The following is a 56,063-nucleotide window of genomic DNA, read 5'->3' as shown; positions in this document are numbered from 1 at the left end:
TCTATTGGTTACAAAGGCCACACGATTAACATTGTTGATACGCCCGGTCACGCCGATTTCGGTAGCGAAGTGGAACGCGTACTTCGTATGGTGGACGGTGCTATTTTGATGGTGGATGCCGTGGAAGGCCCCATGCCGCAAACGCGGTTTGTATTACGTAAAGCACTGGCCTTGGGCTTAAAACCGATTGTGGTGATTAACAAAATGGACCGCGACCACGTGCGCCCCAGCGAAGTTGTGGACGAAGTTTTTAATCTGTTTATGGAATTGGGGGCGACGGACGAACAATTAGATTTTCCGATTATTTACGCCTCGGGCCGTGCCGGTTGGGCCAGCCTGAAAATGGAAGAAAAAGGCAAAGATATTGCGCCGATTTTGGACACGATTTTATCACACGTGCCCGCTCCCGAAGCGCGCCCCGATGCTCCCTTGCAAATGCAAATAACGATGTTGGACTATAACAACTTTTTGGGCCATGTGGGTATCGGACGTATTTTAGCCGGAAAAATTACCAAAGGCCAAACGGTCGCGCTTATCCATAACGACGGTTCCGTTACGCAAGCCAAGGCCGCTAAAATTGAACGCTTTTTGGGACTCGGAAAAGTGGAAGTGGAAAGTGCCTCGGCGGGGGATATTGTTTCTATCGCCGGATTGGAAGGCGTGGACGTGGGGGATACGTTGTGCCGCCCGGATGCCTTGAACGCGTTGCCGCCGCTTACCATTGATGAGCCGACGATGTCTATGGACTTTATGGTTAACGACAGCCCGTTCTCCGGCAAAGAAGGGAAATTTGTAACCAGCCGCCACTTGAAAAACCGCTTGGAAAAAGAAGCGCAAACTAACGTCGGCTTAAAAGTAGAACAGTTAGAAGGCGAAGGAAAATTCAAAGTGTACGGACGCGGCGAACTTCACCTGACTATTTTAATTGAAAATATGCGCCGCGAAGGTTTTGAACTCGCCGTATCTTCGCCCGAAGTAATTTACAAAGAAGAAAACGGACAAGTTTTAGAGCCGATGGAGTATTTGGTGTTGGATATCCGTTCCGAATTTCAAGGGGCCGTGTTCACCATTTTAGGTACCCGCGCGGCAAAATTGGAAAATATGGTGTCTGAAGGGGAAGAACGCTTGCGCTTGGAATATTTAATTCCGTCACGGGCACTCTTGGGTTTCAAAAACGAATTTTTAACCAGCACCCGCGGTACGGGCATTATGCACCACAGTTTTAAGGGCTATTTCCCCAAAGTGAACTTGCCCGATTTACGCCGCAACGGCGTGCTGATTGCCAAAGAGGACGGCGAAACGACGCCGTATGCACTCTTCGCGTTGGAAGACAACGGCGAACTGTTCTTAGGTCCCGGTGTGAAAGTGTATGCGGGGGAAATTGTGGGGCAAAATTCGCGCTCTAACGATTTAGTAGTCAACCCGTGCAAAGCCAAACACTTAAGCAATATGCGCAGTAAAGCCAGCGATGAATCTTATGTGTTGACGCCGCCGCGCACGATGAGTTTGGAACAAGCGGTAGAATATATCGCGCCGGACGAACTGGCCGAAATCACGCCCACTTCTATTCGCTTGCGTAAGAAAATCTTGTCGCACTTGCTCCGTAAACGCACCGAACGCGCCAACGAAGAAGCCGAAGAATAAATTAGGAAAATAATCTACATAAAAACGGCGGACGAAAAAGTTGTCTGCCGTTTTTTTTTTTGTCAAGGCATGTTGAAATAAATACGAGATATTGATTCTTTTTTGCTATAATTTGCCTAAGAAAAGTTCAGTATTAAAGGATAGTGTTTTTATGAAAAATAAAATGTTAGGTGGTTTTACGCTTATAGAATTATTAGTAGTCGTGCTTATCATTGGTATATTGGCGGCGGTGGCACTTCCTAAATATGAGCAAGCCGTTCTTAAAAGCCGTTTTGCGGCGATGTTGCCCTTTGTGCGTGCGGTTAAAGACGCGCAAGAACGGTATTATGTAGCCAATAATGTATATGCAGCCAATGCGGAAGATTTAGACGTGGAAACTACTTGTCCGCCCGGATGGACGTGTGATATGACGCAAACAAAAATAGAAGTATATCCCAGTTCCTTGACCAGTGGTTGGATTTCTTTTATTGCGCGTTATGATTTTTCTACACCGGAAGAATTCGCCGGAAAAATTTATTGCTGGGCAAGTTACAGCGGGCCTGCTAAATACCGCAATGTGTGCAAAAGTTACGGGCCCTTGTTATCGGATAGCCCTTCGGGCAACCCGGCCGGTATTTCTTATCTGATCCAATAAGCCTTCTTGCCGTCTATGGTTTCGGGGGTATCTTGCTGACTTTGCGATTCGCAAAAATCTTCGCCCGCGCCGTTTAAGCCCATACACATCATTCGTGTAAAATTTTTGGCGGTCAGTAATTTATAATGAACGGAAGAATTTTCTAAACGGGTAAATTCCGCTTCCCAACACAGTTCGTTGGGGTCTGCTTTTTCGCGGCAAACGACTTTTCCCGTAAAGTGGTTGAGGCCTGCCTTGTTTAACCGATCGGTAGATTTTTGGGCTTGATCGGCGGACATATTGTATCCGGTGGCCCAATTTTTCTGCCGGCCCCACAGCATCACTACTTCCGTCATGCGGCTACTTTCCACCGCGTTACGATAATAGGGCAACGCTACCGCCACCAATACAATAATAATCAGTACGGTTACAAGTGTTTCTATGAGTGTAAAACCATGTCTCATTCGTGAATTTCCTTCATCAGTTGGGTAAGCAAATGGTGCAATTCTTCTTGCGGAATTTGCAACCCGAGTGACCAGGCTATTTCGTGCAATAAGGTTTCTATGGTGCGGGGCAAATCACGTTGTAACTCGTCGGGCGAGAAAGTTCGGTCCATCCGCAAATAATCTTCCAGTACCGTGGCGCGGTGCGTTTTGAATAAGGCCCGCCGTGCGCGTGTGTTGGTCATTTTTAACCGAAAATAGAGCGAGCCGCCTACGTTTAGTTGGGTTAAAAACTTGCGCGCCGTAGTAAAAAACAGCACCATATTTTTGGCTAAATTTTCAATGCGAATCGTACTCGCCGCATGGCCGTTCACCATTTCTTCCGACGATACAATTTGTTTGTTCATCAGTAAGCCGTAAGCATTAAACTCGGTCATTTTATAAATACCGCGTTGATTGGAAATAACGGCTGCGCCGTCTTGCACCGGTTGCAATGGTAATTCCGGGTTTGCCATTACACCGTACGGCGCATGGGTGGCACAACGCTCAATCAGCGTGGGTAATTTTTTGTAACTGATTAACGGCTCGTCGGGATAATAGGGGGAAAGAGACAAGGTACACACTACTTCTCCGGCGGCGGAAACAGTCATTGTTTTAAGGTAATTTTCAAAATGGCTTTCGGCTTTGTCATATAAAATGTGGCGCAAGCGTTCCGATTTTTTACGATGGTCTAACAGCCAAGGTAACTTCTCCGGATGGACAATCGTTTCGGGGCGGCTGCTTTGCCCGGTGCGGATATAGGCACGTTTTAATTTGCCGACTAAATGCGGGGTTAAGTTACTTTGCGGTATTTGAATCAGCACAAACATACGATCGCCTGTTTTGTTGACACAAATGTTGATGTCCACAAATACGACGGGATCAATATAAACTTTGATGATATCTTCAATCGTGTTACGCAATTTTTCGTGATAGGCAATCCCGTTAAAGGGGGGGTGGGGCATGTCATTTTTATCGTCTTGCACGCCTACAATAATTAACCCGCCCAAAGCATTAGCAAACGAGGCAATGACTTTGGCAAACTTTTCATGATTTTTAGGCAATATATATTTATAATCTAATTGTTTTCCTTCGGGTACTTTTTTCTTGCAAAATGCGACGACGTCATCAAATGTTACTTCTTGGAACGGTTTATCAAAAAACATAAAATATTCTCCCGGTTTTGGCGTAAGCCTACTAATTTTATTATAATAAAATTGTAGAAAGGTGCAAGTATGAATAACCCTATGCAAGCATTGGCTGGTGCTATAACGGAAAAATTTATTTTAGCCGCTCCGCAAAAGGCCGCCGCCGCGTTGGAAACATTGGCGACGCACGAGGTGCTTTTGCTCATTTCTCCGTTAAAAGCACAAGTAATTATCAGCGTGCTAAATGTGATGCAACCGCCCAAAGCCGCGGCGGTATTGCGTCGTTTGCCGATGCGCCAAGCGTCGTATATTTTGGCGCGGATGAATGTGCCGCAAGCCGCTAAACTAATGCAAGAGTTTTCCGTTCCGTACCGCGAACGTATCAGTGCAGTATTGGAGCCGTCCTTTTTACAAGTGCTCAATGGGGCTGTGTCATACGGCGAAGACGCGGTGGGCAGTTTGATGCAAACCGATTTTGTGGCGGTGCGTACGGAAATTAAACTTGCACAAGTCATTGAACGGCTCAAAAATTTACCGCGTAAAAAAATACCCGCTCTTTGTTTGGTAACAGATAAAGACGGCACGCTAAAAGGTGTGCTTCGCCCGGCGGAATTGGCATTTTACGCGCCGAGTTCTGTGGCCGGTTCGGTGATGAGCACAAGTCCGTCCTTGCATCCGGCTGATACGCTTTCCCATGCGCGTGAAGTATTTAACGAAACCGGCGTGGATGCGCTAGCGGTGGTAGATGAAAAAAATGTGGCGGTGGGTATTTTATTACGTTGGCAGTTGCCCACCGAAGACAAGAAAACTTTTTGGCAGAAATTAACGCACTAAAATAAACAGGAGCAAATAGATGAAAAATAAAATAGTAGATCATTCGGGCGGTTTTACACTTATAGAATTATTAGTGGTCGTTTTGATTATCGGTATTTTGGCGGCAGTTGCTATGCCGCAATATCAAAAGGCAGTAGAAAAATCGCGCGGGACACAAGCCTTGGCCTTAATGGGTTCTTTTGCCCAAGCGCTGTCTGCGTATTATATGGCCAACGGCAGTTATCCCACGAGTTTTGAAGAATTAGATTTGGATGTCCCTGCCGGTTGGACGGGAAATGAAAAATGGAGTTCGTTAACGAATATAATTGACAATAAATCTAACGGTGAATGGTCGTTACAAATGTATAAGACCGAAGCGACGGGGGCCTTATTGTTGCAAATTGGACGTTTGACGGGAAAATATCAAGGCGCCGGGTTTGTTCGCGCTATTGCTAATGATGGGCAATTACTGGATCAAAGTATCACTTGTGCAGAACGGAAAACGAGCGGCGTTATATTTACCGAACCGGACGGGAGTTATTGTCATGGCATTTGGAAAGCGACTTTTGATGGGGATAATTCCAATACCTATCGCGCTTACAGAATGCCTTAATCATTCTTGTTTTAACCATGTAAAAAGCGGAACAGATTTTTTCTGTTCCGCTTTTCGTTTTCAATAAATTTTGTTGCGGGATACTACGAAGGCTCTCTTGTAAAACATAACATCAAATGCCGTACAGAGGTTCTATGCTTCACGCCCGTGCGGCAAGCACTTATTTGGCTTTTTTAAGCGTTAAAATACCTTCTTCAAAAAACCATTCTTCCATCAGTTCGCCCGTCTCGCTGTATTTTTTAGTTACACCGTTGGGCTTGCCGTCTTTGTGGGGGGAAATCAATGCAATAGTTCCGTTGGGGTGGTAGATGATTTTATCGCCCACGAGTTTGTCATTTTTGTATGTACACTCCGAGCGCAAATCGCCTTCTTGTGTATAAACTTTGCAAACTCCGTTTAGAAAACCTTTGTGAAATTCTGACATTTCTAATACTTTTCCGTCGGGATAGTATTTTACTTGTTTTCCATCTTGAACGTCGTCTACATAGGAAAATTCTTTATACAGCCGACCCGTCGGGTGGAAAACGCGGGCTTTACCTTGCAACAATCCTTTCTCGTAGAATTTTTCAATGTTGACTTTACCGTTTTCAAAATAAATTTTGCACATGCCGTTGCGTTGTCCGTCTTTTACTTCACATTCAAAGTACGGTTTACCATTATCAAACAATTCGCGTACGATACCGTCGGGTAATACGCCGGTGTGCGATTGAATATCCAAATGTTGATTGAGTGTTTCTTTGTATACTTCTTTGCCATCCACATAGTAAGTGCGGATAAAGCCAATATTTTTTTGGCCTTGCAAACTGGTTGTTTTCCGAATGATTTCCACCATATCATTTCTCCTTGACTAAATCTTTAGCAGCAGTAAATCCGCTTGCCCAAGCAAAATGCAAATTAAATCCGCCGCTTTGTCCGTCTATATCTAACAATTCGCCCGTAATATACAGGCCCGGGCAACACTGCGACTCAAATGTATTATAGTTTATTTCGCGCGTATTTACACCACCGGTTGCGGCCATGGCTTCACTCCAAGGCCGTAAGGCTGTAACGGTTGCCGGCCATTTCCCGACGGTGTCAAAGGCGCTTTTAACTGCACTGGGGAACTGTTCTTTCATCGGTTTATTTTTGCGAAGCCCCTTAAAATCAATCAGTAAATTGGCGATAGATTCGTGCAACACTCCGGCGAAAAAATCTTTTGGGCGCCGATGCGGAAATTGTTGCAAACGCTCGTTAAAAAAATTTTCTGCGTTGGAAATTTCCGGTAAGAAATTAAGTTGAATGGATACATTCCCGTTGGATAACGCGCGCGAAATTGCACCGCTTGCATTTAGTGCCGCGGGCCCGTTTATGCCGTAGTTCGTGAAAATAATTTCGCCGCAGGTATGTATGGCGGGAGTCGTGTCAGCCGTTAATTTTACTTGTGCGCGAATACCGGATAAACGCGAGAAATTTTCTTTAAGTACAAGACCACTTAACGTCGGGCGCGGTGTAATAACGGTATGCCCGAGCGCGCGCGCCAATTCGTAGCCGCTTGAATTGGCACCTAATTGCGGATAGGCACACGAACCGCACGCCAAAACAACGTGCCGTGCCTGAAACTTTTGGTCGGTTTGGGTAGTAATATTAAAAGTTTTGCCATGTTTGATTTTCGTCACAAATTGTCCGGGCAAAATTTCGGCTCCGCTTTCCAAAACGGCTAACTTTAACGGCTCTAATACGGCACTGGATTTACCCGTTTGCGGGAAAATGCGTCCGTTTTCTTCTTCGGTAAGTAACACGCCTAACTGCTCAAAATAGGTGCGGCAATCGGTGTAGGAAAATTGCGCCAGGGCGGAGGAAATCAGTTTTTCATCTCCGTAATAATGCGCCGGCGAAACACGCACGTTTGTTAAATTGCAACGTCCGTTTCCCGTGACTGAAATTTTACGTCCCGGGGTTTGTTCTTTTTCAAGTACCAGTGTTTTAAGCCCGCCGCGCGCACACTCGCGCGCACAGATAAGCCCGCTTGCTCCGGCCCCTGCAATAATTACGTCATAAATTGTGTTATTCATTATGTATAGTGTAGCAAAAATGAGCGAGTTTTTAATGAGAAAACTTCTTGACAATTACCGCCCTAAACCTATACTATTAAGATAAGGGGGAATTTATGAAAAAAATACTTTTACTTACTTTATTAACTGCCACTACGGCCGCGTTTGCGTATCAGACGGGGAGTGTATCTCGCCCGAATTTTACGTCGGCCACAAAAGCGGCAGATACCGATCAAGATAAAACTTCGGCTGCCCCCGGGCAGCAAGGCGTTCAAACGCGCAGTTTTACAAGTTACGGTTCTCGGCAAGGAGCGTGGCGGAAGGGAGTTCAAACCCAAACCGTTCAAACGCAAACGGCTTCGCAAGCCGCTGCTGTAACGAGTAAAGATCCCGGTGATACAGCCGGACCAAAAGCATTAACCGCTTTAAAGACCGCTGTTCCGCAAGGGGCAAAGGCTGGGGATAAGGCAACGCCCAATGCACCGGCGGCTAAGAAGGAAGATAAAGGCCAACAACCGGCTGCTCAACCCGGTATGCCTGATATGTCCGCGCTTGCCAATATGATGGGCGGAGCGGGCGGCGGCAGTATGCCTGATATGTCCGCACTGACAAATATGATGGGGGCTGCCGGCGGAGCGCAACCGGGCGGCGCAGGCGGAGGAATGCCTGATATGTCTGCTTTGATGAATATGATGGGTGGCGCAGGCGGTGCAAAACCCGGGGCTAAAAAGTGAGGATTTTGTTATGAAAAAAATAATAAGTATTTTTATAGGTATATTACTAACTCCGGCATATATGCTGGGCGCTCCCGTTACGCACCCAACAACTAATGTAACGACGACTCGTCCGCAAACTAAAGTGACGGTTTCTCATCCCAAAACAACACCGTCTGTTAATACGCATTTGCCGACGTTCTCTACCGTGACTCGTCCGACGACAACAGTAACGGTTGCTCATCCGGTTACTCCCGGTTCTACAGCGGCATTAATGCAAGGCGCATCTGCTACTGCAAATACTGCTGCTCCGGCGAAAACTAAACAAGCCACTGCGGATAATGCCGGCGGAAAACCGTCTATGATGAGCACCTATCAGCCCATTCAAGCCAAAGACTTAAAGGCGCCTAAATTGGGCGCTACCGACGGCCTTGGCAACAAAGATCCAAATCGCGCGGAAAAAGACGCTTTGGCCGCAGCAGCAAAGCCTAAAGGCGAAGAAGCTTCGGTTGAATCTGTTCTTAGTGGGGGAACCGGTAATTTGAAATCTACAATTTCCAATGCACTTGGTAAAGAATTGAAATAAGGATTAAATATGATGTCAGAATATAGAAAAGGTTTTACACTTATAGAATTGCTCGTGGTTGTTTTAATTATTGGAATTTTGGCAAGTGTGGCCTTGCCGCAATATGAAAAGGCAGTAATGAAAAGCCGTTATGCTACGTTAATGGCATTGACCAATGCGATAGGAGACGCTGAAGAAACTTATTATATGGCGAACGGTGAATATACAGAAGATTTTGAAGCCTTAGCCATAGAACCTACCGGTTGTACTTTGTCTAACGATAAAAAAACATGTACTTATCCGTGGGGACAATGCTTTTTAAATCTGCTATATGGTCGTGCCGTATGTGCCAATACCCAAAATCTTAACAATGGATATGCCTATTATTTCGTGCATGGGGCCTATCCTACGTGGGGGAAAACTTGCTGGGCTTTAAGCAATGAATCGTCGAATAAATATGGTAAACTCTGCCAACAAATGGGGGGAACAATGCTAGGTGATTATGGATCAACTTCTTGTCCGCCATATGGATCCTGTGCTATATATAAATTTTAATTTTCACTCGATAAAATGGGGGGAAGAACAAAAACAGAAGTTCTTCCCCTTTTTTTTACCTGCTTTCTCCCCCCAATAAATGCCGCATAAACTACAGAAAAACTCCCTAAAATCTGCTGAAAATCTTCGTGTGGAAAGCCTTTTGAATGGTTGTGCCCTTTTTCTAATATAAGAAATTTATCATGCCGTAAATGCCATTTTTGGGCCATATAATGAATCGGTTTGTGTGGTATCCGGTTAATTCGTATGGGTTTGTGATAGATACGTTATACAACACCTGGCCCGATTCTGTTTAGTTGTTATCTTCTCTGTGGTATGGTCGTTGCACTTCCTCAACTTTCTTATCCATTAGGGCTTTCTGGCGGCTGGTTTATTGCTTGGTTTCTATGTGCAAAAGAATAAAATGTTGAAAACAAGGAAAATACTTAAATTTTAAGCACTTTTAAAATAAGCCATTTTATTTTGCCCCATATCCTAGGTACCCCCAAATCGTTCTGGGGCGTTTTAGCGCATTTGTATAAAAATGCAAAATTAGATTGAATTTTGCATTTTTAGAAACCAGTATGGGGGAAAGTTAAAAATCAAAAATATCCCCTTTTTTAAATATATAAATTCAAAATAAAACGCTTTTTTAGAGCGTTCAAATTGGCGCATTGCTTGCTAGAAAACAAAATCTATAAACTGTATAAGTTTATATAAAAAAATACTTATATATTAAGTATAACTATATAAAAACGTATTTTAATTATATATTTGTTTTATAAGCATTTTTTTCTATTTTAATTAACATAATAAAAATTATCGTTAGTAAAATAAACCTGACAAATACTCCCCCTTTTCCCTTTTTAACATACCGGCAATCAGCCAAAATGTTTGGGCTTTAAAAATACAATTTAGATTTATAAGAATTTGGGGGAAAAGTGTAAAAATCTAATTCTGCAAATTAGATTTTTAATAAAATAGACGAATCCCCCTTTCTTTGAAATAGGGGAATAAAAAGAATATAAAAGGAGACCATGGGCAGGTTTATTAAAAGGGGATAAACGTTATACAAAAGGCTTAAAGGGGCTTGGTAAAAAGGCTTTTTCCCCCAACTTTCTAAAAAATAGAATTTTTCTGTATATTCCAAAGATTTATAGTAACATTTGGGCTTTCTTTTCCGCCGTGACGAACGCATGGGCCAATCCCGTCGGAGTCAATATATATAGACGGCTGCGTTTTACCCCTTGGCAGAGTAGGAAATTCAGTTTGAGGGCCGGGGCCAGTAATCTGTCTAGCCGTCCGACGGAAAATCCCGATTTTTCCAAGGCGCGTGCAAGCCACAGCGCGCTGCAACCGGGTTTTCTTAATAATTCTTTTCCCCCCGCTAACAGGATCAGGGCTGCTTCGTCGGGCGGTAAGTGAAATTTTCGCCGTAAATACAGGGTATCCCCCTCCTGTGTAAGTAGTTGCTCCCATAGTTGTGCGCCGGGGAAAGAAGTGTTTTCCGACGGAGTTGGCTTTTTGATGTCTGTAAAGACGGATGCGGTCGGGGTTAATGTCCCGGAAACAGATGTATCTTCGCGCATGGATAATCGCTCCGGGCGTTCATTAATAGCGTGAAATTGGCGCGAAATAGCCGGTAAGGTGGATACCTGGGCAAGCGGTTTCTTTTTTATCAAAGAAAGGAAATAATCGCGTTGCTTTTCCACAAAATCCAGTGAGCCTTCTGCCTCAAATTCTTCGCCATTGGCAAATTTGAATCTGATTTTGTGGACGTCTTTTTTATCATCAATCATACCAAACTCCGTTTGTTTATTTTTTGTTTTCCACAAGGGTTATCCACCGTGATAGTACATATAATAAATTTTTTCGTGTCTTATGTCAATATATGGCAATATATGCAATTATATGTCAAAATGTGTTTATAAATCTATTTCTACGACGAGAAATAGGATGATTTTGAAGTCAAAATTTTAGTAGCCTTGTGAGAAAAAGAGAAATGCTGTTGACAAAAAACAGCGCATATAAGAGCAAGACTTAGATTTTTATGCTAAAAGATTGGATAAAAATCCGGGTTGTTTTGGGGTGCTGAAAAACAGCGTTTTTGGGCCAAAAAATCTTCAAAAAGCCCGAACTGCAAAATTAGGGGCGATTTTGCAGTTCGGGAAAAGGCGGAAAAAGTAGTAAAATAAACTTATGAACACTTTTTCCCCCACCTTGCTAAAGTGGTACAAAGCCAATAAACGCAGTTTGCCGTTTCGGGATACGCATAACGCGTATTTGATTTGGTTGTCCGAAATTATTTTTCAGCAAACGCGTATTTCCCAAGGACTTGCTTATTATGAAAAATTTGCCGAGCAGTTTCCTACCCCCACTTCCCTTGCCGCGGCGGATGAAGATGAGGTCTTGAAACTTTGGCAAGGGTTGGGCTATTATTCCCGTGCGCGCAACTTGCACGCAGCCGCCAAAAGTATGAACGGCAAATTCCCTACTACCTATGAAGGAGTCCGCGCTCTTAAAGGTGTGGGCGACTATACCGCCGCGGCGATTTGTTCTATGGCGTACAATATGCCGTATGCGGTGGTGGACGGAAATGTGTATCGGGTTCTTTCGCGCGTATTCGGTATTAAAACACCTATAGACAGTACAGACGGAAAAAAAGAATTTGCCGCTTTGGCGCAAAAATTACTGGATAAAGAACACCCCGGCGATTTTAATCAAGCGATAATGGATTTCGGCGCGCTAATCTGTACGCCGCAAAATCCCCAATGTTTGGGATGTCCGTTTGCAAAAAAATGTATTGCTCGACGAAACAAGCAGATAGATAAATTGCCCGTCAAAGAGCAAAAGACAAAAGTGAGCGAGCGGTTTTTTCATTATATATATGTGGAGCAAGGCGGTTATACATGGCTACACAAGCGTGAGGCGGGCGACATTTGGCAAAATTTGTATGAGTTGCCGCTCGTGGAAACAAAAAAAAGCGGGTTGCTCACTACAAAGCCCGTATGGTGTGGGCGTGCTACATTGTTCCCCGTCGGCAAACCGGTTAAACACGTTTTGTCACACCGTATTATTTGGGCGCAATTATATAAAGCAGTTCTCCCCCCCGACACCAAAGTCCCGCCGGAGTTTTTACGTATCAAAAAATCTTCGTTAGAAAAATATGCCGTTTCGCGCTTAGTGCAAAAATTGTTGGAGAGAATTTAATCTTTCACGCCGGCGTCTTTAGCGATTTTTTTAAGCATGTCGGCGGATGCTTTTAACGCTAACGCTTCGTTGCCGTCCAGCGAAATCGGCATTTGTAACTCTACTCCGTTTTTACCGACGATGGCCGGCATACTGAGCGTAATATCTTCTATTCCATACGCCCCATGCATTAAGTTAGATACGGGCAGTACCGATTTCTCGTCACGCACAATGGCTTCGCAAATGCGTTTAACGGCCATGGCAATTCCATAGTAAGTGGCTTTTTTTCGTGTAATAATTTCGTACGCGCTTTGTTTGACTTCGCCGGTAATTTCTCGCATATGTTCTTCGTGGTTACGTATGCCGCGCATACTGCAAAACTTGTGTATTGGCACGCCGGCTACGTTGGCGGTACTCCAAACGGCAATTTCACTATCGCCATGTTCGCCGACGATAAACGCGTGCACGCTACGGCTGTCTACGCCCAAGCGGTTCCCTAAAATTTCGCGTAGACGCGCGGTGTCTAACACGGTGCCGGAGCCGATCACGTGGCTTTCGGGCAGTCCGCTTAGTTTAAGCGCGGTATAGGTAAGGATGTCCACCGGGTTGGCGACGATAAGCAAAATGCCTTTATAATTGCGCTTTTTGATTTCCGGGATAATTTGTTTGAAAATTCCCACATTTTTTTGCACCAAATCTAACCGTGTTTCGCCGGGTTTTTGGTTGGCGCCTGCCGTAATGATAATAATGGCGGCGTCGGTAATATCGTCATAATCTCCGGCGTAGATTTTCATCGGGCGCGCATACGCTTCGCCATGTGAAATATCCATGGCTTCGCCCTCTGCTTTATTTTTGTCGGCGTCTAGTAAAACCATTTCGCTGAAAAGTCCGCTTTGCATGAGCGCAAAGGCGCTTGCCGCCCCTACAAACCCACAGCCGATAACGGCTACTTTCCGGTCGTTTACGTCACAATTTGTCGTCATAACTCCCCCTATGTTTGTATTATTATACGAAAAAAAACCCGCCTGTGTGGGCGGGTTTTTTTATTAAAGTTTTAAGTTAATTAAAACTTATACCCAAAGGTTAAGGCAACCATGTCGCTGCGGCCTTCGGAGTATTGCATGGGGATATTGCCCGATTGTGTATTGCTGTCGCCGGAGAGATCTTTGCCGAAGATATGAGTATAGGCAAAGTCCACGCTCCACACGTCGGCTTTGTAACCGAAACCGGCGCTGACTAAATGGCGGTCATCCACGGGGACGAGCGTATCCATCGCTTCTTTGTTAATCGGCGATTTGTCAAACACGTATCCGCCGCGTACGGCCCAATTTTTATTGAGTTTATATTCCGTACCGAAGTTTAAGCGGAAAGTATCTTTATATAATTTTTTGTTGTGAATCGTCGGGGCCGTTTCTGTATCGGTATATTCAATAACGATTTGGTCATATGCGCTCCAAAACGTACCTACGATACCGGCTTCCAATACCCAGTCTTCCGTCGCTTTGAAAGATACACCGGTAGAAATGCTATCGGGCAAGTTAATAGCACCCGACGCCGGAGCATGGCGCAAGGCTGCGCTTAAATCTGTACCGGTGGAAGTGTGGATATAACCATCTAAGTTTTGTTTAACTTTGGAGCGGTACATCGCACCGATGGCCCATTTCTCAGCCCATTCGGGGCGGTAGGTTAGTGAGAAGTTGCCCCCCCAGCTAATACCCGTTCCGTGAATTTCGTAATCAATTAACGGCGAGGCCATCGCGCGGGAATTTTGGGTAAAGTCAATCGTCATGGCTTCTAATCCCATGGCCACAGAAAATTGTTCGTTGGCTTTAACGGCAATCGTAGGCGTAAAAGAAATAGTTTCTAATTTTACTTTATAGGCCAAATTGCTACCGTTCCATGTTTCCCAATCCTTATATTTTCCACCTAAACCGTAGCGTGAAAAAGCACCAATACCAAACGAAACTTCATCGCTCCATTTGTGTGTTAAATACGTGTTAGGTAAAAGCCACGTATCTTTGCGTAACGTACGAGAATCGCCGTTCACCGTCGTTTTGGCGTGGGCTTGTACGGCTGTCATACCCACTTGTACTTGCGTACCTTCTAATTCGGTAATGAGAGACGGGTTCGTCGCCAAAGAGGCCGGTTCGGCATCGCTGGCCATTACGGCTCCACCCATAGCGGTAGAGCGGCCGCTGTATTCATACAGCGCAAATCCCGCGCCGAAGGCCGAGTGGGCCATCAGCAGGGAGCACATCATTGTTACTAGTTTTTTCATATGTTTTCCTTATTATTTTGGATGTTTAGACGAGAAAACACCCACTTATCTCTTTACAAGCAGATAATGCGGGTGTTTCTCTGTTTTTTACTTTTGTAATTGAGTGAGTTTATCTTTGGCAAACGTACCAAAGTAAGTTTTTGTGTAGTTTTCCAGCAGGTGTTTATAGTTGTTGATAGCATCGTCTTTTTGTCCGGCAAGTTCTTGGCTCAAAGCGAGCGTCAAATATGCTTGCGGCAAGGCGAAACTTTTGGAATTTTTGGCGATGAAATTCTTCATCACTTCAATGGAAGCCGGGTAATCTTGCGCCCCTTGCAAAGCGGCTGCATAAGAAAGGGATGCTTCGGTTGCGAGCATTTTATTAGACGAATTTAATAATTCCTTATATACATTAGCGGCTTGCGCAAAATTTTCTTGCGAGTATAAAATGTTACCTTTTAATAACATGGCATATCCCGCAGCCGGCGTATTTTTGAAGTCTGCCGCTACTTTATCTAATTGGGCAAATCCGGCTTCGGGGCCTTCGGTCATAAGAGCCATTTGGGCATTGTAATAAGCGGCCCATGAATTTTCCGAAACGGTTTTGTTGTGATTGACGTATAAGGTTACGCCTACAACCACTAGGATAATAACGGCAAGCGCGGCTAAAACGCGCGGTTGATGTTTCTTATAAAAAGCGATTGTCTTGCCTAAAGCATCGGCCAAGAAATCTTGATTTTCCGCCGGGGCGGTTTGTTGTTTGTTCATACTTATATTATAGTAAATTTAGCGCGTGTGCACACACTCATCTAAATCTTCCGGTGTAAGTTGGCGGCATTCAATACCGTTTTTACGTAGGAAATAAATGCCTTCTTGGCTTCGGTCGTATAAGTTTTTGAAGAACACTTTTTTGATGCCTGCGCTGACGATTACTTTTGCACAATGCACACAAGGCGACCACGTTACATAAATCGTCCCCCCCTGTGTGGCGATACCGTTTTTGGCGGCAAAAGAAATTGCATTTTGTTCGGCGTGCAATTCATTATCAATGGAAAATTTGCCGTGCATATCGTAGAAAGTGCGGCTGGCCATAAAATCTTTTAACGTGGGAAATTCTTTGGTATATTCTTTTTCGTAAAGTTCTTTGAAATAATCTTCACAATGTTGTTGGCCCGAAGCCGTGCCGTTAAACCCAATGCTGATGACGCGGTTTTCTTTGACAAGCACCGCGCCGACTTGCAACCGGGCGCAAGTAGATTGTTGTTCTACCAGTTCCGCCATGCGGATAAATAATCTGTGTTTATTCTTCATACTCTTTTATTATAGTTTATACGTTGCGGGCCCGGCTACCATTTTTTGAACACAAAAAATACAGCCGCTACCAAACAAAGAAACCCGACTAAATGATTCCATTTGAAACTTTCCTTAAAATAAATCGTGGAAAATCCGGCAAAAACGATGAGCGTGATGACTTCTTGCATTACTTTCAGTTGGGTAACGGTAAAATATTCGTGGCCGATACGGTTGGCGGGCACTTGAAAGCAATATTCTATAAAGGCAATAGCCCAACTGACTAGAATAACAAGCCATAACGCGCTGTTTTTGAATTTAAGGTGGCCATACCACGCAACGGTCATAAACAGGTTGGCGATACACAGCAGGATAATGGGTTTAAGCATATATACATTATATATAACTTAGAGGCCTCCTTGTTGGGTGCAATAAAAAAGCGGGCGAGAGTGTTTTTACAAAGTAGGGAAAAATTTAGTATAAAAAAATTTGAAATTTATATAATGATATTATGAGAAAATTTAACTTACTTTTTATTGCTTTTTTGATTTGTCCGCTACTTACGCACGCGGCCGATGATTTATTGTACTCATCCGGGTTGTACGCGCAAGATGCTACCGCACAGGAAATTGACCCATTGCGCTTAACTCCGGCAAAGGCGGAAGAGATAGATGCGCTTCTGTCCGGGCCGCTTTCCTTGGAAGATTGTATCCGTATTGCGCTGGCGAACAGTCCGCAAGCGCGTATGTCCCAATTAGATTTAGAACAAGCGTATGTCCAACGCAATTTATCGCTTGGTGAATTTTTGCCGACGGTTAAGGCCAGTGCGTCGGAAGGTTATACGATTTATCATTCGAATGGGTATCCTACGGTGGATACCGGAACATCCGGTTCCCGCGCTCAGGCGCAGTTGTCTATTTCGGGATTTAGCGATAAAGTCCGTGCGGTTAAGATCAACAATTTGCAAATAGAACAAGCCCAATTGTCACTTAACAATCAAACCAACAACATTGCCCGCAACGTCAAAAAAGCCTATTATGCGCTGGCATCTGCCAAGCGGGCCGTGGATATCCGTCGTACATCCAGTGAATTATACAAAGAACAATATGAGCGTACGTCTGAATTTTTTAAGCAAGGTTTGCGTCCGAAAGTAGATGTGACTACCGCGCAAGTGAATTGGAATAATGAAAAATTACGTCTAATCCGTGCGGAAAATTTAGTCAAAACGGCTTCTGCCAAATTGGCAAACGTACTGGGTATTACAACCCCCAAACCGCTTGAAATTGTGCAGATTACCGACATAGAAAAAATAACGATTCCGTTTGATGAAGCCGTCAAAACTGCCTATGAAAACCGCCCGGATATTATATCTGCTCAAACCAATGCTAAAATCGGGCAAATTAGAGTCAATCAGGCCAAGGCCGGGTATTTGCCGACGTTTAGTTTTTCCGCCGGATATGAGAAATACGGCGATGATTCCCGATTAGATAACGAAGAAACCCGCTTGATGATTGCATTGGAAATTCCGTTATTTAATGCGTTCAAAACGTATAACGGCGTCAAACAAGCCCGCTTGAATTTGGAAAAGATTAACAACAGTAACCGCAGTTTGCTTAATGACGTATTTTTAGAAGTGCAAAGTGCGTATATCAGCATGCAAGAAGCCGCCGAAAGTGTGCCGCTTGCCGAGTTAAATGTGGAAAAGGCCAAAGAGAATTTAGAACTCGCCCAAGGGCGTTACAACGAAGGTATCAGCGATATTATTGAACTGAAAGATGCCGAAGTGGCTTATACGGATGCTGAATTAAGTTTACTTTCCGCTCGGTATGATTATGCAGCCGCGGTGGCCGATTTGAAACAAGCAATGGGGACAAACTAATATGAAAAAAATACTAACAAACATTAAAACAACAAGTGTCAACTTATGGCATAAATTTCTGGAATTATCCCGTTGGAAACAAGTACTGATCGTTGTATTATTGCTTATCTTCGCGTGGATATTAAAAGGGTGTGTGATAAAACCCGCCCCCAAACCGCAATTTCGTTTAGCGACGGTAAAACGCGGCGATATTGTAGATTTGGTGGAAGCATCCGGTCCGATCAATCCGGTAAATACTACACAAGTTGGTGCGCTTGTTTCCGGTGAGATTTTGAAAATTTACGTGGATTATAACAGTGAGGTTAAAAAGGGTGATTTAATGGCTGTTATTGACCAAACGCAAATTTTGGCTCAACTGGCCGAAGCCAACGCCAGTTTGGCTTCTTCTAAAGAAAGTTTGGAATCTGCCGAAGTATCCTATCGGCTCGCCCAGAAAAACTACGAACGTTACCAAGCGTTATTTGATAAAGAGTATGTGTCTAAAGTTACCTTAGAAGAACACGAACTGTCTTATGCTAATGCCAAAAGTGCCTTAAATGCCGCGCGTGCCAGTGTCGTTCGTGCACAATCTAATGTGGAAACTGCCCAAAAGAATTTATCCAATACCAAGATTGTTTCCCCCATTGACGGTGTTGTTTTAACGCGTAAAGTGAGCGAAGGGCAAACAATTACGGCCGGATTTTCTACGCCGGAATTATTTGTCGTGGCACAAGATTTAACTAAAATGCAAATTGAGGCGAAAGTGTCTGAAGCGGATATCGTTAAAATTCAAGCCGGGCAACAAGCCGAATTTACATTAGACGGTTATATGGGTGAAAAATTCAAAGGAACGGTACGTCAAGTCCGTACGAATTATGTGGAAGGTTCTTCATCCGGAACGGGTACTTCGTACACCGTTATTGTGGACGTGGATAACCAAGATCTTCGCTTAAAACCCGGTATGACCGCTACCATGACGATTTTTACGCAAGATAAAAAGGATGTTTTGTTAGTGCCTAATGAAGCCTTGCGTTTTTCGCCGTCCACCAACAAACAAACGTATGAAAAAACAGGCGTATGGAAAGCCCAACGCGGGCAAGCGCCCAAACGTGTGGATGTAACTATTGGTATTATTGCGGCGAGAAATACGGAAATTACATCCGGCGATATCAAAGAAGGCGATAAAATTATCATCGGTGAAAATAATTTGAAAGCTACGGCGGCGGGTAGTTTCGGTGCTCCGCCCCGGATGGGTGGCGGTAACCGCCGACGCTAAAAGGAGCCGCTTATGGCGTTAATTGATACGCGGGATCTATACAAAATTTATAAACTCGGTGACGTAGAAGTACGCGCACTTAACGGCGTGAGTGTATCTATTGAACAGGGCGAATTTGTGGCCGTGATGGGCCCGTCCGGTTCGGGAAAATCTACCTTTATGAATATTTTGGGTTGTTTGGATAAACCAACCAGCGGCTCTTATATATTAGACGGTATTGATGTAACCGCAACCGATTTATCCAAACTGGCCGGTGTGCGAAACCGGAAAATCGGCTTTGTGTTTCAGGGGTTTAATTTAATTAAACGTACGACGGCCGTGGAAAATGTGGAATTGCCGATGATTTACAATCACACCCCCGCCCGCGAACGGCGCGAAAAAGCACTTGCGGCCTTAAAAGCCGTAGGACTGGAACAGCGCGCTTTTCACTTGCCCAATCAACTCTCCGGCGGACAGCAACAGCGCGTAGCGATTGCGCGCAGTTTAGTGTGTGACGCGCCGATTATTTTTGCAGACGAGCCGACGGGAAATTTGGATACCAAAATGAGTATTGAAGTCATGGAACTTTTCACGCGGCTTAATAAGGAAATGGGCAAAACCGTTATTTTGATTACGCATGAGCCGGATATTGCCGAATATGCCTCGCGGCTTATCAAGTTCAAAGACGGTCAAAAAGTCAGCGACGAGGTGAAATAAATATGTGGGATTCTTTTTTAGCAATCTTTAAAATTTCCTTAAAATCTATTTTCGCCAATAAAATGCGCGCGGCGCTGACGAGTTTAGGTATTATTATCGGTGTGGCGGCGGTAATTACGGTGCTTGCCGTCGGGGCGGCTACCAAAAAAAGTATTACCGACCGGTTCTCTAATATGGGTACGAACATCCTTTTCTTGCGCCAGCCGTGGGATTTGGATGAAAGTATTTCTTCCCCCAAGGACGTAACAATGGACGACGTAATGGCTATTCGCGAAGTGCCCGGTGTGGAAGCCGCGGCGCCGTATATCCAAAAAAGTTTTGAAGTAAAATACAAAAATACGAGTGTTGGGTTAAGTGTATTGGCTACCGATACCGATATTTTTAGTGCGTATGATTGGTCAGTCGCGCGCGGACGTGAATTTACCGAGCGTGAAATTACCAACTATTCGCAAGTAATGGTGCTTGGGGATACGTCGTCAAAAACGATTTTCGGTGATGTGGACCCGCTTAATAAAACCGTTGTGTTAGATAATATCCCGTTTACTGTGGTTGGGATTGTCAAAAAGACAGGTTCTACCGGGTTTGGGTTTAACATTGACGAAGGAGCACTCATTCCGTACACGACGTCTAAAGTAAAAATGGGGTCTAATAATATGTCCAACCGGCGTGCGTTAGACCGCGTGGTTATTAAAGTGTATGATTTTGACCAAATTGAAAATATGAAAGTGGATATTGCCAATACCGTGCGTAATACGCACCGAATCCACCCGCTTGGCAAAGACGATTTCCAGTTGGATGATATGGCATCGTTTGTGGAACAAGCCAAAAGTACGGCCAGCACGATTAGTTTGTTTTTAGGTGTGATTGGGGTTATTTCGCTGATCGTGGGCGGTATCGGCGTCATGAATATTATGCTCGTGTCCGTTACCGAACGCACGCGCGAAATCGGTATCCGTATGGCTATCGGAGCGACGAGTTGGAATATTCGTATGCAATTTTTGGGTGAAGCCGTTACGCTTTCGTGTATGGGAGGCCTGATCGGTATTTTACTGGGCGTGATTTTTACACTGTTTGTGTCTAAATATATGTCCTTACAAACGCATTTAAGTTTGTGGGCAATTTTAGTTTCGGCCGGGTTTTCTGCCGCAACGGGTGTGTTCTTCGGATTTTATCCGGCGTATAAGGCCTCTAAATTAACGCCTATTGACGCTTTACGGTATGAATAAAGGTAACACACTCTATCATGAAAATGCCGCTCTTAAAAAGGGTGGCATTTTTTATAATATAAAAAAGTGCAATAAAAATTTAACATTACGGGTTATATAGTTATGGAAATCAAAGAGATGCAAAACGATGATGAATTGGTAGCTTCGTTTTGTGAAGGTAACAACCAAGCGTTTGAAGAACTGGTATTGCGGTATAAAAATTCGCTTTATCAATATATTCTCTCGCTCGTAAAAAATGAAAGTGTTGCCGAAGATTTGTTCCAAGACGTGTTTATTTCGCTATTTAAGCACGCCCAAACATATAAAGCGGAAGGGAAGTTCAAAGCGTGGTTGTTTTTAACAGCGCGCAACAAAGTGTGTAATTACTGGCGCGACAATAAACAAACGCTTTCGTTAGACCAGACCGACGATGACGGTAATGCTTTTTTACAAGAAACAATAGCGGATAATTCCCGGCCGTTTTTAGACGAACTAACGGGAAAAGAATTGGAAAAAGCAGTCGCGCGGGCGGCAGACCGGTTGCCCCCTCGCCAACGGGAAATGATTTACTTGCGGCAGTTTATGTCGTTTCAGGAAATTGCCGATACCGTCGGCAGACCGTTAGGGACCGTACTGGCCGATTGCCACCGAGCCGTTAAAAAAATCAGGCAGTTAATCGCTGAAGAAACTGCACAAGGAGAATTGTTATGAAAGTGTGTGAACAAGTTTTATTATACGCACAAAACGAATTAACCGCCGATGAAAAAACTGCGTTTGAAGCGCATTTGGACGGGTGTAAAGCGTGCCAAGATGAATTAAAATTTTTGGCAAAGTTGGATGAAGGCTTTGCCCCAAAATCGGCCCCGCAACATGTGATAGATAGTTTGTTTGCTAAAACAACGCGCCGTAAATCGGTATTTGCCAAATTCAAATTGGCGTGGACGGCATGCGGTGCACTTGCGGTAGCGATGGGCGTATTTTTAGTGTCTGTTTCTTCCCCCCGCCCTTTTGATGCGCACGATTTGGTAGCGTATATGAGCAGTACTTCCGTAGATGATGAATATACATTGTTTGCGCAGGAATTAACCGATATGGAAAATTATTTCTAGGAGGAAGTTATGAATAACAAGATGCTGTTGATGTTGCTGGCTGTGGGGTTATTTGTCCCGGCCTTTGCCGCTGATGAAGTGGCTGTCCCCGCCAAATCCGGTGGTTACCCGATGATGGCGCAACAAAAGAAAGGTGAGTTTATGAAAGCGCAACAAGAACAACGCGCCAAAATGAAAGCCACCGAAGAAAAAATGGAAAAACTCGTCAAAGAGTATAAAAAACTCAAAGGCAAAAAACAGGATGCTAAAAAGGCCGAAATTGTTGCCGAAGTGGAGAAAATTCACGTTGAGCAATTAAAATTCAAACAGAATCAATTAGATCAATTTGCCCAACGTTTGGAAGAAATGAAAAAACACGTTGCCGAAGAACAATCGGCGGATGCTCAAAAAAAGTGGGTGGACGAAAAAACAGCCGCGCTCATTGAAAAAGACGGCGACTTAAAAGTCTTATTTGACCGGATTGACCAAGGCCCGCAAAAGGGGCACATGAAAGGGTTCAAAAACGGTAAAGGACATAAGTTCGGCCCGAAAGACGGTAAAGGCCCGCGCATGGGAGAAGGTGACCCCAGACGTGTCGGTCTCAATCCGCCGCCGCCCCCGCCGTTAGAAGAAAAATAATAAATCCGTAAAAATAAACACCCCCGAGTTTTCGGGGGTGTTTTTATTATAATTGGATATTTTCGTATGATTCGTACCCTGTTGCCACCCCATCCGGCGTCAATAATCCTTCATTTGCTGTTTTGGTGCCTTGTAATGCCTTGCAAACTTTTGCATCACTTCCTTTGGCGCGGCAAATGCGTGAGGGATTATTAAAAGGGGTGCCATCGTCATTTGCGTATTTGTAATAATAGGCTAATGAACGTTCGTGATTTCCACACGTTATACTACCATAGGAATAATCGCTTTTGGGCACTACCAAACAGCACCATAATTTATTATTTTCCCCGCAATGGGCAGCGGTTTGGGTAGTGATAGTCATATCGGATGGTAAATCTATATCCAATTCATCAAAATCACTGCTCCATGTGCCGTTAGCCAAATGATAGCGTATGCTGGCTTGTGCGATACTTTCGGCTAACGTGCGGTACGTGGCGAAGCGGGCCTTGCCTACGGCCACTTGATATTGCGGAAGTGCTACTGCTGCCAAAATGCCGATAATTAACACAACTACTAACAATTCAATAAGTGTAAATGCTTGGTTATTTTTCATAAAAATTCTCCTTTCTTTTTTTACTGCTATAAATATCATTATTTTTTTTTTTGATTTTGTCAAGGAAAAAAATTTTACACGACGAGAAATAATCATATTTTATAAACCTATTACAAGCGAAGAAAAACACCCCCGAGTTTTCGGGGGTGTTTTGACATGTCTTAAATAATTATTATTTTAACAATTCGGCCCAAGCATTTTTTTCATCTTGTAATTGTTTTTTGGCCGTATTGAGTTGGTTTTGCACTTGTTCTTGTGCGGCTTGCGCTACCGTTTTTTTACCGGCGGCTACTTCCGCGGCGGTTTTGGCTTGTTGGTATTGTTGTTTGGCTTCCAACAATTTTTGGCGGGTTTCGGCCGATTTTTGGAGTGCTTGTTCCAAGGTTAACGTTTGTGCATTGATGGACGACGTGTTCGTCGCCGTAGTATTTTCCGTAGTTCCGGTGGTGGCGCAACCGACGGCGGCCGCTGCCATAATCAGTAAAGCAATTTTTTTCATAAGATAACTGCTCCTTGTGTTAAGTTTGTTTACTCTTTTATTTTATAAAAATTTTACGCAAAATTTCCGCTTTCCTTACCATTACCCTTTCATAAAGAAACGGTCGTGCCCGTCATCGTCGTCGTTGTAATTATGCCCGTCCGGGTTATTCCACGCCCAAAAATGGGCCAAAAATAAATAACTGCCAAGCCCGGTTAAAAAGGCACTTAAACCATAAAATGCATGACGGAAATGCCACTCATATCCTTCCGTTCCCAGCCATTTATGCATATAGTCCCAATCGGGCAACGTTTCGGGCCCCGCATTTAGCAGAGAAATTACCGGGTCTAAACTACACCCCGCGTAATGCCCGACGCTGTAGCACGCAATCGCCAAGAGTAGCAAGCATACGTCGGCTTGAATTTCTTTGCCGCGGTGTAAAAAGGTGAAATAGGCCAGTAACGGGACGCCTAATTCCATAAGCGTTCCCCCCCAAATGGTCATCTTGAAATTACCGAAGAACAGCATGCGGAAAATAGGGTGTCCGGCTTCGTGAATACCTATTGTCATTAACCACAACACGCCTGCAAACGGACAGTGTCTCGGCCCGACGAACCATTGATACGTAAAATAAGTTACCAGCCCGATAAATAAAATCCCTTTCCAGCCGTATTTCCAAAATAAGGGGCCTTTGCGGGCGGGGTCTATAAAATCAAAAATATCCGTTAAAAAATCACGCATACCGTTTGTATTTTATCAATTTTACAAGTGAAAAAAAAGATTTTTATATATTTTCTTCGTCGATAAAAAGCAATCTAATTAGTTTTTTGCCTTGAGAGAAGTCGGTTAGATTGGTACGGTAGATAAGACGTTAAACGTCAAATTTACCGAAAGGAGAAAGTATGAACTTCAAAAAATATGCACTTACGTTGTTGTGTGTCGGCGCGGTATCTGCCGCGTGGGCACAACTGTATGTGGAAGAAGACGAAGTCGTTTGGCTTACGCCCGTCAAGCACGAGCAACGCCTAAACGAACGCCGCCAAACGGCAAAAGGGCCGGCTTTAGACCCTATGGAAAAACTCGTGCGTGCGGGTAAAGACGAACTGCACAAAATCGGGTTAGAAGTCGGGGCAGATATTTCGTATTTGGCACAACGGGCTGCCCCCAACGGCAAACAGACGGCTATTCAAGGCGTGTATTACCCGTATTTGACGTGGAATTTATTTAAGGACCGCGCCTTGGGTTCGGGACAATTAAATATCAACTATACACTGGTACGTTATTGGGGCACGTCGGCGGCTACGTTACAAAACCGCGTAGAGACGGCTGTGCCTTTTAACGACTATCCGGCCAATCAGGAAATTTTCTCGCAATTTTCCTACACGCAAACCTTGCCGGGTGTATTTGATTGGATGAGTATTACCGTCGGGCAGTTTCCGCTTTACAACTTTGACGGCACGCAATATATCGCCAACCAACAAACCGCGCTGATGAACTATGCACTCTCGCAAAATGCAACCAGTGTTTATCCGTCGGCGTCGCTGGGCGGTTATATGCAAGCGCAAGTTGGCAAATGGACACTCGCTGCCGGGTACCAGGACGGTACCAACCTGACCGGGCAAAATATTGAGTTAGACGAAGCCTTTAGCGGAAAATATACGCTTTTTGGCTCGGTGGCGTGGAACCCGGATTTCGGTTTTGGCCAAGGGCAATATAGCGTCTTGTATTATTATCAGCCCTCGGTAACGGCACAACCGGAATATGTAAACGGTTGGTCGTTTAATATGCAACAAAATATGGGCGACAAATGGGCGATGTTCGGCCGGGCTAACGGTGTAGATAAAAGTGTGACGGGTGTGAAAAATTCCTATGCGCTCGGTATAGCCATGTTAAACCCGCTCAATCGCAACGCGGCTGATGCCATTATCGCGGGAGTAGCCTATAACGATTTAAGTATGAAGGGGTTAGGTTATCCCGTCAATGCGCGTGACAACGAAATGGCGCTGGAACTTCAATGGATTTGGGGTATCGGTAATTGGATTACTGTTACGCCCGACGTGCAATTCTATCCCAAAGCGGGTTTGAATAACGCACGCAACGAAGCCACGATCGTCAGTTTGCGCACCACTATTATGCTGTAAATAAAACTATAAGGAGAAAAAATTATGGAAAAAAACGAATTAGTATTAGGAACACGTTATCCGACGCTCGCATTTATTACGGGCGGCGCGGGGCAAGCCAACGACGGTATCCCGCCGCAACCGTTTGAGACGTTTTGCTACGACTCGGCGTTGATGCAAGCCAAAATTGAAAACTTCAATATTGTGCCTTATACCTCGGTGTTGCCCAAAGAATTACACGGCAATATCGTTCCGGTGGATCAAGTAACGCCGTACTTCAAACATGGAGCCGTTTTAGAAACAATTATCGCCGGAAACGGGGCGCGTATAGAAGAACATAAAGCCATTGCTACCGGCGTAGGCGTGTGCTGGGGCAAAGACGCACAAGGCAAACTGATCGGCGGTTGGGCCGCGGAATATGTGGAGTATTTTGATACACCTATTGACGACGAAATTGCCGAAGGACATGCACACATGTGGCTTAATAAATCGTTAAAGCATGAGTTGGAAATTCGCGGAGTGCAAAAGCACAGCGAATTTCAAATCTGGCACAACTACATTAACATTACCCAACCGTTTGCCTATTGCTTGACGTGTATGGGTTTTTTAAATTTCAAATTTGCCGAACCTGTAAATTTGAAATAGAAAATTCTTTGGGGGTATTTTATGGGAGAAAAAAAGCAATCTGCCGCTAAACTGGGCGTAATCGGGTTAGCATGTATTGTGATTAGTTCCATGGTTGGGGGTGGAGTTTTCTCCCTCCCCCAAAACATGGCTGCCGGGGCGAGTGCGGGCGCCGTACTTTTGGCGTGGGTGATTACCGGCGTGGGCATGTATTTTATTGCTAACACGTTTAGTGTGCTTTCACGCGTAAAGCCTGATTTAACGTCGGGTATTTATATGTATGCGCGCGACGGGTTTGGCCCGTATGTGGGCTTTACGATCGGTTGGGGGTATTGGCTGTGCCAAATCTTCGGCAACGTAGGGTATGCTGTTATTACGATGGATGCACTCAATTACTTTTTCCCCCCGTATTTTGCGGGCGGAAATAATCTGTTGTCTATCGTATGCGGTTCGGTGCTAATCTGGGGCTTTAATTGGGTGGTACTGCGCGGAGTGCAACAAGCGGCAATTTTGAACATCATTGGAACGATTGGTAAATTAGTGCCGTTATTGTTATTCTGTCTGATTTTATTGTTTGCCTTTCATTGGGATAAATTTGATACCAATTTTTGGGGGCATTTAATGGAAAACGGCAAGACGTTGGGTAATTTGCCTGCACAATTAAAAAGCACCATGCTCGTAACGTTATGGTCGTTTATCGGTATTGAAGGGGCGGTGGTACTGTCTAACCGTGCTAAAAGCCAAGCGGCTGTGAGTAAAGCGACCTTTTTTGGTTTTGTCGGATGTTTAGTAATTTACATCGGACTTTCGGTACTTCCGTTTGGGTTCTTATCGCAAGCGGAGATTGCCGCAGTAGCCAACCCATCTACGGCGGGCGTATTGGAAAAAGTTGTTGGGCCGTGGGGCGCGGTGTTTATGAACTGCGGCCTTTTAATTGCAGTTTTATCGTCGTGGCTTGCGTGGACGATGATTGCGGCGGAAATTCCCGCAGCGGCGGCCGAAAACGGTACATTTCCCAAAGCGTTTGCTAAACAAAACGCTAAAGGAGCGCCGTGTGTATCATTGTGGATTACAAGTGCGATTATGCAACTGGCAATTTTAATGGTCTACTTTTCTAATAACGCATGGAACACCATGCTCTCTATCACGGGTGTAATGGTACTTCCGGCCTATTTGGCCAGTACGGCCTATTTGTGGAAACTGGTGGAAGACGGCGAATATGCCAAGATTTCTTCCACGGGGCGTGCGGCGGCCTTATTTACTTCTGTGATGGGAACGGCGTATGCGTTGTGGCTCGTGTATGCGGCAGGGATAAAATACTTGTTTATGGCGGTTATTTTTTTAGCCGTCGGTATCCCGGTATTTATGCGCGCTCGGTGTGAACAAGCCCCGGGCAAAGCGATATTTAGCGGCGGCGAAAAAGTAGTGGTAACGCTGCTGGTATTATTGGCGATTGGAGCGTTATGTATGTTCTGCCACGGACATATACATTTATAATTCTTGGCATACAGTACAAACACAGGCCCGAAGATTTTTTCTTCGGGCTTGTTTGCTCTTTCTATATCAAAATGTTAGTATGCAAGAAAGGAGTATTTTATGAGCGATTTTCAAGAGGCTGTTAAACTTATCAAAAATGCATCATACGGTGTTAGTTTTACCGGGGCAGGAATTAGTGTAGAAAGCGGTATTGCGCCTTTTACCGGGGCGGGCGGACTGTGGAATCAGTACGACCCGAAATATATTGAAATCAATTTTTTTACGATGAACCCGCAAGAAAGTTGGCGCGAAATGAAAAAGATTTTTTTTAACGATATGCACGACGCTATGCCCAATAAAGCGCATGAAGTGCTGGCTGCGCTTGAAAAACGCGGCAACTTTAAAGGCGTAATTACGCAAAATATTGACGGACTACACCAAAAAGCCGGCAGTAAAAACGTACAGGAATTTCACGGGACTATTTATACACTTTCTTGCGTGCGATGCGGCAAACAATATAGATTGGCCGATATTGATTTGTCTGCCGATCCGCCGACATGTTCGTGCGGCGGTGTGTTAAAACCTAACTTTGTATTTTACGGCGAAGGAATTCCCCCCGCCGCGTATCAAAACTCGCTTACCATGGCGCAAAATTGCGATGTAATGATTGTGGTGGGAACGGCGGGCCAAGTAATGCCCGCGTGCGGTATGCCGATGATTGCCAAGGAGTTTGGGGCAAAAATTATTGAAGTAAATCCGCAACCGTCTTCTTTCACGGATAGTATTACCGATTATTATTTCCCGCAAAAAGCGACGGAATTTTTCGGAGCGCTTGAAAAAGAGTTATAAAATAAACGTAAAAAATACCGCCCTGTAAAAGGGCGGTATTTTTTTGAGACGAGAATCTTATTTTTTGGAGGGTAAGCAGAAAAGTACAATTAGTACAAGCCAACCGATGAACGGAATAAGCCCGATAAGTAACAACCACGGACTAAATCCGCCGTCGCGTAAGCGGCGGGCTTCGATAGCCAAAGACGGTAAAAAGAGACCCAATTCGAGAATGAGGGTAACGGTATTGACCACTTTACCCGGTAGTCCTATAAGACCGAAAATCACCCCGATAATGAACATAATTAACATGGTAAACAAGATGAATAACCAGAATTGTTTACGAGTAGCACGGCCCTTAAAATCAACATAGTGGTTGAATATCGGGTCTAAAAAATATGTTTTCATAATTTTCTCCTGTTTGATAATAAAACTACTCTTATAGCATAGAATAAAAAAACCCGTTTTAGCAAGTGATTTTTTAGTGTATTATGCTTGGAATGATAGCAAAGCACACGTTTCTTGTTTGTTAAATCTAAATAAAGCACAAATTAGTTTATCTAATTGATGTTGTTCGGCCGTGATATCTGCGTCGGCATTTTGGCATTTTTTTGCATAGATTTTTTGTGCTAATTGCTCTATCGTTTTTTGGGTTTGCGCGGATGCGGACGGAACGGGAATTTCCCCTAATGGTTGGGAATATAATTCCAATAATTTTCCTTTACGTTTCCCCTTATAAAATAACCAAGCATAATAGGGTTGACTATTTAATAATGCAAGTAAATACCAAAGGGTAATATGACCGCGCGGCGACGAAATAAAATATACGTCGGAACTGGCATACCATTCCATCGGGGCATAGGCGGCTATATTACGCGCGGCACGATGCGGAATAACGATTTTATCGTCGTCAAAATTGAGTTTGCGCCGCACTGAGCCAAACCAATATTTCCCTTGTTTAATGGCATTTTGTATACCGTTATTGTTTTGTTTGCGGGCAAGTAATTTTTCTTTGAATTTTGCTAAATGTATAGCAAAGTGCGGATACTGTTGCAAATCAATATCCCGGTCTGCCGGATAAAATAAATCAATCAAATAAAGCCGCGGTGTTTGGGCGCAGACATAGGGTAAAATATCGGAATTTTTGAAAAACGGTTTTAATTTTTTGCGCTCGGTAGTGTTGGGAGATAACGTATCTATTTCATCTGCAGAAAGAATAAAGGCTTTATCACATCCGGTCATAAGTCCGTTGGAAATATGCGCGCAATCTTTTAAGCGGGTGGACGTAGCCGCCATTTTGCAAAGGGCTGTGTTGATATCGGCAGGAATGGAACGCGTGCTTAAAAACACATGGGAGCCAAAAAATAAATTTTCGGGAGTTTTAGCCAGTTGTGTCGGCGTAAAAATAGTAATCAAATTATGTTGGCCTTTGGCGCGGGTAAAAAGTTTTTCTTCGCCAAAATCAATTAAGCGCAAAATATCGGCCTGTTGTTTTAAGCGCAAACGTAGCGGTTTTGCCGCCGCGGCTTGTGCGAAGTAGGAAGTAGTTAATAATCCCGCTACCCCGTCTTTAGTAAGTACATCAAATGCGAGATGAAAAAATAAGTATAAGAGATCGCTTTTAGGAGTAAGCCATTTCTTCCAATGTGGATTTTGCCGTAAAGCCGTAAAAAATTCCTTGTGATTTTTTTGACCGATATAAGGCGGATTAGCCAAATAAATATCAAATCCGCCGTTGGAAAACACATCGGGAAAGTGTTGCCGCCATGCTTGCGAGGGATTGCCCGCAAGCGCATCGGCTACGTGAAAATGTAGAGAAGTAGGAAGTTTTTTCCCATGGGCGGCTAATGTTAAAGACATCCGCAAGCGCAAATCTTCTATGGCATGGGGGTTAATATCAATACCGTACAAATTACGGGCGGCAATATCATGAAGTAACGTGGCATAATTTTCCGTTGGCGTTAAGGCGTGGCGCAATGCGGCTAATTCCAACCAGAACGGGATAAGAAGTCCCCCCACCCCACAGGCCGGATCGCATACAGTAAGCTGGGCTAGGGCGTGAGAAAGGCATGGACGGTCTTTGTGCGTAAGGCACGCAAGATCAATTGTCCGGGCGGTATCCGGCAGCAAGTGATGTAATTTTAGCCAAGCCAGCAGCGTTTCTCGGGCCAGTTGCCGGGCCGTTTCAAAGGGTGTATAAAAAATGCCTGTACGGGACGATTTTTCTATTGCATAGCGTTCGTTGATTAACCCGATAATTTCAGGGGTAAGTGCATTTTTAATGCCTTCTTGCCCGACGGGAATGGTAGTTAGTAAATGTGTAAATGATGGGTGCAACGGCAAAAACTCAAGCGACATATCCGGTAGAAAATCAGTAGGAAGTTGTTGATTTTGCAACCAAGTGTGTGCAAAAAAATGGCGCAAGAAGATATATTTTTTTTCGCGAGAGAATGAGAGATTATCCAGTTCCGATACGAGGGAAAGCAACGGGCTTTTCATAGTCTGTGTATAATCCCTAGAAATTAAGGGCGCTCTTGATCAATTTTAATTTGTATATCAAAACCGGCTAAATGGGATAATTCCGGATTATTAAATTTTAAAATACGTTGAGGCAGTAATCCGTTAGTCATTTGGTCAAATTCGCTAATTTCGTCGGCCGGAACCAACGATATATTTAATGTGTGTGGGCCTGCTAATGCTTTGGAAACAGAATAGGGCATCATGTAATCCATGTGCGTGGCTCCGCCGTGAATCACAAATAGGGCATCGGGATATTGTTGGCGGTATTCTTGTATTTTGGCTATCCAATGGGTGTTACGTAACCGGAGCCCCTCGACCGAACCCCATATCGTTTTTTTTAGTTGGAGTTCCGGCGGGAAGAAGGCCGTTTCCTGTAAAATTAAAGAGGACTCATCATTAGGGCGCACAAAAGTCGGCTCTAATCCAACGATAGGAATATGGTACGAATTGGCGGTAAGCCATATCGGGATATAAGGTGCGTAAGCATCATTGGTAAGTGTATCCCCCCAGGTTTGGTCTTGGGCAATAAATTCGGTAAAAAGAAAAATTTGACGGCGGGGATAGGCCATCCGTAATGTACGCAGAAAATCTTCAACATGAAGTTGAATTTCGGGATGATGGTGTATTTCGCCTAATAACAAATATTGCGTATCTGCCGAAATTTGATGAACAAGCCATTTCATATCTTCTTGGGCGGGGTGTGTAACTGTTTCCAACTCCCACAGGAAATCTTCCAAACGGCTGGTTACTTCTTTTTGTCGTTCGGCTAACCGGGCCACCCACTTGCGGGTTCCCAAATTATTATTGATCAGAAAATATCGGCTCCACAATTCAGGTGTTGGCAATTGACCGGCTTTGGAATCGGCCGGGTATGGATTAACTGCCAGTTCCTTTGAAAGTTGTTGGCTGGGCCATAACAATCGTTTTGTTGTTGTGTGTTGGCTTTGCAACATGTAGGTATCCAGCCATGTTTCGTGTACCCGTCGATACAAATGCATAAATGCATCTGTTTCTATCGGTACATTCATGACTTGATTAAGTTTTTGAATTTCGTCGGCAAGGGCCGCCTGTATGATTCCCGAAGAAGTATTTGCAGCCATATCCAGCGCCTTGTTTGAGCCTTGCGAAACCGTTTGAAGCGCCTTTGCAGTGCCTTCGGCAACACGCACCGGAGTTTGGGCATATCCACCCGGAGCAAATGCCCATAAACAACCTATCAGAAAAAAGAAAATTTTATTATTCTTCATGTATTTTCCACCGGTCTTCTTCGTTTTTATAGGTTTTCCAAAGTTCTACCGGAACCCTAAATTGGGCATCAAAACCAACTAGTTGAGAAATTTCCCGGTCATCAAAACTGATGATGCGTTCTAATGGGAAATGCTGCCCTTCCGATAAGATATCAAAATATGACGTGTTATACGTAATACGTTTGTTTAAGTCTCGGCCTTTATCCGGATAGAAAGTAGCCACATATGTTTGCGGCCCGGCTAAAAATTTGCCCAGAGAATAGGGTTCGTGGTACATGATATGTCCGGCCCCGGTATAAATGATAAACAGTGCATCCGGATTTTTGTTGCGCATCTCTTTAATAGTTTGCAACCATTGACGGTTACGCAGCCGTACCCCTTCGCGGGTTGCCCAAACGCCTACCCACTCTTTACTAATGTCAATATCATGCTCTAATCCCAGTACCGTCATCCCCTGTTCATACGCTGCTTGCCAGATGGGAAGATATTCCGGAGATGATACCGAATCCCCCGGTTGCCATTGAACGCCAGCATCTAAAAATTCCGTTAAAAGAAAAATGGGACGTTGGGGTTGGCGTTGTCGTATTTCACTCATTAAGCGGGTGATGTTATTTTTGATTTCAATTATATAGTGTCGTTCTCCCAAAAGTAAATATTGGGTATCTTCGGAAATCTGATCTGCAAGCCAACTCATATCTTGTTCCGGTTCGTGCGTGAAATGCCGTTGCGTTTGTTTCATCCGAGGAATGGCCGCTTGAAACTGCTCCCTGTAATCGTTACGGTATTTTAAGGTTTTCGCTATTTCACGGTTTGCTTTTGCGGCCAAATAGAGTGATATTTGTTGTTGATTTTGTAAGAAAGGCACTTCGGGATATAATTCGGCGTAATTTCCCTGAATCAGACCCGGAAAGTCCTTTATCGGCTTTTCCGTAGTGTAATGGTACGAACTCCACCAATAGTCTTGTTCGGCCTGTTGGGCTTGACGAGAGGCTTGGCTCACGCGTTCTTCCAGCGTTTTTATAACGGCTTCTTCCGAGAACTGCCATGACGGATGTTTGGCTAATAACTTGTCCATGGTTATTATCTCGGGAATTTCTTTAAGCAATTGCGATTGTGCTACGCTGTCAAGCGTACAAATGCCCAGAAGTAATAAGGGTAAATAAAATTTTAGTTTCATTATTCCCCCCTGCCGAGAGGAGGTATAAGCACTCTGGCATTAAAACCAACTTGTGTTGATAACGGATAATCAAACTTAATAAAAGGTGAAATCGGTAGTGCCTGTTTTACACAGAACGTATCGTACATGCTTATGTTAAGTAATTCATCCGGCTTTTTAAGTGATTCCGTGGGTACAATAAGAGCCGTATAGGTATCGGGCCCTGCTAATGTTTTCCCTAACGAGTAAGCACGTTCGCTAGATAAATGCCCCCCACCGGCATAAATCAAAAATAACGCATCGGGAAATTCTTCCCGATAACGTTTGATGAGACGAAGCCAATGCTGATTGCGTAGGCGAACCCCTTCCGTTGTTCCCCATAAAGGCAAATCAATAGCGGTAATATGGTCTATTAACGCAACATTGTCGTTTTGAACAACAAATTCCGGTTCTAATCCGGCAATTGGAATTTGGGCTTGTTTGGCGGCCATCCAAACGGGCCAATACTCACGTAAGAGTTCATTGCGTCGGGTGGTATTTTGGGTTTGTGCTGCATGGGGCATAAATTCGGTAAATAAAATGATTTTCCGTCCGCTATTTGCCAAGTGAGTAATGAATTGAGCAATATGTGGGCGTAAATAGGCATAGTGCGCTTCGCCCAGCAAAAGGTATTTGGTATTAGCCGGAATTTGGTCGGCTAATGTCTTCATATATTGGGAAGGCGGTACTTCAACCGTTTGCTCGTGAAGACGCATTTGCGGGAACTGCGCTTCGTAATCTTCCAAGAGTTTTTTTGTTCGCCGCATTTGAGAGGCCACCCGGCGGTTTTGAGCAGATATAATATACATTTCCCATTGTTCGGGTGTTGTTAAAATATTGCTTATCTCCGGATATAATTCTTCCGGATTCTTAATGCGGTTGGATAGCGCGGTGTATGGCCCGTCTGCCAAGACCATTTCTTCTACCGGATTATGATACATCAGTTCAAATGCTTGGATATAGGATTTTTGCAAGCGAGTAGCCAACAATTCCGTAAGTTGTCGTTCCGTCAAGGATACCGTTCTAAGGGCGGCAGGTAATTCTTTTTCCCATTGAGCATATCCCGGCATCATAACACAGATGTACAATAAGAATAATAAAAAGAATTTTTTGAACATATAAAATCTCCCTATTTTCATTGTAGTAAAACAAGTGGAAATAGGCATGGGCCTTTAGACCCAGAGAGATTGTTTTTTGGGCCTAGGCCCAAATAGACTCAATACGAGGGCGGAATAAAAATAGGTCGCTCCGTGAAAGAGCGACCTAAAATAAGCCATTGGGCAAGTATTTATTTAATTTTTTTGCCTTGTTCCAACATCAATGTATAGGTGGTGATATCGGTCACTTCGGCCGGCCCGAAGAATTGAATCGGTCCGGGGAAGACAAACAGGTCTTGTTCCGCCCATGCAATGCGGTTTTTGGCGAGATATTTGAACGGTTCGCCTTTCAGTTCCACTAAGGCTTTTTTGATGACGGGTTTTTCTTTCCCTTTACGCCGTTCAATATTCATCATCATGGTAAGCGGTACGCCGCCGACTTCCCAATCTTGTGCTTTGCGCGTTAGTTTGCGTACGGACGATAAATAGCCCGAGCATTTATTGAGCGCAAGCACCGCTGCGTTATAACCGAGTGCGTATGTGTAGGTGGCGTCAAATGTGGATGGCACCCCACAGCGGCCTTCGTAACCGAAGAAGTGTGTAATGGCAGAAAATTTGCCCGTATATTTGCCTGCTTTTTTAAGGGCAGACAATTCTGTTTTAATCATTTCTACGAGCAATTTTTCTGTTTCGATGAGCGATACTTGTACATTACCGTGCGGGTCGCGGTCCAACATTAACTGGCTGGCGATTCCGTCGGGTAGCGAGCGCATCAAGTCGGCGAGTTTTTTAGGAAGTTTGGCCAAGATAAATTCTTTTTTCTGGGCGGTTGTGGAAAGTTTAGTAAGAGCGGCTTCGTTATCGGCGAGCGAATCGTTAAGCGCGCTGATTAGTTCTTTCATTTCCGGGATAAACTCAATCAATCCTTCCGGCACGAGCACGATACCGTAATTTTTGCCCGCTTTGGCACGTTTGACAATTAAGTCCACTAAATTTTTAACCACTTGCCCGAGCGTCATTTTTTTAGCGAGAACTTCTTCGCCGACGAGTACGGCATTCGGGTGGGTTTTAAGTGCCACTTCCAACGTAATGTGCGAAGCACTGCGCCCCATCAACCGTACAAAGTGCCAGTATTTGCGCGCGGAGTTCATATCGCGTTCAATATTACCGACGAGTTCTGCATAAATTTTGGTAGCAGTATCAAACCCGAACGATGTTTCAATGTGTTCGTTTTTGAGGTCGCCGTCAATGGTCTTGGGTACACCGATGACGCTGATATCTACGCCTTTTTGTTTGAGATATTCGGCAATGACGCATGCGTTAGTGTTGGAGTCATCCCCCCCTACCACGACGAGCGCGTCTAATTTATTTTTAAGAAGATTGTTTTTAGCGGCGGCCAATTGTTCGTCCGTTTCAATTTTGGTGCGGCCCGATTGAATTAAATCAAACCCGCCGGTGTTGCGGTACTCTTGCATGAGTGCCGGTGTGATTTCTATAAATTTATTGTCTACGATACCGCTGGGCCCGCCTAAAAAACCAAAGAGTTTGTTTTTGCTGTTGGCTTTTTTCAGCCCGTCTAACAGCCCGCCGATGACGTTATGTCCGCCCGGGGCTTGTCCGCCGGAAAGCACGACGCCTACGCGTACGGCTTTTTTGCATAACGCGGCGTTGTTGCCTTTTACAAACGTAATAGCCGGAAGGCCATACGTATTAGGGAAAATCTTTTTGACGGTGGCTTGGTCGGCTACCGATTTAGTAGGTTTGCCCAGTTTCGGTTTTACAAAAGCGGGGCCTTTTTTTAAGATGTTGGGAAGCACCGGTTGAAATTTGGCGCGGTGTTCTTGCAACGGTGAACAAGCACATTTTTTTACGGACATTTTACTCTCCTGAAAATAGAATAAAAACACTTCCCTTATATTATACAAAAATGGGTTTGTATCGGCGTGTGTTGTTGAAAAAAAGCCGCCCGGTTAAGGGCGGCTTTTGCTTACAGTAAAACAAGTTTAGAACAAGAATCCTAACGTCAGCGAAGCGGCGGCTGAGTTGGGGATCGTGTTGCCGTCAATTTTGGTAGTGTCGGAACTGATAGCCCCGGCGAGTTCAATATAAAAGTGCATCATGTTAAACCCGATACCTGCCGTGTAGAACGGAGAAACGGAACTGTCGGCCAAGTTTTTGTTGTATCCGATGCGAAGCGGCATATTGAAACGTTGACCGTTGACGACATTAAATTCTAACCCCAAGGCAAGTTGGCGCGATTTAATGGAGTCAATCATCGTGTCGTTTTCGGTGACGTCAATATCGGCTGCTGCCGTCATCCAATTAAACGGATTGACCGCTACGCCCGCGCGCAGTTGCGGTTTGAGTTCGTATTTATCGGTGCGCCAGTTGCGTGCGATAGCCGCATTAATATCTGCCGGAGCACCCGGGCGGTCAAATTTCGGGTTGTTTAAGTTACGCGCCGTTAAACCGAATTGCGGATTCCAAAAAACTTCTTTATCTAATAATTTAGATAAGTTCGCCATGACACCCAAGTCGATACCGATATTTGTGGAGTTCTTTTTGTTATCGTAGGCTTTATCCAAAATATCTTTGATATCTTCATTTTCCGTCAGAACCATTACGCCGCTTTGTGCGGTGTAACCGCTAATCACTTTAAAGTTTCCCCCCACTTTTAAACCGGGGATCACTTGTTGACCATAACCCAAAGACATTTCGCCAAACGTTGCGGCATCCGCCATAACAAGCGTTTCGTTGTCTTTATAAGATCCGGTGGCGCTGGCGGCTTGTATAATAATTTCTGCCGCGCCATCCATGTTGGAAGTGGCTACACCGAGCATGTCTAAAATTTGTGCTTCGGTTGCTCCTTGAGCCACAGCGGCGTTAACGATGGCGTTAGCCAGAGCCGTTGTGCTGGCATAGGCGTTGTTAAATAACGAATTTAACGACGGAAATAAACTGTGAGCATCAATAGAGGCCGCTAAGGCCGCCGCTGCCGATTGGTTAGAGGTAGAAGTCGGGGCGGTTGTGGCACCGAGTGTTAAGCCTGTACCTGTGTTAAATTGAATGTTTTTGGTATCTACAACAGGGGTAATTGATCCGGTGCCTAAGGCGCGGCCACTAACGGCAAAATTTTTGAATTTGAACACAGCCCCGGCGTCGGCATTTATCAAAGCCCCGGTTTCTTTTCCGATCATTTTGGAAATATCGCTTAAGCCCTTGAACAAGGTAGTGATATTTTCGGCGGTAGCCGTGTTGCCGTTATCTATTGCCGTTTTTAACGCTTTGTATTGGTCGGCCATATCGGTCAAATCGCGCACGCCTTCCAATACATTCTTGGTGGCCTCAAAGGTTGCCCCGGCATTGATAAGAAGACCCGTTTCATTAGTATCGTCCTCTTGGGCTAGCCCGGCCGGGTTCCAATACTGAGCGTCCGGCCCAAAGGCGGTGGCAACTCCGGCTCCGCCCATACCCATGGCGCGAGTGCCGACAAATTGCCATTGTTGTGCGCCTGCTACAGACGCAAGAAATAACGCCGCTGTAAATACTACGGCATTACGAAAGGTTGTTGTGTGCATAGCATCTCCTTATTTATGTAGATAGTTTTATCTTACTAAACCTAATGTAAATGGTGCAAGAAGGAACAACATAAAGCAGTTTATGTTGCTTTGGGGACAAAAAAAATTACCCCCAATGGGATCGCCTTCCGGTAAAATCTCTGACGAGATTTTCCTGCAGGCCGGGCTCGCGGTACTCGCCTTTGCCTAACGGCAAAACTCGTACAACGCTGCGCCTTTCGATTTCCATCGCAACATAAAGCAGTTTATGTTGCTTTGGGGACAAAAAAATTACCCCCAATGGGAATCGAACCTATATCATCCGCTTAGAAGGCGGGTGCTCTATCCATTGAGCTATGGGGGCAATATATTTATTTTATCAAAAATCGCGCTTTTTGTCTTGCCGTACAGGATTGATTAAAACCTGTGTCGGGGTGATTACACAACATTTATTTTAGGTTAGGGATGTTTGCGTCTAAAAAGAGATTTCCAAGCAGCGCGGAATTTTTTTCGCATCCATTTTAGGTATCCGAGGTAAAAATACGGACAGTATTTATAATCATTCCACAGCCACTTGAAATAACCCGTTTGATAAAAGGTATATTCTTTTTTAATGTCAAAATAAAAGGGGTTGATGTGTTTGAGTAAAATTTCTTTTTTCTCACGACGATAAACGGACTTTGATAAAGCCCCTTTTTCCACAAATTTTTTTAAGATTTGCAGGTAATTATATCCAAACACTTCTGCAATGTTATATCCCCCTTTTTGGGCGACAGGAAGTAAAGTGAAAATTTCATCATAAATAATGAGCGCGGAAGTGCCACCGGCTAGCATGCGGCATAAAATATCGGTTTGCGGCAGTGACGATTTATTGGCGCGAAACCAGTCGGTTTGAGAATCGTGAGTTGTTTTCCACATGCCAAAGCACGCGATCCATGTGTTGAAAAAAGAAATTTCCTTCATAAAATCGTCTAACGTTTCACAATGTACCGCTTGGGGAACGTGTGGAATATTACGAAAGAATAAAATAGGTTTTTCGGAGCAGTATTTTTCAATATAATAAAGCATTACCGATAAAGCATTCGGTTTAAGTAATAAATAATCATTGTGAAGTTTTAGAAATTTGCCGTCTCCGTTGGCCATTACGCGTTCAAAATTATCAAATCCGATGTTTTTTTCCGTCTTACTGTATTTGATTTTTGAACCGTACCGAGCTATATATTGTTTAACAAGTTCGGGGGTGGTGTCGGTAGAACAATTATCGGAGATGACAATTTGAATTTGGTCGGTTTGGGTAAATTCGTCTTGCGACACAATGCTGTCTAATACCTGACGTAAAAAATCAACGCGGTTATAAGTAGGGATACAAATAGAAAGTAAAGGTGTCATATTAGTTGTTGTTCATTCCGTGGAAAAAATCTTGTTTGGGCGCAAATATTAACTGACCGGAAAATTTTAGCCATTGGCGGATGTTAGGCCAGTAAAATGGGAAATATTTCAGCGCATATACGACGTTAAAGAAAAAACGATCCGATTTTTGCGTCTGAGGATTTATCACTCCGTTTAAGAAGTGCTTTTTCAGTTTATTAAATTGCGGTTTGGTTAGCCCTTTTTGGCGCAAGTCGTTGTAAATACATAAGGCCCGGTAGAAATAAGCAATAGCCCCCTTTTTAACCCAGCCTTGGTTACCAAATCGTACCACCATGACCGGATGATTAAAACCAAAGCAATAGCCGGTAGAATCTTGCTGTAAGATTTGTTGGGTTAAATACAGGTGCATCCATACTAAACCAAACCCGGCTTGCACAGATTTAAGACGTAGGATGTCTTCCCTGCGCAATACAGCATTGGATAAGCATAATAATTTCAATTGTTCATGCGTAATAAATTCATTAAGATTTTTACAGTGAGCATCTTCGTCATCGGTAGCATTACAATAAATTAGTTGGTTATTAAATGTGTTAAGATACGCATTACTTAAACAAATTACCGTGCCATCGGGGTGGGTTTTGATGCACTCTACAAGACGTTTTAGACCGCCTTGCATATAATAATCGTCGGCTGAGTGAATGTGAACAAATTTGCCGGTGGCATTTTTGATACAATTAAATACATTTTTGTCCATCCCTAAATTAGTGGCATTGGGGAAAAATTTGAGAACGTGGCCCTTGCCTAAATCTATCGGTAGATTAAGTGTTTGTATTTCCGGCTTAATTTGTTGTATAGCGGCCAGAATTTTTTGTTGGGTGTTATCGGTAGAAGCATTATCGCACAGCACAATTTCAACAGGGTCTTCCAATGTCTTTAGTTCGTTAAAAACATTCTGCAAAGTTTCTTGGATAAAATCTTCGCAATTGTAAATGGGAATCCCAACGGTCAAGAGTGGCATTTGGTGGCTCCTTGGTATATGACAATGATTTCCTTGAGGGCATTTTCCAATGTATAGTTCGGTTTCCAGTTTAACAGGGTATGATTAGATGTATCGGCGACCGAGCACATAATTTCATCTGCCCGATACGCAATAACGCCGTAATTAAATTGCGTATTTGAGCCGGACACTTGTTTAACCGTTTGCACAAAGTGACGAATGCTGACGGCTTGCCCGGTACCGATTTCAAAATTATAAAAAGATGGCTTTCCCCGGGTGGCAAAGTCTAACGCCGCAATGTAGGCATTTGCCACATCTTTCACATAAATAAAGTCACGCTTTTGTTCTCCGGCGGTGAGATTGATTTGAGGGATTTTCTCTATCGCAATTTGACGTATCATCTGCTCGGTAAATTTCGCTTTACCGTCAAATGCACCGTATGGATGCTCTAAGGCTAAATTGATGACGGTCATTCGCCCTGCGTAGTATTTAAGCCACAACAGTAAACTTTTTTTAGATAGCGAATAGTGGAGTAAATAATTATAGGATAACCCTTCTTTATTAAAATAAGAATCTGTATTGATGAACGTTTTTAACCCATATTTAAGCCCCACATCAATTAGTCGTATGGGAAACATTAAATTGGTTTCCAATACTTTTACTTCGGGGTTTTCTCCGCGGCCGTACTCGGTAGCAATATGAATAATAGTTTGTATGGCATGTTTCTTAAAAATGTCTTCCAGTATGGTTTTGTCTACATCGTAACAGATAAGACGCGGGTTATGCAGTTCATCTGCAATGCGGCTGACATCGGAGGATGAACGTTTTAATAACACTACTTGTTCGTTCGTTTGTGCCAATATCGCCTTGAGTACATAACTTCCGACAAATCCGGTCCCTCCGGTTAGTAAAACGGTCATAATAATTTCCTCCTTAAGAACTGCGCGCATAACCCGATTTTCCCCCCGAGTTTGTGCCATTTATCTTGTTTAAGCAGTTTGCGTAACAATGTCATTGCGGATAAGGTGTTTAGCCCTTGCAAAGAGGCTGCGTCGCAGATAAATTTGCGGGAAATTTGTTTCAGTTCCGCCTTAGATAATTCTCGGGGCGTCACGTTATACCAATCACAAATGTTTTTTTGCGTGAGTACAAAAGCATACCCATTAGTACATAAGTTATACGTGTTAAGTACCAATTGTAGTAAAACGCAAGATTTCAAATCATCCTTTAACGGCAACTGATTACAATGAGCCAATTGTTTTTGAAAAGTCAAAAAACGTACTTCCGGTTCAAAGAAAACATTTTTCTTCGCCGGAGAATAAGTGTATGAATGTGTTTTGCCTTCAAATGGCGGGGCGGTTGTAATGCAAAACGGAATATCTAAAATAAGGCCGTTCCCTTCCAAAGCGGCTTCGGCAAACATAAAATCAAGCAGAAATCCGCCGACTGTTTTTTCATCGGCTAAATGATAATCTGCAAAATATTTTTGGAGAATATCATGTGAAAAGAAATTCCCCGTTGGATGCATCCCTTTGTAAGCAAACTCCAGCAGGCAATCACGTACCGACGGATAGCGGGTAGCTGTTTTGTTTGGATCTTGATTGGCGGTATCTAGTTTGAAATAGCCAAAATTCGGTTTGAGTTCGTTAAGTATATTGACGATTGTGGCAATCTGTTGGGGAAGTAATCTGTCTTTATCCATGCAAATTAGCGCATATTTCCCGTCTGCCTGATTAAAAGCATGCAAAATATTATAAGTAGATCCTTTATTTTCGGGTAGTGACACCAGTTTTAAGCGCGGGTCCTGAATAGAAGATAAACGTTCTATGGTGTCATCCGGCGAGTGATTGTCACTAATCACTAACTGAAAGTCTAAACAATCGCACGCTAAAAGTTCGTGTGCTTTTTGATAAATTTGTTTGGCACTATTATAGGTGGGTATGCAAATAGAAAGCGTAGGTGTTTTCATTTTTGCAACTCCTTTTTAATAGTTTGCAGTTGTGCTGCCGGCAGTAACGGAGACATGTTATCCAGCGCATTACCGAAACAACATTTAGGATGTATTTGGGTCGGTGTGTTAAAGTTAATGCAAATCAGTAACGGCCCGGGTTGTGCAAAACAGGCATGCAAGTCATTATCCGTCAACGTTTCGGCCTGTAATGTTTGGGCCGGTATGCCGTAGGCACGCGAAATCGCTGCAAAGTCGGGAGCGGTATAATCATCTACGGTAGACGGATTTCGTCCGTCTAAATACATATCTTGGAATTGTTTAACCATTCCCAACGAGCGGTTATTAAAGATAAAAATTTTAATAGGAAATTGGCGGCGCGCGAGTGTAACGAGTTCCTGCAAATTCATTTGAAATCCGCCGTCACCGCATAATACAACAGCCTGTTTCTCGGCCGCGGCTACGCCAAACGCCGCCGGAAAAGCAAACCCCATGGAACCTAGCCCACCGGAAAATAATACCCGCGTGCAAGGTTTTATGACGGCCGATTGGGCTGCCCACATTTGATGCTGGCCAACATCTACGCATACCGCATGCCCATCGGGAATTTCCGCAAACAGCCGGTGCATAATTTGATTAGGTAAATGCGCTTTGCCATCCAATGATTGTTCCACCGGAAATTGTTTTTTTAAGGCAGATAAACGGCTTGTCCACTCGGTTTTAGGTAATGATATAGATTGTTTATTGATTTCTTCCAGAAAGGCGGCCGCGTCGGCGCAAAGAACTGTTTTACGGAAATCGCCCGCCTGTAATTGGGCTACATCAATATCTACTTGAAAGACCGTTTTGTTTTCCCACGGTGAAACATCGGCGCCTGTTTGGCGGATATCTAACCGTGAACCGAGTACCAGTATTACATCGGCGCATGAAATCGCCCAGTTGGCATATCGGGTGCCATAAGTTCCGATAAGACCTAAATTGTACGGATAGTCTGACGGTACACTATCGATACCCATAAGCGACTGGACAACCGGAAGTCTGGTACGGAGTAAAAATTGTCGTAACGGCTCTACGGCATGACTTAATCGGACCCCGTTTCCCACTAAAAGCAACGGACGCTTGGCATGAGCAAATGCGTCAGCAACGTTAGCCGCGTAGGTCGATAAATCCGGAGTGGCTTTAGCGGCGGGTGGTATAAAAGAACGGGCCGTTTGAAAGTCAAAATCGGCGCGTTGGACGTCCATGGGTAAATCAAGCAACACCGGCCCTTTCGCTCCGGTATTGGCTTCGTAAAATGCTTTTTCCAACTCGTAACGTAAATCTTCCGCGTGCTTGACTTGCACGGCGTATTTGGTAATAGGGGTAGCAATACTGACAATATCGGTTTCCTGAAAGCCATATTGGCGGATAGCGGGAAATTTTTGATATTCAAACGAATTGACTTGCCCGGTAATAAATACTACCGGGGTTTGGTCAAAAAAACAATTGGCTATCGGAGTAACTAAATTGGTTGCTCCGGGCCCGGAAGTGGCTAGCGCTACGCCTGTTTTCCCGGTTGTTCGGGCATATCCTTCGGCGGCAAATCCGGCGGCTTGCTCGTGTGCTGTATTGATAAGTTCAATGCCGGGGGTAGTATAAATACTGTCCACCAAATGAGTTACCATCCCGCCGATGTAGCCAAATACACAATCGGTTTGTTTTTCAATTAGAAATTGTGTAATAAAATCAGAGGCTTTCATTCAAATTTTTCCCCATTTTGAATATAATGGTACAACTTCGTAAGCCCTTCTTCAAGCGATGTAAAGTGTAAATCGGGCAATTCCTCGCGTAAGATGCTGTTGTCGCCGGTGTAAGCGTTGTTAAGCATATCTTTACAAAGTACGCGAATATTTTGGCCACTGATTTTTTGTACCTGTTTGGCTATTTCGCCCAACGTAACGCTTTTTGTAGGCGTAACATTGATGATTTTGTGTACGGGCCAGCGAATCAAAAACCGACGGATAATTTCGCCCAAATCATCTATCCACAAGTAATCAAACAAGGCATTTTTTTCAATAACGATATCTTCCCCTTTTAACGCTTGGTGGATACAATAACTCGGTACGCGGTTTGATTTCTCGCCGTAACCGTAACACGCAAAAATGTTTAAGCAACGTATATCGTCGCGATTGGTGGTATATTGAGAAATTTGCAATTTAGACAGTCCGTACGGCTCTGCCGGAGTATATAAACCGATTTCGCTTTCTTTTACGCGCTCTAACGAGCGGGAGCGGTCATACATAGCACCCGAACCAAACACAATCACACGGGTATCCGGGCGTTTGTAAGCAAGCAGATTATCTAACATGGCCCGGTTTTTTTTGACGGTATCGGTAGCATCCTGCTGGCCACGTACGCCGCCGACGCTGGCACAATGAATAATATAATCAGCCGGATGAGCGGTTAAACAAGCGCTGGCGGCCGCCGCATCACATAAATTTACTTCGGCGCTGGTTGGGCAGACAAGTGCATAGTCATTAGCGAGTATGCGCTTGAGATTTTTGCCGATAAATCCACGTCCGCCGGTCAGTAAAACAGTTTTCATTTTCTCTCGTGTTGTTCAATAAATTTACTAATTGTTTGAACGGTTTTTTGTACGTCTTCGTCCGTCAGATTTTGCGCCGTTCCCACCCAGAATGTATGTAACATAATAAAGTCGGTTACGGGTAATTGTTTGTAATCTTCTTCGGTCAGTTTGTTTGCTTTTTTAAGCGGCCCGTTGCCGATGCGCAGTTCAAAATCGGCCATCGTTACCATCGGTTGGCGTAAGAGGTTGCCCGCAAACAGTTGGCGCGTGCCGATACCGTTTTCTTCCAAGTACTCCACAAGTTGTTGTTTGGTAAACGGCGCCTCGTCTTTGACAGAGATTAAAAAGCCAAACCACGACGGAGCACATTTCTCACTGACGTGCGGTAAGATTAAATACTTTTCCCATTTTTTCAGTCCGTTAAGTAAAATTTCAGCGTGTTCACGGCGCATTTCCAAAAAGCGGTCTAATTTTTTTAGTTGCGCTAGGCCCACGGCCGCTTGCCAATCGGAAATTTTCAAATTGTAACCGATATGCGAATAGGTATATTTATGGTCGTAGCCAAACGGTAAATTGCCCAGTTGCATATTGAAACGATTTTTGCAGGTGTTATCCGTTCCCGGTTTGCACCAGCAATCACGTCCCCAATCACGGTAGGACATTAAAATACGGTACAGTTGGGCATCTTTAGTGATAACCGCCCCCCCTTCTCCCATCGTAATATGGTGGGCCGGGTAAAAACTAAAGGTACCGATATGGCCCGTCGTGCCGGCATATTTGCCGTTCCATTTGGCGCCTAGCGCATCACAGGAGTCTTCAATAACCCACAGATTATGTTTTTGCGCAAGAGCCATAATTTTATCCATATCAAACATATTGCCTAGCGTGTGGGCCAAAAAGATGGCACGCGTTTTGGGCGAAAGGGCTTGTTCAATTTTGCTTACATCAATGTTGTAGGTACCGACTTCGCAATCTACAAACACCGGAATAAGGCCGTTTTGCATAATGGGGTTGACCGTCGTAGGAAATCCAGCGGCAACGGCAATTACTTCATCGCCTTTTTTTAAGCGTTTTTCGCCTAGTTTGGGCGAAGTAAGCGCGGTAAGTGCCAACAAATTAGCGCTGGAACCGGACGTAGTAGTTAAGGCAAACGGTACGCCGAGTTTAGCAGCAAATTCTTTTTCAAATTCGTCGTTAAAACGTCCGGCGGTTAGCCACATATCTAACGACGCATCCATCATATTAACAAGTTCTTCTTCGCCAATGTTTTTACCTGACGCAGGAACATAAGTTTTCGGTTTGGCTGCTTGTTCTTCTTTGAGCGCGCGGGCATACTCTTTGGCGAGTTCTTTAATTTTGGTACGTAATTCTTGTGTGTTCATTTACTTACTCCAAGGTAGATTTTTGTGTTGGGCCGCAGCGATAAAATCCGCAATTTGCCCGAGTGAAAATGCGTGCATATCGGCTTTTTTACCATAAAAGGCCTGATACCACGCGGTTGTTTTTTCAATGGCTTCATGTGCCGTATAGACGGGGCGCACGCCAAGAATTTTATCTGCTTTTTCAATATTGAGTTGCAGTAGGTTGGCTTCATGCAATCCATCGCCGTTACCCACTTTAACTTGTCCGTTGCCCCATACTTTAGCGACGTACTCGGCCACTTCGGAAACGCGTACATCTTTATTCATTTCCGGGCCGAAGTTAAAACCGTCGGCATATTTAGTGCCTTCTTCTAAAAGTTTCTGGCCTAAACGCAAATATCCGGCGAGTGGCTCTAGCACGAGTTGCCAGGGACGCGTGGCATGCGGATTGCGAATTTCTACCGTTTTACCGGCTTGAAACGCACGGATACAATCGGGAATTAAACGGTCTAATGCCCAATCTCCCCCGCCGATAACATTTCCGGCGCGTGCCGTAGCCAATGCAAAAGGTTTGCCGTCTGTCAAAAAAGAGCGGCGGTAGGAAGAAGATAAAATTTCTACGCATCCTTTGGATGATGAGTACATATCATATCCGCCGAAAGGTTCATCTTCTTTGTAGCCTTCTTTTTTCTCTTTATTTTCGTAACACTTATCGGTAGTAACGTTGACAAACGCTTTGACAGATGGCGTTTTGCGCGCGGCTTCTAATACGTTTAACGTGCCCATCACGTTTGTTTCGTAAGTAAGTACCGGCTCGGAGTAACTGAGCCGAACAAGCGGTTGGGCGGCTAAATGAAATACGATATCGGGTTGATGTTTAGCAAAAAAACTTTCCAACGTTTTTGCGTCGCGGATATCGGCAATTTTGCTGTCTTTTAACAAATGCCCCAAATCTAACACGTCATATAAGCGCGGGTTCGTGTCTGGCAATAAAGAATATCCAACGACGTTTGCGCCTAATTCTTTGAGCCACAACGATAACCAACTTCCTTTGAAACCGGCGTGCCCTGTAATAAGAACTGTTTTCCCTTGATAAATGTTATTAAACGGCATATTACTCCTTCCACACTTTCCACGGGGCTTGGTTGTTATCCCATAGTTTGTTCAAATCATTTTTATCTTTGAGCATATCCATCGGATGCCAAAACCCGGTATGTTTATAAGCATTTAATTGCCCGTCTTTAGACAGGTTAAGCATCGGGGCACGTTCAAACATGATTTCGTCGGAGTTTTCCGGCAGATAATTAAATACTTGCGGTTCACAAACCATAAACCCGGCATTGATCCACGAGCCGCCCTGTTTGGGTTTTTCCGAAAAATTAGAAATGCGTCCGTCGGCTTCAATATCTAATGCCCCGTATTTCCCTTCCGGTTGATAGGCGGTTAACGTGCAGTATTTGTGCGAATCTTGGTGATTTCTAACCAGTGCGCCGATATCAATATCGGCTACGCCGTCGCCGTAAGTAAGCATAAACGGCTCGTTACCAATGAATTTTTGAGCGCGTTTGATGCGTCCGGCCGTTAACGTATCTCGCCCGGTATAAAGGAGCGTTACTTTCCACTGTTCACACGCATTGCGGTGAATATTAACGGAGTTGTCGGACAAATCCACCGTAATATCAGAATTACGCATATAATAGTTGACGAAGTAATCTTTAATCACTTCTTGTTTGTATCCGGTTAGCACGATAAAATCATTAAACCCGTAATGCGAATAGGTTTTCATAATGTGCCATAAGACGGGATACCCACCGATTTCCACCATAGGTTTAGGTTTAATGCTGGTTTCTTCGCCAAGGCGCGTGCCAAGGCCTCCGGCCAAAAGAAGAACTTTCATTTATTGCCTCCTGTAAGCGTTTGTAAAATAGAGTCTATATTTTCCGCTGTAAGCGGAGTGTAAACTTCGTCAATATGTTTACAAATTGTTTCTTTGTCTAATTTGGAAAAATCTACGCGAAGTAGTTTTTTGCGAATTTCCGGCTCAAAGCGGTATTTAATGACTTTCGCCGGATTACCGCCGACAATCGCATACGGCTCTACATCTTTAGTTATTACGCTACCCGCCGCAATGATGGCCCCTTGCCCGATATGCACGCCCGAGCAAATAATAGCGCCCATTCCAATCCAAACATCATCTCCCACGATGATATCGCCCTTACTTTGTGCTTCGCGTGTTTGCAAGCCGAATTTGACTTTGAACGGATAGGTGGACAAACCCGTATAGGGGTGTTCGCTGGCTAAAATAAACGAAACGTCGCCGGCTATAGAACAATAATTGCCGATTTGTAACTTTGTATTTTGGTCGGAGTGTGTGAGTACCCGCAAAATTCCATAGGTGCCTTTCCCGACGGTCACTTTGTCTAAATCAAAGTCGTTGGCGGGGTAAGTATCGTTATGTGCGTTTAGCACGCGCCATTTACCGTCAAAAGTTTTTTCCGGGGCTACTTTCTTGCTCCACACGCGCACACCGCACAGGTAATATCTTGTCTTATGGTTGTCTTTAATTTTTTTCCATAAACTCATGGGGACGTTTCCTTTACATATTGCCGGCTAATTGTTTAATTAACTGGCGTTTATTTTTATAATACGTATAGATACTCTTTAATAGCGTTCTTTTTTCACCGGTGCTCAAATGATAGCGCAGTTGGTAATAACGCGTCACTAACATCAGTTTCCAAAAGGGGGTAGGGCTTATCACATGGGCCTTCAAAAAGCGGTAACAGGCATTATTAAAGGGATTAGCAAATAATTTTTTAACTTCCGTATTTCTAAAGAAAATACGATGGAGTTTAGCAATTTTTTCTCCGTTTTCGTAGGATGCATATTTGAACGGAATTTTGCCTAACGCCTTTTGTCCTTTTTCATCCATTTGTTTTTCATACCAAAGGCTTAACTGCCACACGGGATCGGTTTCTTTTGCATAGTGAGAAAGCACCACGCGATGTGCCCCGGAATCGTACCCGGTAAAATGGAAAAACCGAAGCGGACGGCCGTTTACAAACCACCCGTCTTGTTCATTTCCGGTAATTTTACGGGTAACTAAATTCCATGTGGCCACGTTATATTCCTGCTCGCGGATGACTTTTACTCCGTCGAATAAGGCCGGAATAAAATCCCCCCATTTTTGATCGGTAAATAATCCTTTGGGGATATCGTCGTAACAATAGTGCATCAATCGGTCGGCCCACCAATTCAAAAAAGCCATCCCGTTTTTGTCGTTTTTAACAGCGAAAAAACCGAAATTATAAATTCCGTGTTGTAGGGAGCAAAGTTCGTTGTCTTCTATATCCTTTGGCGTAGCGGACGGTTCGGTTTGGTGTGGGGTCAGCAAGACACTATAGGTATCTAACATTTGGCTAAGTGGGGTTAAGTCGTTAAATACGCCGATATCCGGGTCTAAATACACGAGTTTATCCGTATTTGTTTGTTTTAAGATGTGTAAAGCGGCCGCCCCTTTTACTGCCGTGCATAATTCCACCACCGTGTGTGAAAAAAACCATTGGGCATTATTTTCGGTTTGGATAAAATCTTCGGCTCTCCAAACATAATCAAAATCTTCTTTGGCAAGGTCAAAATCTTTTGGTAAATCATCGGAAATTACCAAGTGCATAACAGCATCCGGATTGTGTTTTTTTAAAGTAGCCGCCAACACGCGGGCTTTAGGAATGTAACAAGTAGTAACGCTGGTAAAGAAATGCATGTTAATTCTCCTTACGGTTTTTTAATACAAACGATATAATTTCTTGTAAATTTTGTTTAGGGTTAATTTCATTAAGCACAAGGCCCTTCTTGTATCCGGCTACCCGTTCGGCCGGTGCTCCCATATTATAGCAAGCCACCGGCAGGCCCATATCCATGGCTTCGGTGGTGGTGTAAGAAAAAGTTTCCGGAACAATGGAAGGAATAAAAATAATATCTAATTGATATTTTTTAATCAGTTTGGGTAAATCTTCCCGACGGTACTCCCCGGATACGTTCAAAACAGTCGATGGCTTATCATACGGCCCGATGACTGTGAAAGTTGTGTTCGGGTCGGTATTTTGGGCGCAAATTTGTTCAATCACTTTTTTGCCTTTTGCCACATTGGAGGCTCCTCCCAAAAAACCGATATTGACGGTTTTATGAGGGGCTACCGTTACAACCGGCAACGGAGAAACCTGATGCGCGATGATTTTAATTTTAGTTTTTAATTGCGGATAAACACGTTCAAAAAGCAACTGAGTTGATTTAGAAAAAACAATCAATTCATCTAAGGTGTTATCAAAAAATTCTTGCCATCCCTTACGCCAAGAAACGATATCATGAAAGCCCGAACGCAACAACGGATGAAAAGTTTGTTTTTCACAGCAACTGGCACATGCAGACAAATCTTTTAAGCCGCAAAATTTTTCGTTACTATCCAATAAGGTATAACTGGGGCAAATACCGAAATAGTCATGTCCGCGGGCGGAAACTTTAATTTCCGGATGACGCTTTTTGAATTGATTTACTGTTTTCAATACATCTAAAGCGTTCTTATATCCCACTAAATTATTTACTACTATTTCGGTGCAAGGCAAATCGGTCAGTTCGTCTAACGAGTTAAACAAACAATATCCGATTTCGCGATTGGGCGTATGTAAGAAAAAAAGATCAAAATCGTGCCAATACTGCAAACGTAACACGAGCGCTTCTTTTTTTAAGATAGTAAATTGCTTGTAAGAATAAGTTTCCGTCCCCCCGCCTAAATTATGGTCTATCCATAAAATAACGCGATTCGTTGGGTGCGCGGCAATTTGTTTGTTAAAACTCGCTATATCGGGAAGTTGCGGGTTTTGTGCGGTAAATGACGAATAGATCCGTTTATAGTGTAATATCGGCACACAGCACAATTGCAACGTCCGCGAAAAAGGAGTGCGGGTTTCCTTAACGATAGGAAACTTTCCCCACGTATATTCGCGGATTCTTTTGCCGTGAAGATTCGTCAATTTTTTAGTTAACATACGTTTATTTTCTATTCAAATACCACGTAACGGTTTTTTTAATACCGGTTTCAAAATTTTCGTCGGCTTTCCATCCGAGTTCGGTTTCCAGTTTAGTTGCGTCAATGGCGTAACGGCGGTCGTGCCCGGCACGGTCTTTTACAAAGGTAATAAGCGTTTTGTAACTTTTTCCGTTAGCAGCGGGTTTTAAGTTGTCTAACAAGGTACAAATAGTATCTACAATTTGCAAGTTGGTGCGTTCGTTGCGTCCGCCGATATTATAGGTTTCTCCCGCTTGCCCTTTTTGCCACACAAGCGCAATGCCTTTACAATGGTCTAACACATACAACCAATCGCGCACGTTTTTTCCATCGCCGTAAATCGGGATAGGTTGCCCAGCCAAACATTTGCGGATAATGGTGGGAATGAGTTTTTCATCGTGTTGTTTGGGGCCGTAATTATTAGAGCAGTTGCTCGTAGTAACATTGAGTCCGTAGGTATGATGATAGGCGCGTACGAGTAAATCACTGGACGCTTTACTGGCCGAGTATGGACTATTCGGTGCATACGGTGTCTTTTCGGTAAAAAATCCCGTTTCGCCAAGTGTCCCATATACTTCATCGGTAGAAATATGATGAAAGCGGCATGTTGAGTAGCCGGGTTTCACTTGCCCGGGAGCAGCCATCCAATGTAAGCGTGCGGCTTCCAATAAGTTAAAAGTGCCTTCAATGTTTGTTTGAATAAACGGACGCGGCCCGGTAATGGAATTATCTACATGCGATTCGGCGGCGAAGTGAAACACGCCGCGGATGTCGTATTTTTCAAATAAATCTTTGACGAATTTTTCGTCACAAATATCGCCTTTTACAAACGTATAGCGCGGGTTGTTTTCGCACTCTTTTAAGTTGGCTAAATTGCCCGCATAGGTCAGTTTGTCTAAATTGACGACGTGATATTGTGGGAACGTCTCCAAAAAATAGGGGATGAAATTCGCCCCGATAAAGCCGGCTCCGCCGGTAACTAAGATAGTTTCGTTAGACATTCTTCCACTCCTTGTGTCCAATGAGGTATAGACACACCAAATTGATTTTTGATTTTTGATTTATCCAATACCGAAAATGCCGGCCGTTTAGCAGGCGTAGGATATTGGCTGGTAAAAATGGGCGTTACCGGGCAAGGAACGGCGGCGCGGTGCAACGTGTACCACGCCAAATCGTACCACGAGCAAATTCCTTCATCGGTAAAGTGGTAAATTTCGCGTGTGTTTGGCGCGATTTTCGGTAAAATTTGCACGATCGTTGACGCTAAATGCGGGGCGTATGTCGGCGAGCCGACTTGGTCGCACACGACGCCCAGTTGTTCTTTCTCCCGGCCGAGCCGCAACATCGTTTTGACGAAGTTTTTTCCGTACGGACTATACAACCACGCTGTGCGTAAAACGGCAGCCGTTTTGGCATATTTTAAGACGGCTTGTTCGCCTTCGTATTTTGTTTGTCCATACACGCCGAGCGGGCGGACGGGTGCATTTTCGCCAAGCGGAGTGTTGGACGAACCGTCAAACACATAATCGGTAGAGATATGCACGAGCGGAATGTTTAACTCGGCGGCGAGTTTAGCCAAATTGGCCGGGCCGTCCGCGTTAATTTTGCGGGCAAGTTCCGGTTCGCTTTCTGCTTTATCCACATTGGTATAAGCGGCGCAATTGATAATGGCGGTTAAAGCATGTTTTTGCCCAAAAGACAAGACGTCTTTTTCGTTAGTGATATCCAATTCCCCCACGTCGGTCAGTACGCATTTTGACGCGGGTAAAATATCTTGTAAACAGCGGCCCAGTTGACCATTTGCACCGGTGATTAAAAACATGGATGCTCCTTATACGACGAAAATGATGCGTTTTTAAGGTCTTTGTCCGATAGCAACGCTTTGTTCAAATCAATTTTCCAATCTATGTTTAATTCTTTATCGTTAAAAAGCACGGCACCTTCACTGGCTTTGTTATAAAAGTTATCGCATTTATAAGCAAATTTGGCAGTTGGTGTTAAGACGGAAAAACCATGGGCAAACCCGTGCGGAATGAAAAATTGTTTTTTATTCTCGCCGGAAAGTTCCACCCCATACCATTTGCCGAACGTCGGGCTACCGGCTCGTAAATCTACCGCCACATCCCACACGGTGCCTTCCAATACGCGTACCAATTTGGCTTGCGCAAACGGCGGGCGTTGAAAGTGTAAGCCGCGCAAGGTGTTTTGTGTAGAAAAACTTTCGTTATCTTGTACAAACGTGATATCAAGGCCCGCTTCTTTCCACGTGCGCGCGCTGTAACTTTCAAAAAAGTAGCCGCGGTTATCTTGAAATACCGTCGGTGTAAAAACGATAAGTCCGTCAATTTCCGGCTTAAAAAAATCCATTTTTCTGATCCTCCGGTAGTCCGGCCAGATATTGCCCGTATTCGGTGTTTTTAAGTTGTTGGGCACGGGCTAACAATTGCTCGGCATTGATCCAACCCTTTTTGAAGGCAATTCCTTCCAAGCAGGCAATTTTAAGTCCTTGCCGGCTTTCCAACGCTTCTATAAAAATAGATGCCTTGATAAGATCGGCGTGTGTGCCGGTGTCTAACCATGCCATGCCGCGTCCCATCAGTTCTACGGACAGTTCCCCCCGTTGTAAATACCAATCGTTCACAGACGTAATTTCTAACTCTCCGCGGGCGGACGGTTTAATCTGTTTGGCTACATCCACGACACGGTTGTCGTAAAAGTAAAGCCCGGTTACTGCCCAATTAGATTTGGGGTGTTGGGGTTTTTCTTCAATGGAAAGGGCTTTTTTGTCCGCGTCAATTTCCACCACGCCGTAGGCTTGCGGATTTTTGACGTGATAGCCGAATACGGTAGCGCCTGTTTTGCGTGCGGCGGCGTTTTTGACTAACTGTTGTAAATCATGCCCGTAAAAAATGTTGTCGCCCAAAATTAAACATACGCTATCTTTCCCGATAAATTCTTCACCCAAAATAAATGCTTGGGCCAACCCTTCGGGGCGGGGTTGTTCTACATAAGAAAACTGCATGCCGTACGTGCTTCCGTCGCCGAGTAAATGGCGAAAAGCGGGTAAATCTTTGGGAGTGGAAATGATAAGCACTTCGCGAATGCCTGCAAGCATCAATACCGAAAGCGGATAATAAATCATCGGTTTGTCATAGACGGGAATGAGTTGTTTGGAAACGGCTAATGTGGCCGGGTATAAACGGCTGCCTGTACCGCCTGCTAAAATAATTCCTTTCATGAGTTTTCTCCCTTAGATATAGATATACTTATTTTACTAATTTTAGGGCGAGAATAGCAAACGAAAACTTGGAATTTATGAAATGAAAAAAAGCAAAAAAATCCCGGGTCGTTTAGACCCGGGTTTTTTGTTAGAAACTAAAAGATTGAATTACTGATGAGTTACTAACCGGATGAGAACTCCCGTAATAATACTTAATACATTGGGATACCGTTACATAAGTTGTACAATGCTTTTTATCGCAACCGCCATTGATGCCGCCTAATCCGTATTTAATATGGCTATGGTCGTGATTCTCTTGTATGTAATAATATTCCAATCCTAATAATCCGGAATTACAATTTTGCTCTTGCCCCGGTTGGTACCTGAAATACGTATCCCCAATATGGTAACTGCTTGAGGTCAGGTGCGGTGCCCAGCCGCCGTTATATAAATTCCCCCAAACGGTGCCAAACCCTTCACACCAACGTTCTCCTTGGTCTCCGCACCAACTACCCATCCATCCGTCCCAATGTTCATCATTATAGTACCATTGGTTAGTATAGACGGTTGCATACCGCCAACAAGTGCTTTTATCCCAATTGGCTTCAGAAGGATCTTCCGTCGTGCTACCATCGGCCTTAAGATATACCATGGTCGGTTCAGTGGGTTCATAATTCCCGCCGTTTTGTGCACAGGTTCTAATGTATCTGACGGGGGCCGTTGCACTGCCTGACCACCCACTACCTAATACGTAACTGTTGCTACACAGTCTGTTAATAGTTCGGTCTTCGCTGGTAGGCGTGCAGGTTACGTCGCAGTTATCTAAAGCAAGTACATAAGCATATTTATCTTGATTGGATAATTTACGTTTTACCCAACGTAACTGACAGCTGTTATTCGTTAAGTCAACAGAAGAATAAAATGAACTTGAACTGTCATTCTCCTTATATTTTACTTGCGTAGGACGTATAATATCCGTAGTTCCTAACGTGAAACCCGATGTGGATACATTATCTTCCAAAGCCGCATTGATTAAAGTTACCGAATCGTCGGACATACCGTCATCTTCCGGCATTCTTACTTCTACGTTAGTAGCGTGTAACGTTTGTGCATATTGGTATAAGTTATGGTTAACCTGTAATGCATTTAAG

The 56,063-nt window shown here is 44.1% G+C and carries 57 protein-coding genes and 1 tRNA gene (1 of these 58 running past the window's edge); 19 read left to right on the top strand and 39 right to left on the bottom strand.

Annotated elements, in window-relative coordinates:
* Together typA and ACQY3H_RS00285 are read left to right on the top strand one after the other, a co-directional pair.
* Window positions 1-1,644: the 3' portion of a translational GTPase TypA gene (gene typA, locus ACQY3H_RS00290; RefSeq protein WP_428073666.1), read on the top strand. The gene continues 195 nt to the left of window position 1, outside the view; the window shows 1,644 of its 1,839 coding nt (coding positions 196-1,839); its start codon lies beyond the left edge, outside the window; it ends in the stop codon at window positions 1,642-1,644.
* A 151-nt stretch (window positions 1,645-1,795) separates the two neighbouring features.
* The gene (locus ACQY3H_RS00285; RefSeq protein WP_428073664.1) at window positions 1,796-2,278 is read left to right on the top strand and encodes a type IV pilin protein; all 483 of its coding nucleotides are present in this window, start codon (window positions 1,796-1,798) and stop codon (window positions 2,276-2,278) included.
* On the opposite strand, the gene ACQY3H_RS00280 is transcribed toward ACQY3H_RS00285, so the two are convergent.
* Together ACQY3H_RS00280 and ACQY3H_RS00275 are read right to left on the bottom strand one after the other, a co-directional pair.
* Window positions 2,263-2,721 (bottom strand): type IV pilin protein, encoded by a 459-nt coding sequence (locus tag ACQY3H_RS00280; protein ID WP_428073662.1) that lies wholly within the window; start codon window positions 2,719-2,721, stop codon window positions 2,263-2,265. The genes ACQY3H_RS00285 and ACQY3H_RS00280 overlap by 16 nt on opposite strands.
* The gene (locus ACQY3H_RS00275; protein ID WP_428073660.1) at window positions 2,718-3,905 is read right to left on the bottom strand and encodes an AlbA family DNA-binding domain-containing protein; all 1,188 of its coding nucleotides are present in this window, start codon (window positions 3,903-3,905) and stop codon (window positions 2,718-2,720) included. Before ACQY3H_RS00275 ends, ACQY3H_RS00280 begins: the two co-directional genes overlap by 4 nt.
* 69 nt (window positions 3,906-3,974) lie before the next feature.
* Between ACQY3H_RS00275 and ACQY3H_RS00270 the strand changes: the two genes are divergently transcribed.
* Window positions 3,975-4,721, top strand: a complete 747-nt coding sequence (locus ACQY3H_RS00270) for a CBS domain-containing protein (protein WP_428073658.1) — start codon at window positions 3,975-3,977, stop codon at window positions 4,719-4,721.
* Window positions 4,722-4,740: 19 nt separating this feature from the next.
* On the top strand, window positions 4,741-5,313 hold the full coding sequence (locus tag ACQY3H_RS00265; RefSeq protein ID WP_428073656.1) for a type IV pilin protein: 573 nt from the start codon (window positions 4,741-4,743) through the stop codon (window positions 5,311-5,313).
* Window positions 5,314-5,473: 160 nt separating this feature from the next.
* Here ACQY3H_RS00265 and ACQY3H_RS00260 read toward each other — a convergent pair whose 3' ends face one another.
* Both ACQY3H_RS00260 and ACQY3H_RS00255 read right to left on the bottom strand, forming a co-directional pair.
* Window positions 5,474-6,145 carry a toxin-antitoxin system YwqK family antitoxin gene (locus ACQY3H_RS00260; RefSeq protein ID WP_428073654.1) on the bottom strand — a complete coding sequence of 224 codons (672 nt, stop codon included), beginning with the start codon at window positions 6,143-6,145 and terminating at the stop codon, window positions 5,474-5,476.
* 1 nt (window position 6,146) lies between these two features.
* Window positions 6,147-7,364, bottom strand: a complete 1,218-nt coding sequence (locus ACQY3H_RS00255) for an aminoacetone oxidase family FAD-binding enzyme (RefSeq protein ID WP_428073653.1) — start codon at window positions 7,362-7,364, stop codon at window positions 6,147-6,149.
* 95 nt (window positions 7,365-7,459) lie between these two features.
* Between ACQY3H_RS00255 and ACQY3H_RS00250 the strand changes: the two genes are divergently transcribed.
* From ACQY3H_RS00250 to ACQY3H_RS00240, 3 genes are read left to right on the top strand one after another with little or no spacing between them, the layout of a single operon-like run.
* A complete protein-coding gene (locus tag ACQY3H_RS00250; RefSeq protein ID WP_428073651.1) occupies window positions 7,460-8,077 on the top strand; it encodes a hypothetical protein in 618 nt (205 codons plus the stop codon).
* A 10-nt stretch (window positions 8,078-8,087) separates the two neighbouring features.
* Window positions 8,088-8,642 (top strand): hypothetical protein, encoded by a 555-nt coding sequence (locus ACQY3H_RS00245; protein ID WP_428073649.1) that lies wholly within the window; start codon window positions 8,088-8,090, stop codon window positions 8,640-8,642.
* 9 nt (window positions 8,643-8,651) lie between these two features.
* A complete protein-coding gene (locus ACQY3H_RS00240) occupies window positions 8,652-9,176 on the top strand; it encodes a type IV pilin protein (RefSeq protein WP_428073647.1) in 525 nt (174 codons plus the stop codon).
* Here ACQY3H_RS00240 and ACQY3H_RS00235 read toward each other — a convergent pair.
* Both ACQY3H_RS00235 and ACQY3H_RS00230 read right to left on the bottom strand, forming a co-directional pair.
* Complete coding sequence (locus ACQY3H_RS00235; RefSeq protein ID WP_428073645.1) at window positions 9,173-9,385, bottom strand: hypothetical protein; 213 nt, start codon at window positions 9,383-9,385, stop codon at window positions 9,173-9,175. The two genes, ACQY3H_RS00240 and ACQY3H_RS00235, sit on opposite strands and share 4 nt — an antisense overlap.
* 924 nt (window positions 9,386-10,309) lie before the next feature.
* Entirely contained in the window at window positions 10,310-10,954 is a 645-nt protein-coding gene (locus ACQY3H_RS00230; RefSeq protein ID WP_428073643.1) for a hypothetical protein, read from the bottom strand.
* Window positions 10,955-11,354: 400 nt separating this feature from the next.
* On the opposite strand from ACQY3H_RS00230, the gene mutY reads away from it, so the two are divergent.
* Window positions 11,355-12,365: an A/G-specific adenine glycosylase gene (mutY, locus tag ACQY3H_RS00225; RefSeq protein WP_428073641.1), complete on the top strand. Its 1,011-nt coding sequence runs from the start codon at window positions 11,355-11,357 to the stop codon at window positions 12,363-12,365.
* Here mutY and ACQY3H_RS00220 read toward each other — a convergent pair.
* The 5 genes from ACQY3H_RS00220 to ACQY3H_RS00200 all read right to left on the bottom strand — a co-directional run bounded on the left by ACQY3H_RS00220 (window position 12,362) and on the right by ACQY3H_RS00200 (window position 16,280).
* A complete protein-coding gene (locus ACQY3H_RS00220; RefSeq protein WP_428073639.1) occupies window positions 12,362-13,327 on the bottom strand; it encodes an L-lactate dehydrogenase in 966 nt (321 codons plus the stop codon). The genes mutY and ACQY3H_RS00220 overlap by 4 nt on opposite strands.
* A gap of 80 nt (window positions 13,328-13,407) precedes the next feature.
* Window positions 13,408-14,622: an OmpP1/FadL family transporter gene (locus tag ACQY3H_RS00215; RefSeq protein ID WP_428073637.1), complete on the bottom strand. Its 1,215-nt coding sequence runs from the start codon at window positions 14,620-14,622 to the stop codon at window positions 13,408-13,410.
* 87 nt (window positions 14,623-14,709) lie between these two features.
* Window positions 14,710-15,369, bottom strand: a complete 660-nt coding sequence (locus tag ACQY3H_RS00210) for a tetratricopeptide repeat protein (protein ID WP_428073635.1) — start codon at window positions 15,367-15,369, stop codon at window positions 14,710-14,712.
* Between the two features lie 18 nt (window positions 15,370-15,387).
* Window positions 15,388-15,912: a deoxycytidylate deaminase gene (locus ACQY3H_RS00205; RefSeq protein ID WP_428073633.1), complete on the bottom strand. Its 525-nt coding sequence runs from the start codon at window positions 15,910-15,912 to the stop codon at window positions 15,388-15,390.
* Window positions 15,913-15,947: 35 nt separating this feature from the next.
* The gene (locus tag ACQY3H_RS00200) at window positions 15,948-16,280 is read right to left on the bottom strand and encodes a DMT family protein (RefSeq protein WP_428073631.1); all 333 of its coding nucleotides are present in this window, start codon (window positions 16,278-16,280) and stop codon (window positions 15,948-15,950) included.
* 122 nt (window positions 16,281-16,402) lie between these two features.
* Between ACQY3H_RS00200 and ACQY3H_RS00195 the strand changes: the two genes are divergently transcribed.
* The 7 genes from ACQY3H_RS00195 (at window position 16,403) to ACQY3H_RS00165 (ending at window position 22,653) form a co-directional block, all read left to right on the top strand.
* Complete coding sequence (locus ACQY3H_RS00195; RefSeq protein WP_428073629.1) at window positions 16,403-17,770, top strand: TolC family protein; 1,368 nt, start codon at window positions 16,403-16,405, stop codon at window positions 17,768-17,770.
* Between the two features lies 1 nt (window position 17,771).
* Window positions 17,772-19,025, top strand: a complete 1,254-nt coding sequence (locus ACQY3H_RS00190; protein ID WP_428073627.1) for an efflux RND transporter periplasmic adaptor subunit — start codon at window positions 17,772-17,774, stop codon at window positions 19,023-19,025.
* Between the two features lie 12 nt (window positions 19,026-19,037).
* Window positions 19,038-19,721: an ABC transporter ATP-binding protein gene (locus ACQY3H_RS00185; protein ID WP_428073625.1), complete on the top strand. Its 684-nt coding sequence runs from the start codon at window positions 19,038-19,040 to the stop codon at window positions 19,719-19,721.
* Between the two features lie 2 nt (window positions 19,722-19,723).
* Window positions 19,724-20,947, top strand: coding sequence for an ABC transporter permease (locus ACQY3H_RS00180; RefSeq protein ID WP_428073623.1), 1,224 nt, complete (start codon window positions 19,724-19,726; stop codon window positions 20,945-20,947).
* 102 nt (window positions 20,948-21,049) lie between these two features.
* Window positions 21,050-21,637, top strand: coding sequence for an RNA polymerase sigma factor (locus ACQY3H_RS00175; RefSeq protein WP_428073621.1), 588 nt, complete (start codon window positions 21,050-21,052; stop codon window positions 21,635-21,637).
* Entirely contained in the window at window positions 21,634-22,035 is a 402-nt protein-coding gene (locus ACQY3H_RS00170) for an anti-sigma factor family protein (RefSeq protein WP_428073619.1), read from the top strand. The genes ACQY3H_RS00175 and ACQY3H_RS00170 overlap by 4 nt, the downstream gene beginning before the upstream one ends.
* Window positions 22,036-22,044: 9 nt before the next feature.
* Window positions 22,045-22,653, top strand: coding sequence for a hypothetical protein (locus tag ACQY3H_RS00165; RefSeq protein ID WP_428073617.1), 609 nt, complete (start codon window positions 22,045-22,047; stop codon window positions 22,651-22,653).
* Window positions 22,654-22,699: 46 nt separating this feature from the next.
* On the opposite strand, the gene ACQY3H_RS00160 is transcribed toward ACQY3H_RS00165, so the two are convergent.
* The 3 genes from ACQY3H_RS00160 to ACQY3H_RS00150 form a co-directional block, all read right to left on the bottom strand.
* Window positions 22,700-23,245: a type IV pilin protein gene (locus ACQY3H_RS00160; RefSeq protein WP_428073615.1), complete on the bottom strand. Its 546-nt coding sequence runs from the start codon at window positions 23,243-23,245 to the stop codon at window positions 22,700-22,702.
* A 172-nt stretch (window positions 23,246-23,417) separates the two neighbouring features.
* Window positions 23,418-23,744, bottom strand: coding sequence for a hypothetical protein (locus ACQY3H_RS00155; protein ID WP_428073613.1), 327 nt, complete (start codon window positions 23,742-23,744; stop codon window positions 23,418-23,420).
* Window positions 23,745-23,825: 81 nt separating this feature from the next.
* Window positions 23,826-24,464 (bottom strand): hypothetical protein, encoded by a 639-nt coding sequence (locus tag ACQY3H_RS00150; RefSeq protein ID WP_428073611.1) that lies wholly within the window; start codon window positions 24,462-24,464, stop codon window positions 23,826-23,828.
* A gap of 161 nt (window positions 24,465-24,625) precedes the next feature.
* Here ACQY3H_RS00150 and ACQY3H_RS00145 point away from each other — a divergent pair, with 161 nt between their 5' ends.
* The 4 genes from ACQY3H_RS00145 to ACQY3H_RS00130 all read left to right on the top strand — a co-directional run bounded on the left by ACQY3H_RS00145 (window position 24,626) and on the right by ACQY3H_RS00130 (window position 28,792).
* Window positions 24,626-25,864, top strand: a complete 1,239-nt coding sequence (locus tag ACQY3H_RS00145; RefSeq protein WP_428073609.1) for a carbohydrate porin — start codon at window positions 24,626-24,628, stop codon at window positions 25,862-25,864.
* A gap of 24 nt (window positions 25,865-25,888) precedes the next feature.
* Window positions 25,889-26,488: a pyruvoyl-dependent arginine decarboxylase gene (locus tag ACQY3H_RS00140; RefSeq protein WP_428073607.1), complete on the top strand. Its 600-nt coding sequence runs from the start codon at window positions 25,889-25,891 to the stop codon at window positions 26,486-26,488.
* A gap of 21 nt (window positions 26,489-26,509) precedes the next feature.
* Complete coding sequence (locus ACQY3H_RS00135) at window positions 26,510-27,964, top strand: amino acid permease (protein WP_428073605.1); 1,455 nt, start codon at window positions 26,510-26,512, stop codon at window positions 27,962-27,964.
* A 99-nt stretch (window positions 27,965-28,063) separates the two neighbouring features.
* Complete coding sequence (locus ACQY3H_RS00130; protein WP_428073603.1) at window positions 28,064-28,792, top strand: SIR2 family NAD-dependent protein deacylase; 729 nt, start codon at window positions 28,064-28,066, stop codon at window positions 28,790-28,792.
* Between the two features lie 57 nt (window positions 28,793-28,849).
* Here the strand turns inward: ACQY3H_RS00130 and ACQY3H_RS00125 are convergent, their stop codons facing one another.
* From ACQY3H_RS00125 to ACQY3H_RS00005, 25 genes are all read right to left on the bottom strand, one after another.
* Window positions 28,850-29,179 carry a DUF805 domain-containing protein gene (locus ACQY3H_RS00125; protein ID WP_428073601.1) on the bottom strand — a complete coding sequence of 110 codons (330 nt, stop codon included), beginning with the start codon at window positions 29,177-29,179 and terminating at the stop codon, window positions 28,850-28,852.
* 81 nt (window positions 29,180-29,260) lie between these two features.
* Window positions 29,261-31,270 (bottom strand): Eco57I restriction-modification methylase domain-containing protein, encoded by a 2,010-nt coding sequence (locus ACQY3H_RS00120; RefSeq protein ID WP_428073599.1) that lies wholly within the window; start codon window positions 31,268-31,270, stop codon window positions 29,261-29,263.
* Window positions 31,271-31,293: 23 nt separating this feature from the next.
* Window positions 31,294-32,538, bottom strand: coding sequence for a hypothetical protein (locus ACQY3H_RS00115; RefSeq protein ID WP_428073597.1), 1,245 nt, complete (start codon window positions 32,536-32,538; stop codon window positions 31,294-31,296).
* Window positions 32,528-33,715, bottom strand: a complete 1,188-nt coding sequence (locus ACQY3H_RS00110; protein ID WP_428073595.1) for a hypothetical protein — start codon at window positions 33,713-33,715, stop codon at window positions 32,528-32,530. The genes ACQY3H_RS00115 and ACQY3H_RS00110 overlap by 11 nt, the downstream gene beginning before the upstream one ends.
* Window positions 33,715-34,806, bottom strand: a complete 1,092-nt coding sequence (locus tag ACQY3H_RS00105; RefSeq protein WP_428073593.1) for a hypothetical protein — start codon at window positions 34,804-34,806, stop codon at window positions 33,715-33,717. Before ACQY3H_RS00105 ends, ACQY3H_RS00110 begins: the two co-directional genes overlap by 1 nt.
* A 215-nt stretch (window positions 34,807-35,021) precedes the next feature.
* On the bottom strand, window positions 35,022-36,707 hold the full coding sequence (locus ACQY3H_RS00100; protein ID WP_428073591.1) for a diphosphate--fructose-6-phosphate 1-phosphotransferase: 1,686 nt from the start codon (window positions 36,705-36,707) through the stop codon (window positions 35,022-35,024).
* A gap of 126 nt (window positions 36,708-36,833) precedes the next feature.
* Window positions 36,834-38,408 (bottom strand): conjugal transfer protein TraF, encoded by a 1,575-nt coding sequence (traF, locus tag ACQY3H_RS00095; RefSeq protein WP_428073589.1) that lies wholly within the window; start codon window positions 38,406-38,408, stop codon window positions 36,834-36,836.
* A 271-nt stretch (window positions 38,409-38,679) separates the two neighbouring features.
* A tRNA-Arg gene (locus tag ACQY3H_RS00090) sits at window positions 38,680-38,751 on the bottom strand.
* 95 nt (window positions 38,752-38,846) lie between these two features.
* A complete protein-coding gene (locus ACQY3H_RS00085) occupies window positions 38,847-39,776 on the bottom strand; it encodes a glycosyltransferase family 2 protein (RefSeq protein WP_428073587.1) in 930 nt (309 codons plus the stop codon).
* A gap of 1 nt (window position 39,777) precedes the next feature.
* Window positions 39,778-40,776, bottom strand: coding sequence for a glycosyltransferase family 2 protein (locus tag ACQY3H_RS00080; RefSeq protein ID WP_428073585.1), 999 nt, complete (start codon window positions 40,774-40,776; stop codon window positions 39,778-39,780).
* Window positions 40,764-41,675 (bottom strand): NAD-dependent epimerase/dehydratase family protein, encoded by a 912-nt coding sequence (locus ACQY3H_RS00075; protein ID WP_428073583.1) that lies wholly within the window; start codon window positions 41,673-41,675, stop codon window positions 40,764-40,766. Before ACQY3H_RS00075 ends, ACQY3H_RS00080 begins: the two co-directional genes overlap by 13 nt.
* The gene (locus ACQY3H_RS00070; RefSeq protein WP_428073581.1) at window positions 41,672-42,724 is read right to left on the bottom strand and encodes a glycosyltransferase family 2 protein; all 1,053 of its coding nucleotides are present in this window, start codon (window positions 42,722-42,724) and stop codon (window positions 41,672-41,674) included. The genes ACQY3H_RS00075 and ACQY3H_RS00070 overlap by 4 nt, the downstream gene beginning before the upstream one ends.
* Window positions 42,721-44,442, bottom strand: coding sequence for a thiamine pyrophosphate-binding protein (locus ACQY3H_RS00065; RefSeq protein ID WP_428073579.1), 1,722 nt, complete (start codon window positions 44,440-44,442; stop codon window positions 42,721-42,723). The genes ACQY3H_RS00070 and ACQY3H_RS00065 overlap by 4 nt, the downstream gene beginning before the upstream one ends.
* Window positions 44,439-45,287: an NAD-dependent epimerase/dehydratase family protein gene (locus ACQY3H_RS00060; protein WP_428073576.1), complete on the bottom strand. Its 849-nt coding sequence runs from the start codon at window positions 45,285-45,287 to the stop codon at window positions 44,439-44,441. The genes ACQY3H_RS00065 and ACQY3H_RS00060 overlap by 4 nt, the downstream gene beginning before the upstream one ends.
* The gene (gene rfbH / locus ACQY3H_RS00055; RefSeq protein ID WP_428073574.1) at window positions 45,284-46,651 is read right to left on the bottom strand and encodes a lipopolysaccharide biosynthesis protein RfbH; all 1,368 of its coding nucleotides are present in this window, start codon (window positions 46,649-46,651) and stop codon (window positions 45,284-45,286) included. Before rfbH ends, ACQY3H_RS00060 begins: the two co-directional genes overlap by 4 nt.
* A complete protein-coding gene (gene rfbG, locus ACQY3H_RS00050; protein WP_428073572.1) occupies window positions 46,652-47,743 on the bottom strand; it encodes a CDP-glucose 4,6-dehydratase in 1,092 nt (363 codons plus the stop codon).
* A gap of 1 nt (window position 47,744) precedes the next feature.
* On the bottom strand, window positions 47,745-48,527 hold the full coding sequence (rfbF, locus tag ACQY3H_RS00045; protein WP_428073570.1) for a glucose-1-phosphate cytidylyltransferase: 783 nt from the start codon (window positions 48,525-48,527) through the stop codon (window positions 47,745-47,747).
* Window positions 48,524-49,213 (bottom strand): CatB-related O-acetyltransferase, encoded by a 690-nt coding sequence (locus tag ACQY3H_RS00040; RefSeq protein ID WP_428073568.1) that lies wholly within the window; start codon window positions 49,211-49,213, stop codon window positions 48,524-48,526. Before ACQY3H_RS00040 ends, rfbF begins: the two co-directional genes overlap by 4 nt.
* A 13-nt stretch (window positions 49,214-49,226) precedes the next feature.
* The gene (locus ACQY3H_RS00035) at window positions 49,227-50,390 is read right to left on the bottom strand and encodes a hypothetical protein (RefSeq protein ID WP_428073565.1); all 1,164 of its coding nucleotides are present in this window, start codon (window positions 50,388-50,390) and stop codon (window positions 49,227-49,229) included.
* Between the two features lies 1 nt (window position 50,391).
* Complete coding sequence (locus tag ACQY3H_RS00030; protein ID WP_428073563.1) at window positions 50,392-51,672, bottom strand: glycosyltransferase; 1,281 nt, start codon at window positions 51,670-51,672, stop codon at window positions 50,392-50,394.
* A 4-nt stretch (window positions 51,673-51,676) separates the two neighbouring features.
* The gene (gene rfbB, locus ACQY3H_RS00025; protein ID WP_428073561.1) at window positions 51,677-52,693 is read right to left on the bottom strand and encodes a dTDP-glucose 4,6-dehydratase; all 1,017 of its coding nucleotides are present in this window, start codon (window positions 52,691-52,693) and stop codon (window positions 51,677-51,679) included.
* Window positions 52,672-53,514 carry a dTDP-4-dehydrorhamnose reductase gene (gene rfbD / locus ACQY3H_RS00020; protein ID WP_428073559.1) on the bottom strand — a complete coding sequence of 281 codons (843 nt, stop codon included), beginning with the start codon at window positions 53,512-53,514 and terminating at the stop codon, window positions 52,672-52,674. Before rfbD ends, rfbB begins: the two co-directional genes overlap by 22 nt.
* Complete coding sequence (gene rfbC, locus ACQY3H_RS00015; protein ID WP_428073557.1) at window positions 53,505-54,059, bottom strand: dTDP-4-dehydrorhamnose 3,5-epimerase; 555 nt, start codon at window positions 54,057-54,059, stop codon at window positions 53,505-53,507. Before rfbC ends, rfbD begins: the two co-directional genes overlap by 10 nt.
* The gene (rfbA, locus tag ACQY3H_RS00010) at window positions 54,046-54,930 is read right to left on the bottom strand and encodes a glucose-1-phosphate thymidylyltransferase RfbA (protein WP_428073555.1); all 885 of its coding nucleotides are present in this window, start codon (window positions 54,928-54,930) and stop codon (window positions 54,046-54,048) included. Before rfbA ends, rfbC begins: the two co-directional genes overlap by 14 nt.
* Window positions 54,931-55,060: 130 nt before the next feature.
* On the bottom strand, window positions 55,061-56,063 hold a 1,003-nt coding region (locus tag ACQY3H_RS00005; RefSeq protein ID WP_428073553.1), incomplete at its 5' end, for a hypothetical protein.

It is taken from the genome of Candidatus Avelusimicrobium luingense, from assembly GCF_902757105.1.
Taxonomy (GTDB): domain Bacteria; phylum Elusimicrobiota; class Elusimicrobia; order Elusimicrobiales; family Elusimicrobiaceae; genus Avelusimicrobium; species Avelusimicrobium luingense.
Note: the sequence above shows the minus strand (reverse complement) of the source record. Positions and strands in the feature narration are given on the sequence as shown.

What these genes read in the sequence shown, in the direction of transcription:
- ACQY3H_RS00285 (WP_428073664.1), top strand. Translation starts at nt 1,796, where the DNA reads ATGAAAAATAAAATGTTAGGTGGTTTTACGCTTATAGAATTATTAGTA.
- ACQY3H_RS00155 (WP_428073613.1), bottom strand. Translation starts at nt 23,744, where the DNA reads ATGAAAAAAATTGCTTTACTGATTATGGCAGCGGCCGCCGTCGGTTGC.
- ACQY3H_RS00080 (WP_428073585.1), bottom strand. Translation starts at nt 40,776, where the DNA reads ATGCCACTCTTGACCGTTGGGATTCCCATTTACAATTGCGAAGATTTT.
- ACQY3H_RS00040 (WP_428073568.1), bottom strand. Translation starts at nt 49,213, where the DNA reads ATGAGTTTATGGAAAAAAATTAAAGACAACCATAAGACAAGATATTAC.
- ACQY3H_RS00150 (WP_428073611.1), bottom strand. Translation starts at nt 24,464, where the DNA reads ATGCGTGATTTTTTAACGGATATTTTTGATTTTATAGACCCCGCCCGC.
- ACQY3H_RS00160 (WP_428073615.1), bottom strand. Translation starts at nt 23,245, where the DNA reads ATGAAAAATAACCAAGCATTTACACTTATTGAATTGTTAGTAGTTGTG.
- rfbA (WP_428073555.1), bottom strand. Translation starts at nt 54,930, where the DNA reads ATGAAAGGAATTATTTTAGCAGGCGGTACAGGCAGCCGTTTATACCCG.
- ACQY3H_RS00070 (WP_428073581.1), bottom strand. Translation starts at nt 42,724, where the DNA reads ATGAAAACACCTACGCTTTCTATTTGCATACCCACCTATAATAGTGCC.
- ACQY3H_RS00190 (WP_428073627.1), top strand. Translation starts at nt 17,772, where the DNA reads ATGAAAAAAATACTAACAAACATTAAAACAACAAGTGTCAACTTATGG.
- ACQY3H_RS00175 (WP_428073621.1), top strand. Translation starts at nt 21,050, where the DNA reads ATGGAAATCAAAGAGATGCAAAACGATGATGAATTGGTAGCTTCGTTT.
- mutY (WP_428073641.1), top strand. Translation starts at nt 11,355, where the DNA reads ATGAACACTTTTTCCCCCACCTTGCTAAAGTGGTACAAAGCCAATAAA.
- rfbB (WP_428073561.1), bottom strand. Translation starts at nt 52,693, where the DNA reads ATGTCTAACGAAACTATCTTAGTTACCGGCGGAGCCGGCTTTATCGGG.
- rfbF (WP_428073570.1), bottom strand. Translation starts at nt 48,527, where the DNA reads ATGAAAGTTCTTCTTTTGGCCGGAGGCCTTGGCACGCGCCTTGGCGAA.
- ACQY3H_RS00235 (WP_428073645.1), bottom strand. Translation starts at nt 9,385, where the DNA reads ATGGCCCAAAAATGGCATTTACGGCATGATAAATTTCTTATATTAGAA.
- ACQY3H_RS00060 (WP_428073576.1), bottom strand. Translation starts at nt 45,287, where the DNA reads ATGAAAACTGTTTTACTGACCGGCGGACGTGGATTTATCGGCAAAAAT.
- ACQY3H_RS00245 (WP_428073649.1), top strand. Translation starts at nt 8,088, where the DNA reads ATGAAAAAAATAATAAGTATTTTTATAGGTATATTACTAACTCCGGCA.
- ACQY3H_RS00210 (WP_428073635.1), bottom strand. Translation starts at nt 15,369, where the DNA reads ATGAACAAACAACAAACCGCCCCGGCGGAAAATCAAGATTTCTTGGCC.
- ACQY3H_RS00200 (WP_428073631.1), bottom strand. Translation starts at nt 16,280, where the DNA reads ATGCTTAAACCCATTATCCTGCTGTGTATCGCCAACCTGTTTATGACC.
- ACQY3H_RS00205 (WP_428073633.1), bottom strand. Translation starts at nt 15,912, where the DNA reads ATGAAGAATAAACACAGATTATTTATCCGCATGGCGGAACTGGTAGAA.
- ACQY3H_RS00255 (WP_428073653.1), bottom strand. Translation starts at nt 7,364, where the DNA reads ATGAATAACACAATTTATGACGTAATTATTGCAGGGGCCGGAGCAAGC.
- rfbD (WP_428073559.1), bottom strand. Translation starts at nt 53,514, where the DNA reads ATGTTTTTAATCACCGGTGCAAATGGTCAACTGGGCCGCTGTTTACAA.
- ACQY3H_RS00110 (WP_428073595.1), bottom strand. Translation starts at nt 33,715, where the DNA reads ATGAAACTAAAATTTTATTTACCCTTATTACTTCTGGGCATTTGTACG.
- ACQY3H_RS00260 (WP_428073654.1), bottom strand. Translation starts at nt 6,145, where the DNA reads ATGGTGGAAATCATTCGGAAAACAACCAGTTTGCAAGGCCAAAAAAAT.
- ACQY3H_RS00275 (WP_428073660.1), bottom strand. Translation starts at nt 3,905, where the DNA reads ATGTTTTTTGATAAACCGTTCCAAGAAGTAACATTTGATGACGTCGTC.
- rfbG (WP_428073572.1), bottom strand. Translation starts at nt 47,743, where the DNA reads ATGCCGTTTAATAACATTTATCAAGGGAAAACAGTTCTTATTACAGGG.
- ACQY3H_RS00135 (WP_428073605.1), top strand. Translation starts at nt 26,510, where the DNA reads ATGGGAGAAAAAAAGCAATCTGCCGCTAAACTGGGCGTAATCGGGTTA.
- ACQY3H_RS00105 (WP_428073593.1), bottom strand. Translation starts at nt 34,806, where the DNA reads ATGATGCCGGGATATGCTCAATGGGAAAAAGAATTACCTGCCGCCCTT.
- ACQY3H_RS00180 (WP_428073623.1), top strand. Translation starts at nt 19,724, where the DNA reads ATGTGGGATTCTTTTTTAGCAATCTTTAAAATTTCCTTAAAATCTATT.
- rfbC (WP_428073557.1), bottom strand. Translation starts at nt 54,059, where the DNA reads ATGGATTTTTTTAAGCCGGAAATTGACGGACTTATCGTTTTTACACCG.
- ACQY3H_RS00240 (WP_428073647.1), top strand. Translation starts at nt 8,652, where the DNA reads ATGATGTCAGAATATAGAAAAGGTTTTACACTTATAGAATTGCTCGTG.
- ACQY3H_RS00035 (WP_428073565.1), bottom strand. Translation starts at nt 50,390, where the DNA reads ATGCATTTCTTTACCAGCGTTACTACTTGTTACATTCCTAAAGCCCGC.
- ACQY3H_RS00115 (WP_428073597.1), bottom strand. Translation starts at nt 32,538, where the DNA reads ATGAAGAATAATAAAATTTTCTTTTTTCTGATAGGTTGTTTATGGGCA.
- ACQY3H_RS00140 (WP_428073607.1), top strand. Translation starts at nt 25,889, where the DNA reads ATGGAAAAAAACGAATTAGTATTAGGAACACGTTATCCGACGCTCGCA.
- ACQY3H_RS00215 (WP_428073637.1), bottom strand. Translation starts at nt 14,622, where the DNA reads ATGAAAAAACTAGTAACAATGATGTGCTCCCTGCTGATGGCCCACTCG.
- ACQY3H_RS00220 (WP_428073639.1), bottom strand. Translation starts at nt 13,327, where the DNA reads ATGACGACAAATTGTGACGTAAACGACCGGAAAGTAGCCGTTATCGGC.
- ACQY3H_RS00120 (WP_428073599.1), bottom strand. Translation starts at nt 31,270, where the DNA reads ATGAAAAGCCCGTTGCTTTCCCTCGTATCGGAACTGGATAATCTCTCA.
- ACQY3H_RS00065 (WP_428073579.1), bottom strand. Translation starts at nt 44,442, where the DNA reads ATGAAAGCCTCTGATTTTATTACACAATTTCTAATTGAAAAACAAACC.
- ACQY3H_RS00185 (WP_428073625.1), top strand. Translation starts at nt 19,038, where the DNA reads ATGGCGTTAATTGATACGCGGGATCTATACAAAATTTATAAACTCGGT.
- ACQY3H_RS00165 (WP_428073617.1), top strand. Translation starts at nt 22,045, where the DNA reads ATGAATAACAAGATGCTGTTGATGTTGCTGGCTGTGGGGTTATTTGTC.
- traF (WP_428073589.1), bottom strand. Translation starts at nt 38,408, where the DNA reads ATGCACACAACAACCTTTCGTAATGCCGTAGTATTTACAGCGGCGTTA.
- ACQY3H_RS00230 (WP_428073643.1), bottom strand. Translation starts at nt 10,954, where the DNA reads ATGATTGATGATAAAAAAGACGTCCACAAAATCAGATTCAAATTTGCC.
- ACQY3H_RS00280 (WP_428073662.1), bottom strand. Translation starts at nt 2,721, where the DNA reads ATGAGACATGGTTTTACACTCATAGAAACACTTGTAACCGTACTGATT.
- ACQY3H_RS00195 (WP_428073629.1), top strand. Translation starts at nt 16,403, where the DNA reads ATGAGAAAATTTAACTTACTTTTTATTGCTTTTTTGATTTGTCCGCTA.
- ACQY3H_RS00085 (WP_428073587.1), bottom strand. Translation starts at nt 39,776, where the DNA reads ATGACACCTTTACTTTCTATTTGTATCCCTACTTATAACCGCGTTGAT.
- ACQY3H_RS00270 (WP_428073658.1), top strand. Translation starts at nt 3,975, where the DNA reads ATGAATAACCCTATGCAAGCATTGGCTGGTGCTATAACGGAAAAATTT.
- ACQY3H_RS00100 (WP_428073591.1), bottom strand. Translation starts at nt 36,707, where the DNA reads ATGTCCGTAAAAAAATGTGCTTGTTCACCGTTGCAAGAACACCGCGCC.
- ACQY3H_RS00130 (WP_428073603.1), top strand. Translation starts at nt 28,064, where the DNA reads ATGAGCGATTTTCAAGAGGCTGTTAAACTTATCAAAAATGCATCATAC.
- ACQY3H_RS00125 (WP_428073601.1), bottom strand. Translation starts at nt 29,179, where the DNA reads ATGAAAACATATTTTTTAGACCCGATATTCAACCACTATGTTGATTTT.
- rfbH (WP_428073574.1), bottom strand. Translation starts at nt 46,651, where the DNA reads ATGAACACACAAGAATTACGTACCAAAATTAAAGAACTCGCCAAAGAG.
- ACQY3H_RS00145 (WP_428073609.1), top strand. Translation starts at nt 24,626, where the DNA reads ATGAACTTCAAAAAATATGCACTTACGTTGTTGTGTGTCGGCGCGGTA.
- ACQY3H_RS00250 (WP_428073651.1), top strand. Translation starts at nt 7,460, where the DNA reads ATGAAAAAAATACTTTTACTTACTTTATTAACTGCCACTACGGCCGCG.
- ACQY3H_RS00170 (WP_428073619.1), top strand. Translation starts at nt 21,634, where the DNA reads ATGAAAGTGTGTGAACAAGTTTTATTATACGCACAAAACGAATTAACC.
- ACQY3H_RS00265 (WP_428073656.1), top strand. Translation starts at nt 4,741, where the DNA reads ATGAAAAATAAAATAGTAGATCATTCGGGCGGTTTTACACTTATAGAA.
- ACQY3H_RS00030 (WP_428073563.1), bottom strand. Translation starts at nt 51,672, where the DNA reads ATGTTAACTAAAAAATTGACGAATCTTCACGGCAAAAGAATCCGCGAA.
- ACQY3H_RS00075 (WP_428073583.1), bottom strand. Translation starts at nt 41,675, where the DNA reads ATGACCGTTTTACTAACCGGAGGGACCGGATTTGTCGGAAGTTATGTA.